Source organism: Exiguobacterium sp. SH5S4 (genome assembly GCF_004337045.1).
In the GTDB taxonomy this organism is placed as follows: Bacteria; Bacillota; Bacilli; order Exiguobacteriales; family Exiguobacteriaceae; genus Exiguobacterium; species Exiguobacterium aurantiacum_A.
Window position 1 is genome coordinate 114001 of the sequence record NZ_SJUQ01000002.1, and the last position, 57671, is coordinate 171671.

Annotated in this window: 61 protein-coding genes, 1 pseudogene and 1 riboswitch (2 of these 63 only partly in view); of the genes and pseudogenes, 3 read left to right on the forward strand and 59 right to left on the reverse strand. The window is 52.8% G+C overall.

Going from position 1 to position 57671, the window contains the following annotated elements:
• The 32 genes from EVJ32_RS01790 to smc all read right to left on the reverse strand — a co-directional run.
• Positions 1-519, reverse strand: the start of a protein-coding gene (locus tag EVJ32_RS01790; protein WP_236633999.1) for a flagellar hook-length control protein FliK. 564 nt of this gene lie to the left of the window's left edge; 519 of the gene's 1083 nt are visible here — the first part of the coding sequence; it begins with the start codon at positions 517-519; its stop codon lies beyond the left edge, outside the window.
• A 22-nt stretch (positions 520-541) separates the two neighbouring features.
• Positions 542-1108 (reverse strand): MotE family protein, encoded by a 567-nt coding sequence (locus tag EVJ32_RS01795; RefSeq protein WP_131456197.1) that lies wholly within the window; start codon positions 1106-1108, stop codon positions 542-544.
• A 4-nt stretch (positions 1109-1112) separates the two neighbouring features.
• On the reverse strand, positions 1113-1547 hold the full coding sequence (locus tag EVJ32_RS01800; protein WP_016508248.1) for a flagellar FliJ family protein: 435 nt from the start codon (positions 1545-1547) through the stop codon (positions 1113-1115).
• Complete coding sequence (gene fliI / locus EVJ32_RS01805; RefSeq protein ID WP_131456199.1) at positions 1544-2863, reverse strand: flagellar protein export ATPase FliI; 1320 nt, start codon at positions 2861-2863, stop codon at positions 1544-1546. The genes EVJ32_RS01800 and fliI overlap by 4 nt, the downstream gene beginning before the upstream one ends.
• Positions 2850-3575 (reverse strand): FliH/SctL family protein, encoded by a 726-nt coding sequence (locus EVJ32_RS01810; protein ID WP_236633998.1) that lies wholly within the window; start codon positions 3573-3575, stop codon positions 2850-2852. The genes fliI and EVJ32_RS01810 overlap by 14 nt, the downstream gene beginning before the upstream one ends.
• On the reverse strand, positions 3559-4566 hold the full coding sequence (gene fliG, locus EVJ32_RS01815) for a flagellar motor switch protein FliG (RefSeq protein WP_083273965.1): 1008 nt from the start codon (positions 4564-4566) through the stop codon (positions 3559-3561). Before fliG ends, EVJ32_RS01810 begins: the two co-directional genes overlap by 17 nt.
• 5 nt (positions 4567-4571) lie before the next feature.
• Entirely contained in the window at positions 4572-6140 is a 1569-nt protein-coding gene (fliF, locus tag EVJ32_RS01820) for a flagellar basal-body MS-ring/collar protein FliF (RefSeq protein ID WP_131456201.1), read from the reverse strand.
• Between the two features lie 21 nt (positions 6141-6161).
• Positions 6162-6446 carry a flagellar hook-basal body complex protein FliE gene (fliE, locus tag EVJ32_RS01825; protein WP_070327497.1) on the reverse strand — a complete coding sequence of 95 codons (285 nt, stop codon included), beginning with the start codon at positions 6444-6446 and terminating at the stop codon, positions 6162-6164.
• A gap of 13 nt (positions 6447-6459) precedes the next feature.
• Positions 6460-6888 (reverse strand): flagellar basal body rod protein FlgC, encoded by a 429-nt coding sequence (gene flgC / locus EVJ32_RS01830; RefSeq protein ID WP_131456202.1) that lies wholly within the window; start codon positions 6886-6888, stop codon positions 6460-6462.
• Between the two features lie 2 nt (positions 6889-6890).
• Positions 6891-7262 carry a flagellar basal body rod protein FlgB gene (flgB, locus tag EVJ32_RS01835; protein ID WP_131456204.1) on the reverse strand — a complete coding sequence of 124 codons (372 nt, stop codon included), beginning with the start codon at positions 7260-7262 and terminating at the stop codon, positions 6891-6893.
• 275 nt (positions 7263-7537) lie between these two features.
• Positions 7538-8317 (reverse strand): GTP-sensing pleiotropic transcriptional regulator CodY, encoded by a 780-nt coding sequence (gene codY / locus EVJ32_RS01840; RefSeq protein WP_016508279.1) that lies wholly within the window; start codon positions 8315-8317, stop codon positions 7538-7540.
• Between the two features lie 38 nt (positions 8318-8355).
• Complete coding sequence (gene hslU, locus EVJ32_RS01845) at positions 8356-9726, reverse strand: ATP-dependent protease ATPase subunit HslU (RefSeq protein ID WP_131456206.1); 1371 nt, start codon at positions 9724-9726, stop codon at positions 8356-8358.
• Complete coding sequence (gene hslV / locus EVJ32_RS01850; protein ID WP_131456208.1) at positions 9723-10271, reverse strand: ATP-dependent protease subunit HslV; 549 nt, start codon at positions 10269-10271, stop codon at positions 9723-9725. The genes hslU and hslV overlap by 4 nt, the downstream gene beginning before the upstream one ends.
• 11 nt (positions 10272-10282) lie before the next feature.
• Positions 10283-11164, reverse strand: a complete 882-nt coding sequence (locus tag EVJ32_RS01855) for a tyrosine-type recombinase/integrase (RefSeq protein ID WP_070327502.1) — start codon at positions 11162-11164, stop codon at positions 10283-10285.
• 187 nt (positions 11165-11351) lie between these two features.
• A complete protein-coding gene (trmFO, locus tag EVJ32_RS01860) occupies positions 11352-12659 on the reverse strand; it encodes an FADH(2)-oxidizing methylenetetrahydrofolate--tRNA-(uracil(54)-C(5))-methyltransferase TrmFO (protein WP_370250772.1) in 1308 nt (435 codons plus the stop codon).
• 2 nt (positions 12660-12661) lie between these two features.
• Positions 12662-14758, reverse strand: coding sequence for a type I DNA topoisomerase (gene topA / locus EVJ32_RS01865; RefSeq protein ID WP_131456211.1), 2097 nt, complete (start codon positions 14756-14758; stop codon positions 12662-12664).
• A gap of 65 nt (positions 14759-14823) precedes the next feature.
• The gene (gene dprA / locus EVJ32_RS01870) at positions 14824-15618 is read right to left on the reverse strand and encodes a DNA-processing protein DprA (RefSeq protein WP_236633997.1); all 795 of its coding nucleotides are present in this window, start codon (positions 15616-15618) and stop codon (positions 14824-14826) included.
• Between the two features lie 54 nt (positions 15619-15672).
• The gene (gene sucD / locus EVJ32_RS01875; RefSeq protein ID WP_070327506.1) at positions 15673-16590 is read right to left on the reverse strand and encodes a succinate--CoA ligase subunit alpha; all 918 of its coding nucleotides are present in this window, start codon (positions 16588-16590) and stop codon (positions 15673-15675) included.
• 12 nt (positions 16591-16602) lie between these two features.
• Entirely contained in the window at positions 16603-17763 is a 1161-nt protein-coding gene (sucC, locus tag EVJ32_RS01880) for an ADP-forming succinate--CoA ligase subunit beta (protein ID WP_070327507.1), read from the reverse strand.
• Positions 17764-17874: 111 nt separating this feature from the next.
• A complete protein-coding gene (locus EVJ32_RS01885; RefSeq protein WP_016508266.1) occupies positions 17875-18141 on the reverse strand; it encodes an EscU/YscU/HrcU family type III secretion system export apparatus switch protein in 267 nt (88 codons plus the stop codon).
• Positions 18141-18986 carry a hypothetical protein gene (locus EVJ32_RS01890; RefSeq protein ID WP_131456215.1) on the reverse strand — a complete coding sequence of 282 codons (846 nt, stop codon included), beginning with the start codon at positions 18984-18986 and terminating at the stop codon, positions 18141-18143. Before EVJ32_RS01890 ends, EVJ32_RS01885 begins: the two co-directional genes overlap by 1 nt.
• 13 nt (positions 18987-18999) lie before the next feature.
• The gene (locus EVJ32_RS01895) at positions 19000-19755 is read right to left on the reverse strand and encodes a ribonuclease HII (protein ID WP_236633996.1); all 756 of its coding nucleotides are present in this window, start codon (positions 19753-19755) and stop codon (positions 19000-19002) included.
• Between the two features lie 41 nt (positions 19756-19796).
• Positions 19797-20657, reverse strand: coding sequence for a ribosome biogenesis GTPase YlqF (gene ylqF / locus EVJ32_RS01900; RefSeq protein WP_131456217.1), 861 nt, complete (start codon positions 20655-20657; stop codon positions 19797-19799).
• A 12-nt stretch (positions 20658-20669) separates the two neighbouring features.
• Positions 20670-21212 (reverse strand): signal peptidase I, encoded by a 543-nt coding sequence (gene lepB, locus EVJ32_RS01905; RefSeq protein WP_016508241.1) that lies wholly within the window; start codon positions 21210-21212, stop codon positions 20670-20672.
• A gap of 80 nt (positions 21213-21292) precedes the next feature.
• Positions 21293-21646, reverse strand: a complete 354-nt coding sequence (gene rplS, locus EVJ32_RS01910) for a 50S ribosomal protein L19 (protein WP_070327950.1) — start codon at positions 21644-21646, stop codon at positions 21293-21295.
• Between the two features lie 110 nt (positions 21647-21756).
• On the reverse strand, positions 21757-22476 hold the full coding sequence (gene trmD, locus EVJ32_RS01915) for a tRNA (guanosine(37)-N1)-methyltransferase TrmD (protein WP_131456219.1): 720 nt from the start codon (positions 22474-22476) through the stop codon (positions 21757-21759).
• Complete coding sequence (gene rimM / locus EVJ32_RS01920) at positions 22466-22984, reverse strand: ribosome maturation factor RimM (RefSeq protein WP_070327511.1); 519 nt, start codon at positions 22982-22984, stop codon at positions 22466-22468. Before rimM ends, trmD begins: the two co-directional genes overlap by 11 nt.
• A gap of 53 nt (positions 22985-23037) precedes the next feature.
• Positions 23038-23313 carry a 30S ribosomal protein S16 gene (rpsP, locus tag EVJ32_RS01925; protein WP_021067098.1) on the reverse strand — a complete coding sequence of 92 codons (276 nt, stop codon included), beginning with the start codon at positions 23311-23313 and terminating at the stop codon, positions 23038-23040.
• Between the two features lie 81 nt (positions 23314-23394).
• Positions 23395-24735, reverse strand: coding sequence for a signal recognition particle protein (gene ffh, locus EVJ32_RS01930; RefSeq protein WP_070327512.1), 1341 nt, complete (start codon positions 24733-24735; stop codon positions 23395-23397).
• Between the two features lie 11 nt (positions 24736-24746).
• Positions 24747-25070, reverse strand: a complete 324-nt coding sequence (locus tag EVJ32_RS01935) for a putative DNA-binding protein (protein WP_070327513.1) — start codon at positions 25068-25070, stop codon at positions 24747-24749.
• A gap of 96 nt (positions 25071-25166) precedes the next feature.
• Positions 25167-26168, reverse strand: coding sequence for a signal recognition particle-docking protein FtsY (ftsY, locus tag EVJ32_RS01940; RefSeq protein ID WP_131456221.1), 1002 nt, complete (start codon positions 26166-26168; stop codon positions 25167-25169).
• On the reverse strand, positions 26165-29722 hold the full coding sequence (gene smc, locus EVJ32_RS01945) for a chromosome segregation protein SMC (protein ID WP_236639463.1): 3558 nt from the start codon (positions 29720-29722) through the stop codon (positions 26165-26167). Before smc ends, ftsY begins: the two co-directional genes overlap by 4 nt.
• 115 nt (positions 29723-29837) lie before the next feature.
• Between smc and EVJ32_RS01950 the strand changes: the two genes are divergently transcribed.
• Positions 29838-30032 carry a DUF1128 family protein gene (locus EVJ32_RS01950; RefSeq protein WP_016509709.1) on the forward strand — a complete coding sequence of 65 codons (195 nt, stop codon included), beginning with the start codon at positions 29838-29840 and terminating at the stop codon, positions 30030-30032.
• A 37-nt stretch (positions 30033-30069) separates the two neighbouring features.
• Here the strand turns inward: EVJ32_RS01950 and rnc are convergent, their stop codons facing one another.
• The 11 genes from rnc to EVJ32_RS02005 form a co-directional block, all read right to left on the reverse strand.
• Positions 30070-30786 carry a ribonuclease III gene (rnc, locus tag EVJ32_RS01955; RefSeq protein WP_370250773.1) on the reverse strand — a complete coding sequence of 239 codons (717 nt, stop codon included), beginning with the start codon at positions 30784-30786 and terminating at the stop codon, positions 30070-30072.
• A gap of 121 nt (positions 30787-30907) precedes the next feature.
• On the reverse strand, positions 30908-31147 hold the full coding sequence (gene acpP / locus EVJ32_RS01960) for an acyl carrier protein (RefSeq protein ID WP_016509693.1): 240 nt from the start codon (positions 31145-31147) through the stop codon (positions 30908-30910).
• 59 nt (positions 31148-31206) lie between these two features.
• Positions 31207-31947 carry a 3-oxoacyl-[acyl-carrier-protein] reductase gene (fabG, locus tag EVJ32_RS01965; protein ID WP_070327516.1) on the reverse strand — a complete coding sequence of 247 codons (741 nt, stop codon included), beginning with the start codon at positions 31945-31947 and terminating at the stop codon, positions 31207-31209.
• The gene (fabD, locus tag EVJ32_RS01970; protein WP_070327517.1) at positions 31940-32857 is read right to left on the reverse strand and encodes an ACP S-malonyltransferase; all 918 of its coding nucleotides are present in this window, start codon (positions 32855-32857) and stop codon (positions 31940-31942) included. Before fabD ends, fabG begins: the two co-directional genes overlap by 8 nt.
• Before the next feature lie 18 nt (positions 32858-32875).
• Entirely contained in the window at positions 32876-33865 is a 990-nt protein-coding gene (gene plsX / locus EVJ32_RS01975; RefSeq protein ID WP_131456228.1) for a phosphate acyltransferase PlsX, read from the reverse strand.
• On the reverse strand, positions 33862-34431 hold the full coding sequence (fapR, locus tag EVJ32_RS01980) for a transcription factor FapR (protein WP_016509712.1): 570 nt from the start codon (positions 34429-34431) through the stop codon (positions 33862-33864). The genes plsX and fapR overlap by 4 nt, the downstream gene beginning before the upstream one ends.
• Positions 34432-34516: 85 nt before the next feature.
• Positions 34517-36547: an ATP-dependent DNA helicase RecG gene (gene recG, locus EVJ32_RS01985; protein WP_131456230.1), complete on the reverse strand. Its 2031-nt coding sequence runs from the start codon at positions 36545-36547 to the stop codon at positions 34517-34519.
• Complete coding sequence (gene sdaAA, locus EVJ32_RS01990) at positions 36534-37421, reverse strand: L-serine ammonia-lyase, iron-sulfur-dependent, subunit alpha (protein ID WP_131456232.1); 888 nt, start codon at positions 37419-37421, stop codon at positions 36534-36536. The genes recG and sdaAA overlap by 14 nt, the downstream gene beginning before the upstream one ends.
• A gap of 12 nt (positions 37422-37433) precedes the next feature.
• A complete protein-coding gene (gene sdaAB, locus EVJ32_RS01995; protein ID WP_035386362.1) occupies positions 37434-38096 on the reverse strand; it encodes an L-serine ammonia-lyase, iron-sulfur-dependent subunit beta in 663 nt (220 codons plus the stop codon).
• A gap of 63 nt (positions 38097-38159) precedes the next feature.
• Positions 38160-39836: a DAK2 domain-containing protein gene (locus tag EVJ32_RS02000; RefSeq protein WP_201738391.1), complete on the reverse strand. Its 1677-nt coding sequence runs from the start codon at positions 39834-39836 to the stop codon at positions 38160-38162.
• 22 nt (positions 39837-39858) lie between these two features.
• Positions 39859-40221, reverse strand: a complete 363-nt coding sequence (locus tag EVJ32_RS02005; RefSeq protein ID WP_016509701.1) for an Asp23/Gls24 family envelope stress response protein — start codon at positions 40219-40221, stop codon at positions 39859-39861.
• A gap of 252 nt (positions 40222-40473) precedes the next feature.
• Here EVJ32_RS02005 and rpmB point away from each other — a divergent pair, with 252 nt between their 5' ends.
• Positions 40474-40662: a 50S ribosomal protein L28 gene (gene rpmB / locus EVJ32_RS02010; protein WP_015881349.1), complete on the forward strand. Its 189-nt coding sequence runs from the start codon at positions 40474-40476 to the stop codon at positions 40660-40662.
• Positions 40663-40719: 57 nt separating this feature from the next.
• Here rpmB and EVJ32_RS02015 read toward each other — a convergent pair whose 3' ends face one another.
• From EVJ32_RS02015 to gmk, 14 genes and pseudogenes are all read right to left on the reverse strand, one after another.
• Positions 40720-41307 carry a thiamine diphosphokinase gene (locus EVJ32_RS02015; protein ID WP_070327523.1) on the reverse strand — a complete coding sequence of 196 codons (588 nt, stop codon included), beginning with the start codon at positions 41305-41307 and terminating at the stop codon, positions 40720-40722.
• Positions 41307-41879 (reverse strand): energy-coupled thiamine transporter ThiT, encoded by a 573-nt coding sequence (thiT, locus tag EVJ32_RS02020; protein WP_236633994.1) that lies wholly within the window; start codon positions 41877-41879, stop codon positions 41307-41309. The genes EVJ32_RS02015 and thiT overlap by 1 nt, the downstream gene beginning before the upstream one ends.
• A gap of 74 nt (positions 41880-41953) precedes the next feature.
• Positions 41954-42053: riboswitch (TPP riboswitch) on the reverse strand.
• Between the two features lie 19 nt (positions 42054-42072).
• Entirely contained in the window at positions 42073-42729 is a 657-nt protein-coding gene (gene rpe / locus EVJ32_RS02025) for a ribulose-phosphate 3-epimerase (protein WP_070327525.1), read from the reverse strand.
• Position 42730: 1 nt separating this feature from the next.
• Positions 42731-43615, reverse strand: coding sequence for a ribosome small subunit-dependent GTPase A (gene rsgA, locus EVJ32_RS02030; RefSeq protein ID WP_070327526.1), 885 nt, complete (start codon positions 43613-43615; stop codon positions 42731-42733).
• A gap of 43 nt (positions 43616-43658) precedes the next feature.
• Positions 43659-45596 (reverse strand): Stk1 family PASTA domain-containing Ser/Thr kinase, encoded by a 1938-nt coding sequence (gene pknB / locus EVJ32_RS02035; protein ID WP_131456236.1) that lies wholly within the window; start codon positions 45594-45596, stop codon positions 43659-43661.
• 5 nt (positions 45597-45601) lie between these two features.
• Complete coding sequence (locus EVJ32_RS02040) at positions 45602-46336, reverse strand: Stp1/IreP family PP2C-type Ser/Thr phosphatase (RefSeq protein WP_070327528.1); 735 nt, start codon at positions 46334-46336, stop codon at positions 45602-45604.
• An 8-nt stretch (positions 46337-46344) separates the two neighbouring features.
• Positions 46345-47430: a dual-specificity RNA methyltransferase RlmN gene (rlmN, locus tag EVJ32_RS02045; RefSeq protein WP_131456238.1), complete on the reverse strand. Its 1086-nt coding sequence runs from the start codon at positions 47428-47430 to the stop codon at positions 46345-46347.
• Between the two features lie 2 nt (positions 47431-47432).
• Positions 47433-48761 carry a 16S rRNA (cytosine(967)-C(5))-methyltransferase RsmB gene (gene rsmB, locus EVJ32_RS02050; RefSeq protein WP_131456240.1) on the reverse strand — a complete coding sequence of 443 codons (1329 nt, stop codon included), beginning with the start codon at positions 48759-48761 and terminating at the stop codon, positions 47433-47435.
• Position 48762: 1 nt separating this feature from the next.
• A complete protein-coding gene (gene fmt, locus EVJ32_RS02055; protein ID WP_255417542.1) occupies positions 48763-49734 on the reverse strand; it encodes a methionyl-tRNA formyltransferase in 972 nt (323 codons plus the stop codon).
• A pseudogene (gene def, locus EVJ32_RS16340) lies at positions 49720-50148 on the reverse strand (peptide deformylase); the annotation flags it as partial. The pseudogene def and the gene fmt, both read right to left, overlap by 15 nt.
• A gap of 11 nt (positions 50149-50159) precedes the next feature.
• On the reverse strand, positions 50160-52484 hold the full coding sequence (gene priA / locus EVJ32_RS02060) for a primosomal protein N' (protein ID WP_070327531.1): 2325 nt from the start codon (positions 52482-52484) through the stop codon (positions 50160-50162).
• Complete coding sequence (gene coaBC, locus EVJ32_RS02065) at positions 52481-53671, reverse strand: bifunctional phosphopantothenoylcysteine decarboxylase/phosphopantothenate--cysteine ligase CoaBC (protein ID WP_131440309.1); 1191 nt, start codon at positions 53669-53671, stop codon at positions 52481-52483. Before coaBC ends, priA begins: the two co-directional genes overlap by 4 nt.
• A gap of 59 nt (positions 53672-53730) precedes the next feature.
• Entirely contained in the window at positions 53731-53940 is a 210-nt protein-coding gene (gene rpoZ / locus EVJ32_RS02070) for a DNA-directed RNA polymerase subunit omega (RefSeq protein ID WP_070327533.1), read from the reverse strand.
• Positions 53940-54587, reverse strand: a complete 648-nt coding sequence (gene gmk, locus EVJ32_RS02075; RefSeq protein ID WP_070327534.1) for a guanylate kinase — start codon at positions 54585-54587, stop codon at positions 53940-53942. The genes rpoZ and gmk overlap by 1 nt, the downstream gene beginning before the upstream one ends.
• A gap of 131 nt (positions 54588-54718) precedes the next feature.
• Here gmk and EVJ32_RS02080 point away from each other — a divergent pair, with 131 nt between their 5' ends.
• Positions 54719-56407 (forward strand): Rqc2 family fibronectin-binding protein, encoded by a 1689-nt coding sequence (locus tag EVJ32_RS02080; RefSeq protein WP_131456244.1) that lies wholly within the window; start codon positions 54719-54721, stop codon positions 56405-56407.
• Between the two features lie 149 nt (positions 56408-56556).
• Here EVJ32_RS02080 and EVJ32_RS02085 read toward each other — a convergent pair whose 3' ends face one another.
• Both EVJ32_RS02085 and EVJ32_RS02090 read right to left on the reverse strand, forming a co-directional pair.
• Positions 56557-57489 carry an FUSC family protein gene (locus EVJ32_RS02085; protein WP_131456246.1) on the reverse strand — a complete coding sequence of 311 codons (933 nt, stop codon included), beginning with the start codon at positions 57487-57489 and terminating at the stop codon, positions 56557-56559.
• Positions 57486-57671: the end of a DUF4097 family beta strand repeat-containing protein gene (locus tag EVJ32_RS02090; protein ID WP_131456248.1), read on the reverse strand. It continues 645 nt past the right edge of the window; the window shows 186 of its 831 coding nt (coding positions 646-831); its start codon lies beyond the right edge, outside the window; its stop codon occupies positions 57486-57488. Before EVJ32_RS02090 ends, EVJ32_RS02085 begins: the two co-directional genes overlap by 4 nt.

Genomic DNA, 57671 nt, shown 5'->3' on the forward strand with positions numbered 1-57671 from the left:
TTTAAATTGCGAAACGATTTGCTGGATAACTTGGACGTTCTCGTTTACGGTTGGCTGGTTTTGTTTTCCGGCCAACGCCTCGCGTTCCGTCTTTCCTAACATCATCGCGCCCGGTAAAATCGTTTGGGCGGCAGCTAACGTGGTTACGACGTCTGACGAGACCGTTTCCTCGATTGTTCCTGTGCCTGCACCTGCTTGGGCGATGATGCCGATATAGGCGTCCATGAACTTACGATAGGCGTCTTGTGGCAAAGACTTTAACCACTCTAAGCTATCGGGTTGTTGTAACCATTGTTCAAGCTGGCTCGACAAGTTCTCGAGCGGAAGGGCGCTATCTGTCAGAATTGCCGCGCTCGGTGCGAGTGTCGTCGGCGCAGCTTCCAACTCAGCCAACGCTTCCGTTGAGGCGCCAAGCATCGATGAAAGCAGGTCTAAAAACTGTCCGGTCGGGGTAGATCCTGTCTCCCCGCCTTTCGCTGTCGTTCCTTGGACCGCTTGAGCAAATAAGGCGATATTCATCATCTCTTCCTCCTTTCACGTTTCATTGGAGCAATTGCGTGACGACGGCAGCCTGTTGTGCATCCATCCGTCCCAATATGTCGGCCTGTTGTTTCGGCGACAGTTCTTTTAAGATCGTCGCCACTTGCGGGCTATCGAGTTCGTTCATGATCGCGGCCGCTTGTTTGGCGGACATTTCTTCATAGACGCGAGACACGTTCGACGTGTCTTCCTCCACTTCTGCTTCCGCAGTGGCTCCGAGTTCAGACACGAGTCGGTCCCGCTCTTTGATCAAGTCCGAGACTTCTTTTTGTCTCGCTTTCACTTCATTCGTCAATTCGACGTTTTCCGTGCGCAGTTTTTCAATCTCAGCGTTCGCGACTTTTAATCGATTCGTCGTGTCCGCGTCAATGCCGGTGACATTGACTTTTGTTTCAACTGTCTCATCTTTGTCTGCCTGTTCGCGCGTTTCTATGAACGGCACCGATAATAGCGGCCGGTCCATCGCATAGTTCATGACGACGATTCCGCCGACGAGTAAAAAGATTGCCGGGACGAGGACAAGAGCGACCAAGAGCTGTCTACCTCGCTTATTGTTCTCTTTTTCCATCAGCTTACTTCCCTTTCCCGTGATGAATCACTGCCAACTCATCGATAAAATGTTGTTCGGTGAGTTTCGAGACGGCCACTTCATTTTGGCTGACCTTCTCATGCAACGTTACATATTTTTTTTCTTCGACAACTTTTCCGAGCAAACGCTCTTGAGCCAAGTTGTAACGGTTCCGTGACTGTTGCACGACGAGTTGTTGCGTCTCAATTTGACGTTTCAACTGTTCCCTCGCCTTTTCACGATATTGGAACATGAGCAGATCAATCACACCAGATTGTTCATCTTGACTCTTCATGAGCGTCTCATACGTCACGACTAATCGATACAGCGTCTCCATCTCGGCTTCGAATCGCGCCTTATGACCTCTCATCTCTGTCGCCGATTCTTCTTTTGCATGCTCGGCAATCGGCATGATGCGTTCTAACAACAGCTTGTTCATGATTCACCTCTCGCAATTCCGACAAGACGATCGAGCGTCTGCTCGAGCGATGCCTCTTCTTCAATCGACTGTTTTAAAAATGTGAGCAGTCCCGGATATTCATCGATTGCTGTATCGATCGCAGGATTCGTGCCCTTTTTATAGGCTCCGATGTTAATCAAGTCTTCCGCGTCTAGATAAGTGGCGAGCCAACTCCGAAACGTCTGCGCGGCATCGCGATGTACAGGTGAAGCAATCTGGTTCATGACACGACTGATTGATTTTAGGACATGGACCGCCGGAAACTGCCCTCGGTTGGCGAGCGAACGGTCCATCACGAAGTGACCATCTAAAATCCCACGGACGGCATCTGCGATCGGTTCGTTCATATCGTCCCCGTCAACGAGGACGGTATAAAACGCCGTGATCGAACCGGTGACGGACGTCCCGCTCCGCTCTAGCAGTTGCGGCAGCATCGCGAACACGGAAGGCGTGTATCCTTTTGATGTCGGTGGTTCTCCGGTCGCTAGCCCGATCTCTCGTTGGGCCATCGCGAATCGGGTCACTGAGTCCATCATAAGGACGACCTCTTTGCCTTGGTCCCGGAAGTACTCGGCGATCGCCGTCGCCGTGTAAGCGCCTTTCAAACGCACGAGCGGGGGTTGATCGCTTGTCGCTACGATGACGACGGATCGAGCCATGCCTTCAGGGCCAAGTTCGTTTTCGATGAACTCTTTCACTTCTCGTCCCCGTTCGCCAATCAACGCGATCACGTTTATGTCTGCCGATGAGCGTTTAGCGATCATGCCAAGCAATGTCGACTTCCCGACGCCTGATCCCGCAAACAAACCGACACGTTGGCCTTTCCCGACCGTCAATAACCCGTCGATGATCCGGACCCCGGTCGACAAAACGTCTAAAATGCGTGGACGTTCTAACGGGTTCGGCGGTTTTCGAAGAACATCGTAGCGTTTGCCCGTCGGCATCGCTGCGCCCGATAAAGGGCGCCCGAGCCCGTCAAGGACTTGACCGATCAGTTCGAAGCCGACCGGTACTTGGAGCATGTGCCCCGTCCCTTTGACGATACAACCTGGGGCGATTTGTGTCGTTTCTCCGTAAGGCATGAGCAAGACGCGCTCTTCATTGAAGCCGACGACCTCGGTTTCAACCGTTTGGCCGGACGGTAACTCGATCAGGCAGCGCTCACCGATAAACGCACTCGGTCCGTTCGATTCGATCATCAGCCCGACGACGCGACAGACACGACCGACTTTACGCACATACTCATCTTCTGGAGAAGCGGTGATTGTGGCGACTACGCGGTCAATAAGCGCCATCGGATAGAACCTCCTCAATCTTGGAACGGATTCGTTCAAAACTGTACGATACGTCGAGCTCGTTGCCATGATGTGGCGTCTCGATCCGTACGCTCGTCTCTGTCAACGAGACATCAGCCCGATATTTCAACGGTGGCATCTGTTCGGATTGCCACGTCGACTCGAAACGTTGGATTGACGCAAGCCGCGTCGGGTGGACGAAGACGGTCAACGCTTCGGCATCGATTTGGCGAAGCAGTTGTTCGCGGATCATGTCGGCGAACAACGCCTCCTCGTTTCGGACGAGATCGGTCGTGACACGTGCACTGATCTCGACGGCCAAATCAACTAACTTCATTTCGGCATCTCGCCATTTCTGTTCGAACAAGTTCTCAAGTTCGGCGCTGACCATGTTCAGCCGGGCCGTCAGCTCATCGAACTCTGACTTCCCTTCTTGACGTCCTAGGTCAAAACCTGACCCGTACCCTTCCTGATAAGCGGCTTCAAGCGTTTGTTCTCGTAACAGTTCAAGCTCATGTTCGACTGTTTCACGGTGTAACTTGATCGCTTCTTCCTCCTGGCGGAGGGAGGCGTACCTCACTTCTAACTCTTGTTCATGATTACGTTCGACCACAACCTCTGAAACCGGTTCAAGGAATGGCCGCGAATCGATTCGTTGTGGTTCGAGCGGCATCGCTCGTTGACGTTTGATTACGTTAGACAACGATGTCATCTCCTCCACCACGGCTAATCACGATCTCTCCGACATCTTCTAGCCGGCGGATGATTCCGACGATGCGGCTTTGTGCTTCTTCGACGTCACGCAGTCTGACCGGTCCCATGAACTCCATATCTTCCTTGAACGTATCGACCATTCGTTGCGACATGTTTTTGAAGATGATCTGTTTGACCTCTTCGGAAGATACTTTGAGCGCGAGCAGAAGATCGTCGTTGGCGACTTCGCGAATAATCCGTTGAATCGCTCGTGAGTCGAGTGTGACGATATCTTCGAAGACGAACATCCGTTTTTTGATTTCTTCCGCGAGTTCCGGGTCTTCGATCTCGAGCGCGTCAAGAATCGTCCGCTCCGTCGTCCGATCGACACCGTTAAGCACTTCGACGACTGCCTCGATCCCGCCGGATTGCGCGTAATCTTGCATATCGGTTTGAGACAAGTTCTTTTCAAGAATCTGTTCGATTTCGTGAATGACGTCCGGATTGAGGCGATCCATCGTCGCGATTCGTTTCGCGACCTCCGACTGAATCTCTGGCGGAAGTTCCGACAAGATTTGCCCGGACTTGACCGGTTCAAGATGAGCCAAGATTAAGGCGATCGTCTGCGGATGCTCGTTTTGTATAAAGTTGAGCAACTGCTTCGGATCGGCTTTTCGGGCAAATTCAAACGGCCGGACTTGTAGCGTCGAAGTGAGACGATGAATCAACGCCATCGCCTTCTCTTCTCCAACTGCTTTCTCTAAAACCGTTTTCGCAAACCCGATGCCACCTTGGGTAATATAACTCTGTGCCATCGCCAGGTCATGAAATTCTCCTAAAATGGCTTCTTTTTGTTCAGACGACACTTTTCGGAGTGCCGATATTTGTAGCGTCAACTGCTCCATCTCTTCTTCAGACAGGTGTTTATATACACTCGCCGCCACTTCAGGTCCAAGCGAGATCATGAGCATGGCCGCTTTTTCTCGATTCGGTTGTTTTGCGTAGTTCACAGTACTCACTCCTCAGACATCCAAGTACGAAGAAGCTTGGCGAACTCTTCTGGATTACTCTCTGCCAATTTCTCCAACTGTTTCTTCTTGACGGCACCTTCGCCTCGCTCTTCCAAATCGAGATCGGGTACTTCGTCTTCATACGGTACTTCCCATTCATTCGTTCCCGAAACCGGTTGCTGATTCCGTCTTCGCATGGCGAAGAACAGAAGTGCGAGTAAGAGAACGGCACCAGCTGCGGCTGCATACATCCACCACGCTGTCGGCTGTTCTGCCACTACCATTTCTTCCGTTTCAGCGAACGGTCGTGACACGACGACGACTTTCTGTTCGAGTTCCGCTTCCGTCAACGCCTCGCCCGTTTTAGCGAGCGACGTCCGGATGATTGAATACATCATCGTCTCAAGGTCGCCCTCAAGTTGCGGGTCGATCGCTTGAGCGCCGTCTGGCGGCTCGACGATCAGTTGAACACCGAGGTCACGGATTGTGTAGGGGGCGTTCTGAATTTGTTTCGTGATGCGATTGACCTCATAGTTGATGATTTCATGGTTCTTTTCGCTTTCTTCTTCACCAGTTCCCATTGCGGCCGGGAAGTTGACGGTATCGTTTTCACCAGCTCCTGCCGCTGCTGCCGCACCGGCACCACCTGTATACGCTTCGGCGATCCGTTCAGCAGACGTCACAATCCCTTCCATCGTATCCTCGTTGACCGGGGTTACCAGGTTTTGTTCTTCTGCCGATTGGGTCGTGTCGATATCAGCCGTGACCGAGACGAGCACGCTGCGTTCTCCGAGTAAGACCGAGAGCATTTGTTGAATCTGTTGACGTACGTCTTTCTCGACTTGACGCTTCAGCGCTAACGGATCGGTCGAAGTCCCACCGGCCATCGTCGATTGATCCAAATCGTAATACGTGAAATATTGGTCCATGATCGAGATGTTCTCCGGTTTTAAGTTCGGGACACTCTTACTGATCAAATGATATAGTCCTTTGACCGTCGCCGGCTCAAGATTCGTACCTGCTCCTAAATTTAGGACGATCGAAGCTGTCGGCTCCCCTTGATCTTCGGCCAAGAACACCGATTTCTCCGGAAGCGAGATAATGACTTTTGCTTGGTTGATTCCTTCGATTTGTGTAATCAAACGTTCGAGTTCGGTTTGCATCGCGCTTCGTTCGATGACTGCCATTTCTCGGTCCGTCGTTCCAAATCCGGCGTTCTCACTGAAAAAGCTGTAATCGATCGCACCTGACTTTGGAATCCCGGCGGCTGCCAAGTTAACTTTCAATTGGTCGACTTGCTCACTCGGCACGTAGACGCTGACACCGTTCGATGTCGCTTTGATTTCTGACTTCACCCCATCAGCCGTCAGCTTTTCCGTCACTTCTCCAGCCTCTTGGGCCGAGAGGTTCGTGTAGAGAGGAGCCATGTTCGGGCGCGAGAGCCAAACCGTCAAGAGCACCGCGACGACAAGTACGCCGACGATGACGATGCCCCAAATGATTTTACGGTTTGTTTGCATCGCCTTCAGTGAGCCGGCCAGTGAGCTGAATTGTTCTTTTAACTTATCATTCATCGCAACTCGTCATCCTCTTCATTAAACTTGCATTCGCATCATTTCTTGATAGGCCTCAACCGCTTTATTTCGCACCTCAATGGCGAGTTGCATCGCAATCGACGACTCTTCGCTTTGGATCATGACTTGGTGAAGATCGGCTTTCCCGACGGCGAGGTCTTGACGCGCCGTACTCGTTGCCTGTTGAACTTTATTAAGCGACTGCATCGCTTCATTCAAATATGATCCAAACTGAGACGGTGTCTCTTTCACTGTCGGCAGAGCCGCGGTCTGGTTACCGATTAATTGAATTGGGTTAATTTGCATAGTCTGTCACTCCTTATCCTTTACCGATTTCGAGCGCTTTGACGAGCATTGCTTTTGACGCATTCATCGCGGCAATGTTCGCTTCATATGATCTTGTCGCACCTGTCAAATCAACCATTTCTTTTAACAGGTCAACGTTTGGCATCTGAACGTATCCCCGTTCATCCGCATCCGGGTGACTCGGGTCATATGTGAGTTTGTAAGGACTTTCGTCTTCGACGATGCCTGAAACTTCGACGCCTCCGCTCACTGCCGACAGTTGTTGACGAAACGGCGCTTCTTGGAGCACCGTCAGTTTCCGTGTATACGGCTGCCATTCTCCATCGACAAGTTTGCCACGAGTCGTCTGGGCGTTCGCGATGTTCGCCGATACTGTATCCATCCGAAGGCGTTGAGACATGAGTGCCGAAGCGGATATATGAAAACTATCGAACATACCCATAATTAACGTCCTCCTCTAATAACGGTTTTAAGTCCACCGAGTCGACGGTTCAATTGTTCCATCATCGCCTCATACTGCAGTTGGTTACGGGCCAGTTCACTCATCTCATAATCGAGATCGACACTGTTCCCGTCACTTCGCATCGCCCCTCCGGCCCGGTCAACGATTTTCGTTGCACTACCGCGGTCACTCGGACGGCCACCAGCTAACTTTAGGCGCATTTCGTTGCTTAACGTCTGTTCGAACACAGCCTGTTTCGCTTTAAAGTTCGGCGTGTCGATGTTCGACAAGTTATGACTGATCACTTTTTGGTTAATGACCGAATGATTGATCGCTTGCTTCATTAATTGATAATCTGTGCCGATCCAATTCATGCGTCTCACTCACTTTCACTTAAAAGAATGCATGTATATACCTTATTTGGAAATTCCACTACTTCATTGAAACAAATCTGTAACAGTTCTGAAAGATATTTTTGTTAAAACAGGTAAATGGTATCGTCTGTTTTTGTCGAATTCACGACATATTCTGAAAATAATTACTTTTGTACTAAAAAAAGACGTTCCTTTTAACAAAGGAACGCCTTTTTGCAACTAAAGTCCTAATTGATAGGACTTTTAGCTATAATCTAACGGATATTCGCTCGATTTTAATTTGATTTCAGTTTCTGCAATTCAAACAAGAAGTTATCATTTAATATCTTGATATACGTTCCTTTCATTCCGAGCGAACGTGATTCGATGACGCCAGCGCTTTCAAGCTTGCGCAACGCGTTGACAATCACAGAGCGAGTAATTCCCACTCTATCGGCAATTTTGGAAGCAACTAACAGACCTTCGTTCCCCCCAAGTTCTTCAAATATATGCTCAATCGCTTCAAGCTCTGAATAAGACAACGAATTGATCGCCATTTGGACAACTGCTTTCTTGCGCGCCGACGCCTCTGCTTCCGCCGCCTTCTCACGGAGGATCTCCATCCCGACGACTGTCGCGCTATATTCTGCGAGAACGAGGTCGTCTTCAGTGAACTCGTTGTTCAGTCTGCCGAGAACGAGTGTGCCGAGTCGCTCCCCGCCACCGATGATCGGGACGATCGTCGTCATCGAATCAAGGAACAGCTCACGGTTCTCGACCGGGAACGCCGTATACTCGCTATCGATGCCGATATTTTCCGTCGTCTCTTTCACGTTGAACAAGTTCGATGCGTACGGTTCAGGGAACTGACGATCAACTAGGAACGCCTTCATCCGCTCGTTCTCAATCTGTTGTTTAATGGCGAAACCGAGCAAGCGACCGCGACGGCTCACGATGAACGTGTTCGCTTCGAGTACTTCACGCATCTTATCTGCCATCTCTTTAAAGTCGACGTGCGCGCTCGCCTCTTGTTGAAGCATCGTGTTCAATTGACGTGTTTTATCTAGTAAGTTCATAATTCTAATTTTCCTCCCTGTATGTGCATACAGAATTCTTATAATATAAATTGACTAAGGTCTCGATCTTCCGCGATCGATCCGACTTTTTCTTTCACATACGCTGGTGTGATCTCGACGTGTGTTTGTGGCATGTCGGCCGCCTCAAACGATAAGTCCTCGAGCACGCGCTCCATGATCGTATAGAGACGGCGCGCTCCGATATCATCAGTTTCTCGGTTGACGTGCGTTGCGATCTTCGCAATCTCTTCGATGGCCGAGTGGGTAAATTCGACGGTGATCTCCTCTGACTCGAGAAGGGCCTTATACTGCTTGATGAGCGCCTGTGACGGCTCCGTCAGAATTTTGACGAAATCTTCCTCGGTCAGGCTACTCAACTCGACACGGATCGGGAAACGACCTTGCAGTTCAGGAATCAGATCCGACGGCTTCGCCATATGGAAAGCACCTGCCGCGATGAATAACACGTGATCCGTTTTGACGGGTCCATATTTTGTGACGACGGTCGAACCCTCAACAATCGGTAAGATGTCTCGCTGCACACCTTCACGAGAGACGCCAGCATGGTCTTGTGACTTCGTCGCGATTTTATCGATTTCATCGACGAAGATGATGCCCATCTGTTCGCTGCGTCGTACCGCCTCGTCATGCACTTCATTCATGTCGAGCAAACTTTCCGCCTCTTCGGCAACGATGAGCGGGCGAGCCTCTCGAACCGGGAGCTTCCGCTTCTTCCGCTTTTTCGGGACGATTTGGCCGAGCATGTCCTGAAGATTCGATAAGCCTTCCATCCCTTGTCCTTGAAACAAATCAACTGTCTGTTTCTCTTCAAGGTTGACCTCGATCAATCGCTCTTCGAGTTCGCCAAGTTCAAGCAACTTCCGTAATTGAGACCGATCAGTCGATTGATCGTCCGTCGGTTCTTGCGTCTTCTGTCCTTGACCGCCAAACAGCGCTTCGAACGGGTTTGCGGCTGTCGGCTCAACTTTAGCCTTACCCTGAAGTGCATCGAGAATACGTTCGGTCGCAGCGGCTTCCGCTGGTTCCTTCACGTCTTCTTTCTTTTCTTCCTTCACGAGGCGAACCGAGTCTTCAACAAGGTCTCGGACCATCGATTCGACGTCCCGTCCGACGTATCCGACTTCGGTGAATTTTGTCGCTTCGACTTTCACGAACGGGGCACCGACGAGCTTGGCAAGACGTCTCGCGATTTCCGTCTTCCCGACACCGGTCGGACCGATCATCAAAATATTCTTCGGTGTGACCTCGTCGCGTAAGTCAGCGCTCAGCTTCTGACGACGGTAACGGTTGCGTAGTGCAATCGCGACCGCACGTTTGGCATCTTTTTGCCCGATGACGAACCGGTCTAACTCAGCTACGATTTGACGTGGTGTCAATTCACGTTTCATTCTGTATCGCCTCCGATCGTTTCTACGATAACTTGGTCGTTCGTATAGACGCATAATTCACCGGCAATCTCTAGGGCGGCGCGAGCAATCTCTTCTGCTGTTTTCTCCGGTGAGTGACGTACGAGAGCGCGTCCCGCTGCTAGCGCGTAATTCCCACCTGAACCGATCGCAAGGATGCCATCGTCCGGTTCGATCACTTCGCCGCTCCCGGACACGAGTAAGAGATGTTCCGCGTCCATGACGATAAGAAGCGCCTCGAGCTGACGAAGCATCTTGTCGCCGCGCCACTCTTTGGCGAGTTCGACTGCCGCTCGCGGTAAGTTCCCGTTATACATCTCGAGTTTTGATTCAAACTTTTCAAATAACGTGAACGCATCGGCCACGCTACCGGCAAAACCGGCCACGACTTTTCCGCCGTATAACCGCCTCACTTTTTTAGCCTTGTTTTTCATGATGACGGCGTTGCCAAACGTGACTTGCCCATCTCCGCTCATCGCACATTTTCCGTCGTGCCGGACTGCGAAAATAGTTGTTGCATGAAACATAGAATGACCCCCTACTTTCTCGGATGTGTGGCTTGATAGACCGCTCGCAAGCGTTCCGTCGATACGTGGGTGTAACGACCGGTCGTCGATAGTGACTCATGCCCGAGCAACTCTTGGACGGCACGTAAATCGGCCCCGCGTTCGAGCAGGTCGGTCGCAAAACTATGACGTAACGAATGCGGTGTTAACGGTTTTTGAAGTCCGCCGAGTTTCCGGAGCCGCTTCATCACGTAACGAATTTGGTCTGTTGTCACTCGATTCCCTTTTTGACTAACGAATAATGCCGTTTCGTGTGCCGCGGCGCAGTTTTGCCTTAACTCAAGGTAATGCTCCAACGCTTCGACGGCAAATTGCCCGAGCGGGATGTAACGTTCTTTCTTGCCTTTCCCGATGACATGAACGAATGAGAGCGCCGCATCATATGACGATATGTCCATGCCACAAAGTTCGGCGACACGCATCCCGGTCCCGTACAACACTTCGACAAGCGCGACATCACGTGCCCGCAGGAACGGGTCGTCTTGGCCGTTTGCCGTCATGAGCAAGTGTTCGACCTCGCTCGGTACGGCAAACGTCGGCAGTGTCTTGCGACGTTTCGGCGACGTCAAGTCATGAAACAGCGGTTCACTCCCGGTTTCTCGAGCCACAAATTTCCCGAACTGTTTGAGGCAGGAGATTTTTTGGGAAACGGTCGTCGTCGCCGCTTCATTCTCGTAAAGGACATATAAATAACGCCGCGCCGACTGCACATCAAATGGCTCTTGATGTGTCGATTGGCAATAAGCGGCGTACTGTTCGAGTGTTTGTTCGTAAGAGCGTTTCGTATGAGGCGACAGTCTTCGTTCGACTTGGCAATAGCGTAAAAATGATTGTTGATCCTCAGCGAATCCCATCCTCTCGCCCCCTTGCTTTCAGCTTAAAAACGCATGTTCCCGTCAAATCGAAATTAGCATAGCATACAGAATCAGAGGTGACAATAGAAACCCCTTCAATAATCTGAAAATTTTCAAAGTATTGTACAAATTACACAATTGAAATTTAAATTCACAAAAAAAGGAACCAAAAATTGGCTCCTTTCCCTTAAATCTCTTTATATTGCTGAATCGTCTCAAGGGCACGATTCGCATAGCGCTCATAGCGTTCTTGCTTTTTCATCTTCTTCGGCGCATCTTCGAGCGACGGCACGAGACCGAAGTTTGCATTCATCGGTTGGAAGTGCTTCCCGTCTGTCGTCGTGATGTAATGCGCCATCGAACCGAGCATCGTCTCGCGCGGGAGGACAAGCAGCTCTTCACCGGCAACCATCTTCGCCGCATTGATTCCGGCGAGTAGTCCTGACGCGGCTGACTCGACGTAGCCTTCGACACCGGTCATCTGACCGGCGAAAAATAGCGTATCGCGAGTACGGGCCTGATACGTCGGTTTCAACAGGCTCGGTGAATTGATGAACGTGTTCCGGTGCATGACACCGTAACGGACGATCTCCGCATTCTCGAGACCTGGGATCAATTGAATGATCCGTTTTTGCTCGCCCCACTTGAGGTGGGTTTGGAACCCGACCAAGTTATAGAGCGTTCCGGCCGAATTATCTTGGCGAAGTTGAACGACCGCAAACGGACGTTTACCCGTTTTCGGGTCTTCGAGTCCGACCGGTTTCATCGGTCCGAACAAGAGCGTCTTCTTCCCGCGTTGAGCGATCACTTCAAACGGCATGCAGCCTTCGAAGTAAATCTCTTTCTCAAACTCTTTGAGCGGTACGACTTCGGCTTTGACGAGTTCTTCGTAAAACAGATTAAATTCTTCTTCCGTCATCGGACAGTTGAGATAAGCCGCCTCGCCTTTGTCATAACGCGACTTCAAGTAGACCTTCTCTCGGTCGATCGTCTCTCCGTCTAATATCGGAGCGGCCGCATCGTAGAAGTATAAATAATCTTCACCGGTGAAAGCTTTCAATGAAGCAGACAAGTCAGGAGACGTGAGCGGTCCCGTCGCCATGATGACGACCCCGTCCGGAATCTGTTTAATCTCTTCGTTGTGTACCGTCACGAGCGGATGATTCTTGAGCGTGTCGGTGACGAAGCCGGCGAAGTCGTGACGGTCGACGGCGAGGGCGCCACCGGCCGGAACGCTTGCCGTATCCGCCGCTTTCAAGATGAGCGAGTCGAGTGTGCGCATCTCTTCTTTTAACACACCGACCGCATTTTGAAGTCCGTTCGCCCGAAGCGAGTTCGAGCAGACCAGTTCAGCAAACTGATCCGTATGGTGCGCCGGCGTCTGTCGGACTGGTCTCATTTCATACAAATCGACTTGAATCCCGCGTTTTGCGAGTTGCCAAGCCGCCTCGGAGCCGGCGAGGCCCGCTCCGATCACAGTTACACGTTGCTGCAAGGTTAATCCTCCTCTAACTGATGTACCTCGGTATGGGTACAGTTCGTGCATTGATATTTGACGCCATCTTTAATCTTTTTCTCAACCATCAACTTACCGCATTCAGGACACGGTTTCGCGACCGGTTTGTCCCATGAGACGAACTCACAGTCTGGATAGTTCGAGCAGCCATAGAACAGGCGACCTTTCTTACTGCGGCGCTCGACGACTTGTCCGTCTTTACAGTTCGGGCACGGGACGCCGATTTCGACTTGAACCGGCTTCGTGTTCGTACAGTTCGGGAATCCAGAACAAGCCATGAACTTGCCGTACCGTCCCATCTTGATGACCATCGGCGAACCGCAGATCTCACAATCGATACCGGCTGGCTCGTCTTTCACTTCAATCTTCTCAATTTCCGATTCGGCCCGTTTCAAACGTTTCTCGAATGACCGGTAAATCGGGGCAACGACTTCCGTCCACTCGACTTCTTCATTGGCAATCGAATCAAGAAGCGTCTCCATGTCGGCTGTGAACTGTACCGTGATGAAGTCGTTAAAGTACTCATCGATCATCTCGATGACAAGTTCTCCGAGCTCGGTCGGAATGAATTTTTTCTCTTCAAGCACGACGTAACCGCGCTTTTGGATCGTATCGAGTGTCGGCGCGTAAGTCGACGGACGACCGATGCCGAGCTCTTCCATCGCTCGGACGAGTCTCGCTTCACTGTAACGCGGTGGTGGCTGTGTGAAGTGTTGCTTCGGCTCGACCGTCTCGAATGCGACGAGGTCGTCGACTTCAAGCGGCGGAAGCAATCCTTCCCGCTCTAAGTTCGTGTCTTCGATATCATCGTCTTTTGACTCGATATACACTTTCATGAAACCTGGGAATTTGACGGTCGATCCGTTGGCACGGAAAATCATGCCGTTCGATTCGACGTCGATTTTCACCGTATCAAGAATCGCTGGCGCCATTTGACTCGCGACCAACCGTTCCCAGATGAGTTTATACAACCGGAGCTGATCCCGTGACAAGTACGCCTTCATCGAAGCCGGGTCACGTAACGCCGACGTCGGCCGGATCGCCTCGTGGGCATCCTGTGCGTTCGCCGCTTTTTTCTCTTTCTGCTTTTGAGAGGCGACGTACTCTGCACCAAACGTCGATTCGATATACGATTTCGCTTCGTCTTTCGCCAAGTCAGAAATTCGTGTCGAGTCGGTACGCATATACGTGATCAACCCGACAGTCCCTTCCTTCTTACCAAGGTCGATTCCTTCGTAAAGCTGTTGGGCGAGCATCATCGTCTTCTTGGCGCGGAAGTTCAGTTTCCGGGCCGCATCTTGTTGGAGTGAACTTGTCGTGAACGGTAGCGATGCGTTACGCTTCCGCTCTTTCTTCGTGACATCGATGACTTTGAACGACTCATCGATCGTCTTGAGGACGGCGTCGGCATCCGCTTCCGTCTTCAACTCCATCTTTTTCCCGTCTTTTCCGTAGAACGATGTCTCAAACGTCTCACCCTCATGGTTGAGCATCAGTTTAATCGTCCAGTACTCTTCCGGGTCAAAGGCGTTGATTTCACGTTCGCGGTCGATGATCATTTTGACAGCGACGGATTGAACACGACCGGCTGACAAACCTTTTTTGACTTTCTTCCATAACAACGGGCTCATCCCGTATCCGACAAGACGGTCGAGAATCCGTCGCGCCTGTTGGGCGTCGACGAGATCGTGATTGATCTTGCGCGGATGTTTAAATGATTCTTTAATCGCATCTTTTGTGATCTCGTTGAAGACGACACGACATTCTGTCGTTTCATCGACGCCGAGGGCACGGGCTAAGTGCCAGGCGATTGCTTCCCCTTCGCGATCCGGGTCAGCCGCGAGAAAAATTTTCGTCGCTTTTTTAGCGGCCGTCTTCAGTTCTTTTAACACTGGGCCTTTTCCACGGATCGTGATGTACTTCGGTTCAAAGTCATGTTCAACGTCGACACCGAGTTGACTTTTCGGTAAATCGATGACGTGACCCATGGACGCTTTGACCGTGTAGTTTGATCCTAAATAACGTTTAATTGTCTTTGCTTTCGCAGGTGATTCGACGATCACCAAATATTTTGCCATACATCTGCTCCCCTTTTGGAGGTCATTTAAATCCCTACCATAATATTCATGTTACCGACCGTTTGTCAACGTGCAATCATCGCACCATTCAAAATTTGGTCGGGATTCGTCAAAGGAATCGCTCCTTCTTCAATCAATTTATTCGGTCCTTCCGCTAACGGATCGAGCGGACTTCCCGGCACCGCAAACACCGTCTTGCCTTGCTCGAGCGCATGACTCACCGTATTCATCGTCCCGCTCTTTCGTCTCGCTTGGACGACGACGAGCCGGTCGCCTAATCCACTGACAATTCGATTCCGTTCTAAAAATTGAAATTTTTTGACAGGTGTTTCCGGAGTGTATTCACTGAGAAGCAATCCTTGTCTCGAGATCTGGTCGAACAGTTGATGATGAGCATGTGGATACATGTGCGAAAAGCCGGAACCGAGGACCGCAATCGTCGGTCGGTTCCGCCTGACTGCCAACTCGTGAACGAGTCCGTCAATACCGAGCGCGCCGCCTGAAATCGATACAGTTTCTTCTATTAAAGGATGTAAATATTCAACGAGCGGTCGACTGATCCGATTCAATTCACGACTCCCGACCAAAGCGGTCGTTTGTTCTTGTAGTACCTCTAAATCGCCCTGATAAAACAAACAGTACGGAGGGTTGGGGATATGTAAGAGCATTCGTGGGAACAATTCGTCCTCCCACGTCAAAAAACGGTCATACGTGACCGTTGAACGGAACGCCCGATTCGCTTTTTTCCATACGTTCGGATGGAACGAATTCCGTTCCGTCAGACCCGGATTTGATAAGTAATGATGGACGAACTCGACTGGCAAACGTTCTGCCGCAAAACGAGCTATTGTTTGATTCATCACAATCTCCTTTAAAAAAATGAGGGATGCGCGCACCCCTCATTCCGATTGGTCTTACGTCGTCGGTTGTCCCGTGACACAAGCATCATACAGACCTTCATTTTTAAGCACACGGATGAGTGTCTCACCGATGACAGCAGGTGTCTCGGCGACTTCGATCCCGTTTGCGTTTAACGTCTTGATTTTTTCAGCGGCCGTTCCTTTTCCACCCGAGATGATCGCTCCAGCGTGGCCCATCCGTTTGCCTTCAGGAGCCGTCTGACCACCGATGAAACCGATGACCGGTTTCGTCATGTTCGCCTTGACCCATTCAGCGGCTTCTTCTTCAGCCGTCCCACCGATCTCGCCGATCATGATGACCGCAAGCGTGTCTTCATCTTCGTTGAACGCTTGGAGCGTGTCGATGAAGTTCGTCCCGTTGACCGGGTCCCCACCGATCCCGACCGCAGTCGATTGGCCGATTCCGGCCGTCGTCAACTGATGGACCGCTTCATAAGTGAGCGTCCCTGAACGTGAGACGATGCCGACATGGCCTTTCGTGTGGATATAGCCTGGCATGATGCCAAGTTTCGCCTCACCCGGCGTGATGATCCCTGGGCAGTTCGGTCCGATCAAACGGGCCGGTTTGTCCTCGAGATAGCGGCTCACTTGGATCATGTCGATGACAGGAATCCCCTCCGTGATACAGATGATGAGTTCGATGCCGCTATCAGCCGCTTCCATGATCGAGTCGGCCGCGAAAGCTGGTGGCACGTAGATGATCGATGCGTTCGCACCTGTCGCCTCGACCGCGTCAGAGACAGTGTTAAACACAGGTACGTTGTCGAGTACGGTCGTACCACCTTTACCAGGTGTGACGCCGCCGACCAGTTTCGTATTATACGCTAACATCTGTTCGCCGTGGAACATACCTTGTTTCCCCGTGATCCCTTGAATGATCACTTTTGTATCTTGATTCACCCAAATACTCATGTCGTTTCCCCCTTATCGAACGAGTGCCGCGATTTTTTCTGCCCCATCATCCATCGAGGTCGCAGAAGTGATCGCAAGTCCAGATTCATCGAGAATGCGTCTTCCCGCATCCACGTTTGTTCCTTCTAAGCGGACGACGAGTGGTAAGTCGAGTCCGATTTCTTTTGTCGCCGCGACAATTCCTTCGGCGATGATGTCACACTTCATGATGCCACCGAAGATGTTGACGAAGATTCCTTTGACTTGGTCATCCGACAAAATCAATTTGAACGCTTCTGTGACTTTTTCTTTTGTCGCACCGCCGCCTACATCAAGGAAGTTAGCGGGTTCGGCGCCATAGTGCTTGATGATATCCATCGTCGCCATGGCGAGGCCGGCACCGTTTACGAGACAGCCGATATTGCCGTCAAGGGCGATATAGCTAAGGTCGTGTTTCGACGCCTCGACTTCACGCGGATCTTCTTCCGTCGTGTCACGAAGATCGACGATGTCGGTATGACGATAAAGCGCGTTGCTGTCAAAGTTCAATTTCGCATCGAGCGCGACGACGTTACCGTCTTTCGTCGTGACGAGCGGGTTGATCTCCGCAATCGTGCAGTCCGTCTCGACGTACACTTTATAAAGCTTCATGACCATGTCGCTGAACTTGTTGACGAGTTTAGTCGGCACTTCCATCTTGAAAGCAAGACGGCGCGCCTGGAACGGACGGAGTCCGACGACCGGGTCGACGATTTCTTTATGAATCTTTTCAGGAGTATGTTCAGCGACTTCTTCGATGTCCATACCGCCTTCAGATGAACCCATGATGACAATTCGGCCGATCGAACGGTCAAGCACAAGTCCTAAGTAAAATTCTTGATCGATGGCAGAACCTTCTTCGATATAGAGGCGCTGCACGACTTTTCCTTCAGGTCCAGTCTGGTGCGTGACGAGCGTCTTACCAAGAATCTCTGTCGCATACTGTTTTACTTCCTCATCCGTTCTGGCAAGTTTGACGCCGCCGGCTTTCCCGCGACCACCTGCGTGGATCTGTGCTTTGACTACTTTCAATTCACCGTCTAGCTTGGCGGCTGCTGCAACTGCTTCTTCTACCGTGAAAGCCGGATAGCCCGTAGGTACGGCCACTCCAAACGTTCTAAGCAATTCTTTCGCCTGATACTCATGGATATTCATTTAGTTTCCCCCTTAGTCCCCTTTGATATCGGCATATCTATTGTAACGAAAAACTGAAAGCGCTGTCTATCGTTCTTGCTTTAAGTTTTCATCTTTTTTTCACATCTACCCCTAGACATTTTCGATTTTACCTTGTTCCATCTGATAGAGAAACACAAAAAGTTCAGCGATCACTTGATACAAGTCGTCCGGAATATGCTCTTCGATCTGTAACGCCGACAGGAGTGACAACAGCGCCGGGTCTTCATGGATCGGGATACCGTTCTCTTGTGCGAGGGCGAGCATCCGTTCGGCGACGAGGCCGCCGCCCTTCGCGACGACGCGCGGAGATTCCATCGATTGTTCGTAAGACAAGGCGATTGCTTTTTTACGGTCCATCATACATGAAAATCCACCTTTCCTAACGGGGCGAACGTCTCGGGGAGCGATTCTTGTCTCACTTCGAACGAGAATCGGGACAGTTCATAGCCGTTCGCTTTGAGCGCACTGCCGAGCAGCGGCTCGTACGCTTTGATGAACGGGGACAAGTCATGTTGTTCGTTGAATACTTTTACGGTGACGTGCCGCTTTTGAACGAGCAGGTCGATGCCCGTCTCGCCGAAGCGAGGCGTTTCTAGAAATAAGACGATACGGGCATGGTCTGCGTCGATCATCTCGCTTTTCGGGGCCTCAAGCCGAAACCTGACTTGTTCGAACGGTCCTAATTGCGGTATGTGAAATGCTTGGACGACGAACGGTGGCGTCTGGACCGCGTTGAACGTCTCTTGGGCCCGCACGAACTGTTCAAACTTCGGGTCGCCTTTCGCCTTGAAAAGTTCCCCGACGAGCTGTTTGACGTCAGTTCCCGCCCCGCTCTCGAGCAGTTGCCGTCCCATCGCTTTGACGGATTCCGGTGTCTGGATGGCCTCTTTTGAGAAGCGGCCGAGTTGTTCAAGGAGTAACGTCACCGGTGTCTTCCCGGTCTGGGCCGGTTCCGCCGTAGGCGGCATCACTTTCAGGACGAGTTTCGGCTCGAGCTCGGTGACGACCATCTTATACGTGACGTTCTCTTTAACGTCTGCGTTCACCCCGACCCGGAACAGTCCTTGCGGCAGTTGCATGACCGCTTCGTTCCCGGGCAAGAGCTGGAGCACCCTGCCGACGACCGTGTTGCCGACGAGCAGCTGACGCGACGTCTGTTCGGTGACTTTGAACGGCAGGACGCCTTGGTGATCGATCCGCATCGGGCTCCCCCTTTCATATCATATGTTTAATCGGTGCGAACGACTTGCGATGAATCGGTGTGATGCCGCGCTCGTTCAACGCGTTCAAATGAAGTTCCGTCCCGTAGCCGGCGTTGCGTTCGAAACCGTATCCCGGATACGTCGCGGCGAACTCTTCCATCATCTTGTCGCGGACGACTTTGGCGACGACGCTCGCCGCCGCGATCGAGACGCTCAACTCGTCCCCTTTGATGAGCGACGTCTGCGGCAAATCGAGCTCGAGTGTCATCGCGTCAATCAAGAGCGCGTCGGCCCCGTCAAGCTGTCGGACCGCCTCGGTCATCGCGAGCTTCGTCGCTTCATAAATATTGATTTGATCGATCACTTCCGCGTCGACGATTCCGACCCCGACGAATGCCTCGTCGAGGATCGTTGCGTACGCTCGTTCCCGCGCCGCTTTCGTCATCTTCTTTGAATCGTTCAGTCCCGGGCTGTAAAAATCGTCCGGCAAGACGACGGCCGCCGCGACGACAGGACCCGCGAGCGGTCCCCGCCCGACCTCGTCGATGCCAGCGACCAACTTGAAGCCTTGCTGTTTCAGCTCGGCCTCATACTGCAGGCGACGTGTATAGTCGTCCCGCTCGTCCCGTTCCGCGTCAAACCGTCTCTGACGTTGCTGCAGGAGCGCCTGGACGCCCGCGCGCGGGTCATCCTTCAGTTCGGCCCGGACATCGTCCCACTCTTCATATCGGACGGTTTTTAGCCGTTGTTTAATCTCTTGAATCGTCACGATCTGCCTCCTATCCAAAAAAGCCCTGTTTTCACAGGACTTCACGCCATATTATGATCTGCCGGCGTCTCAAGCGAGACACGTCCGATCTTCTCATGACGAAGCTCGTTCAATAATAGTTCGCTCGCTTTTTCGAAATCGACGTAGCCGCCGCTGAGAAGGCCACGTTTTTTTCCGATCAACTCGAGCAGTTCGACCGCGTCTTCCGGCAAGTCGTCGAGTTTAAACCGCTCTTTCAACTGTTCCGGGTAACGACTGCGTAGTTCACGCGCTGCATACATCGCGATGTCATCGAGGTTTAAAATGTCGTCTTTGATCGCACCCGTAGCAGCTAAGCGATATCCGACCATCTGATCCTCGAACTTCGGCCACAGAATACCAGGCGTGTCGAGCAGTTCCATCTCGCCGCCTTTCATCTTGATCCATTGCTGCCGTTTCGTCACACCAGGACGGTCCCCGGTGATGGCGATGTTGCGTCCGGCGAGCCGGTTGATCAGTGTCGACTTCCCGACGTTCGGGATGCCGATGATGAGGGCACGGATCGGGCCAGGATTACGGCCTTTCTCACGCATGCGGTCGTGCTTGTCTTTCATGAGCTTCTCTGCGCCCGTCATGAGCTGCTTTAAGCCTTTGCTATGCTTCGCATCGACGGCGACGACTTCGATGTCGTCACGCTTCAGGGCGCGCATCCAGGCGTCGGTGACGGCTTGATCGGCCATGTCAGCCTTGTTCAACACGATCAGCCGCGGTTTACCCGCCGTGATCTCATCGACCATCGGATTTCGGCTCGATTGCGGAACACGTGCATCGACGAGTTCGATGACGACGTCAATCAGTTTTAACTTTTCTGTTACTTGTCTTCGCGCCTTGGCCATGTGGCCAGGGAACCATTGAATTGCCAAAAAAACACCACCCTATTCTTCTACCGTCCCAAAGTCACCCATCGGCCAGAACACAAAGTTCGTTTTGCCGACGACGCTTTCTTTCGAGACAAAGCCAATTTCACGGCTGTCTTTCGAGTTTTGTCGGTTATCTCCCATAACGAAGTATGAGCCTTCCGGTACGACCGCTTCGCCTGTCACTTGTTCGAGCGTAAAGTTCTCGGTTAGAGGAAAGCCGTTCATTTGGGCTTGAAAATCCTCTAAATACGGTTCTTCGACTGCTTCTCCGTTCAAGTAGAGCGTATCGTCCCGATATTCGAGCGTATCGCCAGGAATGGCGATGACGCGTTTAATATAGTCCTTTGATTCAGTCGCATGAAAGACGATAATATCGCCCCGGTCGAGTTCACCGACGTAGTTAGAGATTTTGCTGACGATCATTCGATCGGCGTTTTGGAGCGTCGGCATCATCGACTCACCTTCGACGATGACAGGTACAAAGATGAACGTCCGGATCACGAACGCGATGACGAGCGCCACTACGATTGCTTTAAGCCAACTGAACACTTCTTTCAACTTGCCTCACTCCTCTGTCCGTTTGAACTTATTGTACTAGAAAAAAAGAAGCTTGTCGCAAGCGACAAGCTTTCCCCATCTTAACGACGGATTTCTTTAATACGTGCTGCTTTACCGCGAAGGTTGCGGAGGTAGTAAAGTTTCGCACGGCGAACTTTACCGTAACGAACGACTTCGATTTGCGCGACACGCGGTGAGTGAAGCGGGAATGCACGCTCAACACCTACGCCGTAAGAAATCTTACGGACTGTGAATGTTTCGCTGATGCCGCCACCTTTACGCTTGATGACTACGCCTTCGAAGATCTGGATACGCTCACGCGTTCCCTCTACGACTTTAACGTGGACACGTACTGTGTCACCAGGACGGAAAGCAGGGACGTCCGATTTGAATTGTTCTTCTGTGATTTCACGGAACAGTTTTTGTGCGTTCATGAATTGATCTCCTTTTTCTTCAATGTTCATATCTTCGTTTGCCTCGGCATCCAATAGCGGAACATCGGTAATCGGTGGGGCTAACCCACATGCTCAAACATAGCATATTTTTATGAATCGCGCAACGATTCGATGAAGTTTTTATCGGCCGGCGACAGAGCGATTTGGTCTAACAGTTCCGGTCGACGCCTGAACGTTCGTTCGAGCGAACGCTCGCGGCGCCACGACTCGATTTTGGCGTGATTGCCCGACAACAGGACGTCCGGGACTTTGAGGCCGCGGAAGTCAGCCGGTCTCGTATAATGCGGATACTCGAGGAGCCCGGTCGAAAACGAGTCATCCTCGTGGCTCGCTTGATCGCCGAGCACTTCCGGGATGAGGCGGACCGTCGCGTCGATCATGACCATCGCCGCGAGTTCCCCACCCGTCATCACGAAGTCTCCGATCGACACTTCGTCTGTCGCGAGTTCGTCGTGGATCCGTTGGTCGAATCCTTCGTAATGGCCGCATAAGAAAATCAAGTGCTCTTCGTTCGCCCACTCTTCGGCGACACGTTGAGTGAACGGTCGCCCCGTCGGCGTCGTCACGATGACGCGCGGCTTCGACTTCGCGAGCGAATCGAACGCATCAAACATCGGCTGCGGCGTGAGTAGCATCCCGGCGCCGCCTCCATACGGAGCATCATCGACTTTATGATGTTTGTTCGTCGAGAAGTCACGGAAGTTCGTGAACGTTACTTCGACTTGGCCGAGTGTCCGGGCACGCCCGACGATCGAATGATCGAGCGGGGCGAACATTTCCGGGAACAAGGTCAAGACATCAATTTTCATCGTCGATCATTCCAGGGATCGGCGTGATGATGACACGTTTCGCTTCGACGTCGATGTCTTTGACGACCGACTCGATGTACGGGATGAGCGCATCCGTCTTGCCGGGGCGCTTGATGACCCAGACGTCGTTCGCGCCATTGGTCTCAAAGATGTCCTCGACGACACCGATCACTTCTCCGTCGACGACGGCCTCGCATCCGATGATCTCGTGGTAGTAAAATTCATGCTCCGGAAGCTCGTGGACGTTTCCGGCATGGACGTAGAGCGACATCCCTTTGTACTTCTCGACGAGATTGATGTTGTCTAGCCCTTTGAACGTGACGAGATGGAACTGTTTGTGCGGACGATACGTCGTCACTTCGAGCGGCATCTTCTTCCCGTCGACGTCAAGGTAGAGCGTCTCACCAATTTTAAAGCGTTCTTCTGGAAAATCAGTCGCGGCGAGCAACTTCAACTCCCCTTTTAAACCGTGCGTGTTGGCGATTTTGCCTACGTTTAACCAATCCATCATAAAACCTCCTCAAAAAAATAGGCCGACCTCATAAAAGGTCGGCCACAGGGTTACTTCGCGTTTTTCGCGTTGTGGAATTTCTCCATGATCCCTGCTTTAGAGAACAAGTTGCGGACTGTGTCAGATGGCTTCGCGCCGTCTGCCAACCATTTGAGCGCGAGTTCTTCGTTGATGCGAACTTCTGCTTCTGGTTTTGCAACCGGGTTGTAGTGACCGAGTTGTTCGATGAAACGGCCATCACGTGGTGAACGTGAATCTGCTACAACGATCCGGTAAAAAGGTGATTTATTTGCGCCCATGCGCTTGAGACGAATTTTAACTGCCATGGTAATATACCTCCATTATGTGTTTAAGAATTGACAACTTTAATAGTATACTGCTTTTTTGCCTGACTGACAAAAGTTTTCTTAGAAGAATGGAAGGCCGAGACCTTTTTTCTTCCCTTTCATTTGTCCTGACATCTGCTTCATGAGCTTCTTCATGTCATCGAACTGTTTGATGAGACGGTTCACTTCCTGGATGGAACGACCGCTCCCTTTTGCGATCCGCTTGCGACGACTGGCGTTGAGCACTTCAGGATTCGTGCGCTCATGCTTCGTCATCGACCGGATGATTGCCTCGACATGATCGAGTTGCTTCTCGTCGATTTGGACGTTCTTCAACCCTTTCATCTTACCTGCACCAGGTAACATCGAGAGTAATTCATCAATCGGGCCCATGTTTTTCACTTGACCCAATTGCTCGATAAAATCATCGAACGTGAACGATGCATCACGAATTTTGCTTTCAAGCTCTTTCGCGGCATCTTGGTCCATTTGTGACTCCGCTTTTTCGATGAGCGTGAGCACGTCACCCATTCCAAGGATCCGTGACGCCATGCGCTCCGGATAGAAAGGTTCGAGGGCATCCAACTTTTCACCGAGACCGACGAACTTAATCGGCGCTCCCGTGACTGCCTTGATTGAAAGGGCTGCCCCACCACGTGTATCACCGTCGAGTTTTGTCAACACGACGCCGGTAATTCCGAGCAAATCATTAAAGCGATCGGCCACGTTGACCGCATCTTGACCCGTCATCGCATCGACGACGAGGAAGATTTCATTCGGTTTGGCGATCGTTTTCACATTTTCGAGTTCGCCCATGAGCGTCTCGTCGATATGAAGACGACCGGCCGTATCTATCAACACGAAATCGTGATGATTAACTTTGGCGTGCTCGAGCGCTTTTGTGACGATTTCTTCCGGCGTCACTTGATCGCCAAGTGAGAACACCGGTAAATCGAGTTGCTTGCCGAGAGTCTCGAGCTGTTTGATGGCCGCCGGCCGATAAATATCAGCAGCGACGAGAAGCGGACTCCGGTTATGCTTTTTGCGAATCAAGTTCGCGAGCTTTCCGGTCGTCGTCGTCTTACCCGCACCTTGTAATCCCACCATCATGACGACTGTCGGTGGTTTTGAACTAAAGGTGATCGGGACGACATCACTCCCCATCAAGGTTGTTAATTCTTCATGAACGATCTTGACGACTTGTTGTCCAGGTGTCAACGATTTCATGACGTCTTGGCCGATTGACCGTTCTTTCACGTCGTTGACGAACTGTTTGACCACTTTGAAGTTAACGTCGGCCTCAAGGAGCGCGAGACGAACTTCTCTCATCATCTCTTTGACGTCTGCTTCGGAAATCTTACCTTTCCCCCGCATTTTCGCCAATGTCGATTGCAACCGTTCTGATAATCCTTCAAATGCCATGCTTCAGCCCCCTACTCTAAATTCTCAAGCGCCGAAACCGTCTCCGTCACGTCGGGCATTTGCTCGACTTGACGTCTGAGCGTTTGGAGAAGCAGTTGCCGTTGCTCGAATTTCTCGAACAGCTCCAGCTTTTCTTCATACTGCTCAAGCATTGCTTCGGTACGCTTTATGTTATCGTAGACCGCTTGACGGCTGACTTCAAACTCTTCCGCAATCTCTCCGAGCGAGTAGTCATCTAGGTAATAAAGAGACATGTAATTGCGCTGTTTCGGCGTGAGAAGCGCTTGATAAAAATCGAATAAGTAGTTCATTCGATTCGTCTTTTCGAGCGACATACCTCTCACCTCCACATGTTAAGTGAAATCCCTTTACAACTAACAATAGTACAGCCGTCCTAACGTCTTGTCAAGTTTTTTTCTTAACAGTGAAAGTTAGGCGAGGTCATCGTTTGTCTGGTCTTTTTCTTCAAATACGTCACCGAATAGTCCGAGGACGAACTGCTCTGGGTCGAACGCCTGTAAATCATCAATTTTTTCACCGAGACCGACGTATTTGACCGGGATATCGAGCTCGTTTCTGATCGCGAGGACGATGCCGCCTTTGGCCGTCCCGTCTAACTTCGTGAGCACGATCCCGCTCACGTTCGTCGCTTCCTGAAACGCTTTCGCTTGAAGCATCGCGTTCTGTCCCGTCGTCGCGTCTAACGCGAGCAAGACTTCGTGCGGACCGTTTGGCACTTCGCGTTCGATGACCCGTTTCACTTTCTCGAGCTCTTTCATCAAGTTGACCTTGTTTTGGAGTCGCCCTGCCGTATCGCAAATCAAGACGTCGACACCGCGTGACTTCGCGGCTTGGACAGCATCAAACACGACCGCGGCCGGGTCTGACCCTTCCGCTTGACGAATGACCGGGACACCGGCACGTTCACCCCATACTTGCAGCTGGTCGATGGCGCCGGCCCGGAACGTATCTCCCGCCGCAAGCATGACCGAACGACCTTCTGCTTTCAACTGATGGGCGAGTTTTCCGATTGTCGTCGTCTTGCCGACACCGTTCACACCGACGAACAAGATGACCGTCAACCCGTCCTGCATGTTCAACTCGCGGTCTGACTCGTCTTCTTGTAGACGTTTCGCCACGACTTCGACGAGGGCGTCGCGGACGGCGACCGGGTCTTTCAAATTGCGACGCTTCACTTCTTCTTTTAAATCCTCGACGAGGTCCATCGTCGTCGTCACGCCGACGTCCGCCTGGATGAGCAAATCTTCAAGTTCATCGAAGAAGTCCTCATCGACTTCACGGAACCGATAGACGAGGTCGTTGACGGCGCTCGCGAACCCGTCACGTGTTTTCGTCAATCCGTCTGTAAATTTTTGCGACACCTCTTGGGTCGAGGTCGTCAATTTATCTTTTAATTTTTTGAAAAAACTCAAGTCAATTCCTCCATCTCTTCTTCTGTCTCGACGACACGTTTCGCTTCTGATAATTCGACCGAAAGTACCTCCGAGACACCGTTTTGTTGCATCGTCACGCCATAGAGCGTGTCGGCCGCCTCCATCGTCCCTTTACGGTGGGTGATGATGACGAACTGTGTATCGATTGACAACGTGCGGACGTATTCACCGAACCGGTGGACGTTCGCCTCGTCGAGCGCTGCTTCGACCTCGTCGAGCACGCAGAACGGGACAGGGCGCGTCTTTAAAATCGCAAATAAGAGCGCGATGGCGGTCAGTGCCCGTTCGCCACCAGACAACAGACTTAACGTCTGTAACTTTTTGCCGGGCGGTTTGGCGACGATATCGATTCCTGTGTTTAATAAATCGGTCGCATCGACGAGTTTAAGGTCGGCCTCGCCGCCTCCGAACAGTTCTTTGAACGTCTGTTTGAAATGCGCGCGGACGGTCGCATACGTCTCGTTGAACAACCGTGTCACTTCTCGGTCCATTTCGGAGATGACGTCGTACAGGTCCTGTTTCGCATTGACGAGATCGTCTCGCTGTTCAGACAAGAACGTGAACCGTTCATTGACGAGTTCAAACTCTTCGATCGCACTCAAGTTGACCGGTCCGATCTCCTCGATTTGACGGACGAGCAACTTGAACTCTTCTTTCGCCTCGTCGAGCGGGATCGATAATACCGGGAGCAGGTCGTAGACGAGTCCACGTTCTTCGAGGGCGTCTAGTTTCCACTGCTGTTTCAACTCGAGTTCATTCGCCTCAGTTTCAAGCTTACGGACGTCGGCCTCGAATTGGCGGCGAACGTCCGTCGCCTGCTGCTCACGCTGCCTGAGGATACGGTGTGACTCTTCCTCTGTTTTCAGCGTTTGCAACTGCGCTTCAATTCGCCCTGTCAACACTTTCATCAGCTCCGTCGCCTCGTCATGCTCGATTCGAAGTTCCGCGGATGAGACGATCCGTCCGCTTTCGAGCCGCTCGAGTTCGTGTTTGATTTGATCGAGTCGGGTCGTCTGTTTGTCGACTTCGGCAACGAGCCGTTCGACTTCCGTATTCACCCGATCCAGGTCAAGCGTATGACGTTGCAGGTCGAGCTCGTTTAGACGGATTGCCTCTTGCAATTGCCCCGTCGTCTCCGCGCCTTTCGCCTGCTCCGCACGCAACTGCTCGAGCTCTGTCCGCAGCGACGTCTGCAACACTTCCGTCGCCTCGAGTTCACTTGCGAGGCGCGTCAATTCTGCCGAAGATGTTTCAATCGTATGCGTATAGCGATTCATCTCGTGATCGAACAGTTCGAGTTGTGCTTTCGCGTCCTGGGTCGTCCGCTCTAATTCCCGGAACGAGGTCTCTAACGCCCGAAGCGTCTCTTCCTCTTGCCGTTTCCGTGTTCTGAGCGCGTGGAGCGACTGTTTGAGACGACTCGTCTCCGCTTCATACTCGGTCACACGAAGCTGCTGTTCGTGCAGCATGGCCAACCCTTGCGTCAATCCTTGTTTCAAATCATCGAGCTCTCTTGACTGGGTGAACAGGGCGACGCCTTGTTTCCGGCTCCCCCCTGTCATCGAACCACCGACATTGACGATATCGCCGTCGAGCGTGACGATCCGGTAGCGATAGCCCGTCGTCTGAGCGATCCGGTTCGCGACCTCGAGCGTCTTGGCCACGATAACGGCCCCGAGCAAGGACCGTTTCAATTTGTCAAACAAAGGTTCCGTCGTCACGAGGTCCGATGCGATGCCGACGAAGCCATCCATCGCCTCGAGACGATGGGCGACCTCGCTCGGGATAAAGCGCTCTTTCACCGTCGTTATCGGGACGAACGTAGCCCGCCCGGCATTAGCCCGGCGCAACTTGTCGATCTCGCGGCGTCCGACCGCTTCATCTTCAACGACGACGTGTTGTTGCGTTTGACCGAGTGCCGTCTCGATGGCGGCCTCATATGATGGGAGCACTTGAATCAGCTCTGCAACCGCTCCGAGCACGCCGCTCGCACGGTCTTTCAATACGAATTTGACGGCATGGAAATACCCTTCATATGACTGCTTCATCCGCTCTAACATGTCGATTCGGTCTTCGGTCTTTTGACGGCGCCGGTCGAGGTCGTGATACGATTGTTCGGCTCGCGACAACTTTTCTCGAAGCGCGACTTCCTTAGCGACCAATGCCTCTTCTTCGGCCAACAGTTCCTGCCAAGCCGCACGTGCCGCTTCAAGACGATCTCGGTTTGCATCGAGCGAGGCGGTCTGTTCGGTTCGAACGTCAAGCCGGTCCTTGTTCTCACGCAGGAGACGTCCTTTCGCTTCCTCTGCCTGCTCGATGTCACGTCGTTCCCGTTTCTGTTGGTTGCTGAGCGTGGCTCGTGTCGTTGCCAGTTCGAACGCTTCACTTTGAAGCTGTTCGATCTCCGCGTTGAAATCGCGAGTCGCCGCCGTAAGCTTCCGCGCGAGCTCGTCACGTGTCGCCTCAACGGTCTGCAACGCTTCTGACTTCAAAGCTTTGTCCGTTTGAGCGACCGACAATCGCGACTGCAACTGCTCTGTCTCTTCGACCAACTCCGCACGTTGGCGCTCGAGTCGTTCTTTCGTCTCTGCCCCGTGTTCTTCTCGCGCTTTGGCGAGTTTAATATCTCCTGAGAGCCGTTCGAGCTCAGTCGCTTGAAGACGCTCATCCTGATGGAGCGTCTCGAGGACGGCACGATGCTCAGTCAATGTTCCCTCGAGCGCAGCCCGTTCGGTGACGAGCGCGTTCAGCGCCGCTTCTTGGTTGCGTAACTGTTCTTCTGCTGCCGTCTGTTGTGTTGTGGCGAAAGTGATCTTCGCCTTGAGCTCAGTGATCTCGGCACCGAGAATCCCGGTCTCGAGGTCGTCATGCCGTGCCTTGGCGACTTGGAACTCTCGAGCGAGTGCCGCTTGTTCACGAAGCGGTTCGACCCGGTCGGCAAGTTCGTATAAGATATCGTCGACGCGCGACAAGTTCAGCTCGGTGTCTTGCAACTTTCGTTCCGCTTGTTTTTTGCGTTGGCGGTACTTCAGCACGCCGGCCGCTTCTTCAATGACGGCGCGACGATCTTCCGGTTTACCCGAGATGACTTGTTCGACCCGTCCTTGCCCGATGATCGCAAACGCGTCACGGGACAAACCCGTATCCATGAACAAGTCGATGACGTCTTTCAGGCGGCACGGCTTTTTATTCATGAAATAGTCGCTGTCGCCACTGCGCGTCACGCGTCTCGTCACGCTCACTTCTTCATATGGCAGGCGCAAGTGCGCATCGCTATTATCTAAAACGAGCGTCACTTCGGCGACGTTGCGGTGGTTCTCGCCTTCGCTACCGGCAAAGATGACATCTTCCATTTTCGCCCCACGGAGCGATTTGGCCGACTGTTCGCCGAGTACCCAGCGAACAGCGTCCGATATATTTGATTTCCCGCTCCCGTTCGGTCCAACCACGGCTGTCACGCCGGGACGGAAATCTAGTTCAATCCGCTTGGCAAACGATTTAAAGCCAGCGAGTTCGATTCGTTTTAAGTGCATCGTGACCATCCTATCCTAAGTAAGCATTCATTTGTTTATTTTACCACAGTTGCTAGTTCGTCAAAATGCTAGAATCATGCTATTCTAAAAAGAACTGTAGAAAGGGGTACTACACATGACGAATGAACAAATGATCGAGGAAATCCTCGATAAAATGAACATCATCAACCGCGGTGCGATCAAGGCGGAAGAATATAACAAAGCCGATGCATCGGCCGTGAAAGAGATTTACGACTACGTGATGAACCGGTCATCACTCTCGATCTCTGAAGTCGACGGTCTCGTCGAAGAACTTGGCCAATTGACGTAACCAAAAGGAGTGGACCCGCGCGGGTCCACTCCTTTTTTTATAGGCCGGCGTATCGCCGATTGAATTCGATCAACGCTTCTTTAGCCGCGATCTGCTCGGCTTCTTTCTTCGAACGACCGATCCCTTCGCCGACGATATCGTCACTGAGACGAGCGTGGGAGACGAATTCACGGCTATGGGCCGGACCGCGTTCTTCGATGATCGTATACGTGACCGGGCCGAGCCCTTCGCGCTGTACACTCTCTTGAAGTTGACTCTTATAATCGGTCTGCTCTTCAAACACACCGGCTAAGACTTTCGGAAAAACCGCTTCGGCGAGGAACTGTTCTACTGGTTCGATCCCTTGGTCAAGATAGAGGGCGGCGATGTATGATTCGAACACATCGGCGAGTAACGCGGGACGTTTCCGTCCGCCTGTCAGCTCTTCCCCTTTTCCAAGCAAGATAAAATCAGAGAAAGCGTAGGCTTCGGCAAAGTTCACGAGCGACGGCTCACAAACGATGGCCGCCCGTAACTTCGTTAATTCCCCCTCGGAGCGCTCCGGATACGTCTCATATAAAAACCGGGACACTGTCAACTCGAGCACCGCGTCTCCTAAAAACTCTAACCGTTCATTGTCTTTTTTCAAGCCGCGTTGTTCATTGACATATGATGAATGGGTGAACGCCTGCATTAACAGTTCTTGGTTCGTAAACTTCACACCGAGCCGTTCCTCGAGTGCCGTGAACTTCTCCACGATGCGTGCTCGCTCCACTTCATTTCGTCGGCGTCTTTGCGCCGACCCTTGACGGTCGAACCGTCGCTTATCCTTTGTCATAAGTCCCTCCGTGTATAAGCACAAGCCCACCGCTCATTATGAGCGGTGGGAGGCTTGATTACAATTTTGTTTCGATGTAAGACACGACGTCGCCCACAGTTGCAAGCTTCTCGGCATCTTCGTCTTCGATAGTGATATCGAACTTGTCTTCAAGGTCCATGACCATTTCCATCACTTCGAGCGAGTCCGCACCGAGGTCGTCTTTAAATGATTTTTCGGCTGTGATTTCAGAAACGTCTTTCCCGAGTTTCTCTGCTACTGCTGCTTGTACGTCTACTAAGATTTGTTCTTTTGTCATGATAAAATCCCTCCAAAGTAAATTATATTAAATGTACTACAATTGGTAAAGTTCTGTTTTTACGCCATCGTCATGCCGCCGTCGACGGCGATCGTCTGCCCGGTCACATAAGCGGCCTCGCTTGACGCGAGAAACGAGACGATGCTCGCCACGTCTTCGACTTGGCCGAAGCGATTGAACGGAATTTGTCCGAGCGTCGCTTCGCGCTGCGCGTCTGTCAACGCACCCGTCATGTCGGTCTCGATAAAGCCCGGACAGACCGCGTTCACCGTCACGTGACGGGCCGCGAGCTCGCGCGCCACCGATTTCGTGAGTCCGATGAGTCCAGCTTTCGCTGCCGCATAGTTCGCTTGTCCGGCGTTCCCCGTGATTCCGACGACCGAGGCGATGTTGATGATGCGCCCTGATTTCGACTTGAGGAGCGGACGCGTCGCCGCTTGCGACGTCAAGAACGCGCCTTTCAAATTCGTTGCGAGCACATCGTCAAAGTCGGTCTCTTTCATGCGCATGAGCAGACCGTCTCGTGTGATCCCGGCGTTGTTGACGAGGCAATCCAAACGGCCGAACGTATCGACTGCCGTCTTGACGAGTGCTTTCACATCGTCAGCGTTCGAGACGTCCGCTTTGACGGCGATCGCCTCGCTGCCCGCTGCTTCAATGGCTGCAACGACTGCTTTTGCTTGCTCGACACTACCCGAGTAATTGACGACGACTCGAAAGCCGTCTTCCCCTAAACGCTTCGCGATGGCGGCCCCGATACCCCGGGACGCACCCGTCACGATTGCTACTTGGTCATGCACGCACTTCTCCCCCTAACGCTGCAACCTCTTCTAACGTCGTCACTTGTTTAAGTGTCACGTTTTTATCGATTCGTTTGATGAGCCCGGACAACGGTGACGTCGAACCGAACTCGATGAACGTATCGACCCCCTCAGCAATCGCTTTCCGGACACAGTCCTCAAACCGGACCGAGGCGTACAGTTGCTCGGTGAGAAGCGCCTTTAGTTTCTCGGCGTCAGTATGGACCGCCGCGTCGACGTTCGAAATGATCCCAATCGTCGCATCTTTGAACGGTGACGATGCGAGCACATCTTTAAACCGTGTCGCAGCAGGCATCATATACGAGCTATGAAACGCGCCTGACACGTCTAGCGGCAACACGCGTTTCGCCCCAGCCTGTTTTAAGTCTGTCTCTGCTTGTTTGACCGCGTCGACGTGACCCGAAATGACGAACTGGCCCGGACAGTTGTAATTGGCGATTTGTACAAGGTTTCCGCTGGCACTGATCTTCTCGGTCAAGTGGAACGCTTCTGCGACATCGGTCATGCCGATGACCGCTGCCATCGTTCCGTCCTTCACCTCGGACATGAGCTTACCGCGCTCACGTACGAGCACACACGCTTCTTCGAGATCGATGACGCCTGCGACGACGAGTGCCGCATACTCACCGACACTATGGCCAATCACGACGTCCGGTTTGGCACCGGTCTTCCCGTGTGCGAGCGCGAGCAGCGCCGCGTGCGCCACGATGGCAGGTTGTGCGACTTCCGTTTGTTGAAGCTCTTCTTTTGATCCGGCCGCCATGACGTCGAGCAAATCAAATCCGAGTCGACGATCGATCGCTTGCATCTGTTCAGGATCGTCTAAGAACGTTTGACCCATACCGACTGTTTGTGACCCTTGGCCGGGAAATATCCACGCTTCTCTCATGTACTCACCTTCTTTACGTTAGTCTGTTGCTTTCGCTTGTTTGATCTTCGCGACGACATCATGGTCAACCATGATTTTCGCCTGTTTGAGCGCACTCATGATGGCTAGTGCGTCACTCGACCCGTGCGCTTTGATGACGGGGGCGTTGATTCCGAACAAGCCCGCACCACCTTGCTCACGATAATCTAATGTTTGTTTCAAGTTTTTCAGTTTCGGTTTTAAGACGAGAGCGGCAAGCTTCGAGACAATATCGCTCGTGAACTGTTCTTTCAACATTTTCATGAGCATTGACGAAGCACCCTCCACACCTTTCAACAAAATGTTTCCGGCAAATCCTTCTGTCACGATGACATCAACGTCACCTGACATCGCCTCGCGGGCCTCGACGTTTCCGACGAAGTGGACCGGAGCCTGTTCGAGGAGGGGGAACGCTTCTTTCGTCAGCGCGTTTCCTTTCCCAGCCTCCGTCCCAATGTTTAGGAGCGCGACACGTGGGCGCTTGATGCCGCGGACGTGCTCGGCGTAAAGCGAACCCATGATCGCGTAATCAACCAAATGTTCTGCCTTAGCGTCCGGATTGGCCCCGACGTCTAAGACGACGACACCGCTACCCGTATATGTAGGGAACGTTGGCGACAGTGCCGGACGTTCGATTCCAGGAATCCGACCGATGACAAAAAGCGAAACCGCCATGAGCGCCCCGGTGTTCCCGGCCGATACGAGTCCATCTGCTTTCCCGTCTTTGACGAGCTGAGCCGCTACGACGAGCGAGCTGTCTTTCTTCCGGCGAACCGCCCGGACCGGTTCATCTTCGCCTGTGATGACTTCGCTCGCAGGAACGATTGTAATCCGTGGGTCGGTCAACCCGTAGGACGCAAGCTTCACTCCATCACCGACTAGAAACAGTTCCATCTGCTCGTCCGGAAAACGTTCAGCAAATTGTTTTACGCCGTCCACGATTGCTTTTGGGGCATGATCCCCACCCATTGCATCAATTGCTAACTTCATACTTGTTCCTCCTCACCGCGACGATAAATCGTGAAGTCTCCGCTAAAGACACACTCTTCGCCGACATAACTATCCACTGAGACGTCCGTCCGTCCGTCTCGACGCAGTTTGACAACACGAGCCTTGGCAACGACTCGCTCTCCGAGATGAACTTGGCGACTAAACCGGATTTCCGCTTTAGTGGTCAACGCCAGTTCGTCGTCGATGAGCGCCACCGCTAACGAGTTGGCCTGAGCGAACAAAACGTGTCCACGGGCGATCTCGTTGCGGCTAAAGACGTGTTCTCTTTCCATGTCGAGAACCGAGATGGCCGATTCGTCGAGTTTCAAGTCAATCATATCACCGATGACCTCGCTCATTGCGAGCGACTTCACTTCATCGAGGTGCTCTGAAGCAACATGCTTGATCCGTTCCCGGACTTCAGGAATTTTAAGCTCCATCCGATCAAGACGGATCGTTTGAATGCTGACGGCGAACTGCTTCGACAGTTCGTCGTCTTTAATGAACGGGTTATGTTCAATCGTTTCTTGCAGTAAGCGTTGCCGCTCCTTCTTAGGTACCCGCATTCAGTTCCCTCCTAAACTCTTCCCTAAAGAACTTAATACCTGGTACTAATAGCAGTATATATTCTTTAGTTTTAATTTTCAAGTGTTATTCTAACCTTTCGCCGACAAGTAAGTCGAGTCGCTTCAAGTATTGACGCAGCGGTCTGTACGAGGACTCCTGCCAAAACGTCTCGCTGCCGAGCAAGCGGACGGCGTCTTGCATCGCCACTTCCATCACTTTGAGGTCGAGCACCGGGTCGGCGACACGGAAACTCGGCAACCCGCTTTGGGCTGTCCCAAAGAAGTCGCCGGCGCCGCGGAGTTCTAAATCTTTTTCCGCTAACACGAATCCGTCGTTCGTCTCCGTCATCGTCTTCAAGCGGAGCTTCCCGACATCAGACTTCGGGTCTCCTACTAATATACAATAAGATTGATGTGCGCCTCGACCGACGCGTCCCCGTAACTGATGGAGCTGGGCCAAACCGAACCGTTCCGCATCGTGGATCACGATGAGCGAGGCGTTCGGCACGTTCACCCCGACCTCGACGACCGTCGTCGACACGAGAATTTGCAGGGAGTTGTCAGCGAACGCCTTCATCACTTCATCTTTCTCGGCACTCGACAGTTTTCCGTGCATGAGTCCGACCGCATAGTTCGGGAATCGCTCATTGAGTAAATGATACAACTCGGTTGCGCTCTCGACTTCGAGCGTATCGGATTCCTCGATCAATGGCGCGATGACGTACGCTTGACGTCCGAGTGACAGTTCGCGCTCGACCATCACATGCACTCGGTCGATTTGATCCGTTTTCGCCCAATACGTCTCGATCGGCTTCCGGCCTGCCGGCATCTCATCGATTGTCGACACATCCATCTCCCCGAACGCGCTGATCGCGAGCGTCCGCGGAATCGGCGTCGCCGTCATATACAAGACGTCCGCAAGATCAGCCTTGTCTCGTAACATTTTCCGCTGCTCGACGCCGAACCGGTGTTGCTCATCCGTGATCGCCAAGTGCAGACGCGAAAACTCAACCGGCCCTTGAATCAAGGCGTGCGTGCCGACGATGATGTCGACGTCACCGGCTTTGATCGCTTCGAGCAACGTAGCGCGCGCCTTCCCTTTGACCGAACTCGTCAATAAGGCGACACGGATCCCGTACGGCTCGAACAGTTGTTCAAGCGAAGCGACATGCTGCTCGGCCAAAATTTCGGTCGGCACCATGAGCGCGCCTTGATAACCCGCGTTCACTGTCGCATACAAGGCGATCGCGGCAACGACTGTCTTCCCGCTCCCGACATCCCCTTGCAACAGGCGATTCATGCGTTCGGGCTTCTCGATATCACTCACGATCTCACGAATGACGCGCGTCTGTGCACCCGTCAACGGGAAAGCGAGCCGCTTGACGAACTCGTTGAGTTGCGTTTTTTCGAGCGTGAGCGCCCTCCCTTTCCCGGAACGTTCCATCTTTCGAAACGCCTGAAGCTTCAATTGATAAAGCAGGCATTCTTCGTACACATAACTGCGGCGCGCTTGTTTGTACATCTCGATCGAATCAGGGAAATGCATCCCTCTGAGCATCGACGCCCGGTTCTCCAAGCGGTAACGCAAGCGGATTGATTCCGGCAGCCGGTCCTCAAACGTCGTCGTCTGATCGAAGGCGAGTTTGACGATTCGACTGAAATTCTTTTGCGTCAATCCGGCACGAAGCGAATAGATCGGCTGTAACCCGTCCGCGAGCTCACCGAACTCGAGATCGGTCGCACTGATCGTCATCCGGTTCATATCCCATTTCCCTTTGACCGTCACCGTCGCACCAAGCGCCAGTTTGTCTTTATAGAAAGCGCGGTTGAACATCGTCACATGGACGACGTAGCGCTCTTCTAACAACAGCCGGAACTGAAGTCGATTTTTGCCTTTACTATAATAGCGGACGAGCGGTTCCGCTTGAACGGTCCCACTCCATTTGACCAGGTCCCCGTGGACTGCCGTCGTCACGGTGCCGCTGTTATAATTTTCATAACGAAACGGGACGTGCTCTAGCACGTCCTCGATTCGTTCGAGACCCATCGTCTCTAGTTTTTTGGCCATCTCTGGCCCGACCCCTCGGAGCGTCGTCAACGCGTCACTGTTTGGCATTTTCTTTCTCTCCAAAAATATTGCGTTCGATCCGACGTGCTGTCGGTGTATTGGCGAGTCCGCCCCGTGCCGTCTCTTTCAAGGCGGTCGGCATCATTTGACCGATCTCGTACATCGCTGAGATGACTTCATCGCACGGGATGCGGGACGTGATGCCCGCGAGCGCCATATCAGCCGCGACGACCGCGTTCGCCCCACCCATGGCGTTCCGTTTGACGCAAGGTACTTCGACAAGACCCGCTACCGGATCGCAGACGAGCCCGAGCATGTTTTTCAAGGCGATCGCAAACGCCGTCGCCGACTGTTCCGGCGTCCCGCCGGCCGCTTCGACGATGGCTGCTGCAGCCATACCGGTCGCGGAACCGACTTCGGCCTGACAGCCTCCGGCCGCACCCGAAATCGAGGCGTTGTTCGCGACGACGAATCCGAACGCGCCCGAGGTGAATAAATACCGAATCATCGCATCGCGGTCCATCTCGAGACGGTCCTTGACCGCAAATAGCGTCCCCGGTACGACCCCGGCGCTCCCCGCCGTCGGTGTCGCGCAAATCCGTCCCATCGCCGCATTCACTTCGTTCGTGCCAATCGCTTTGGCGACGGCATCTAAAATCAAGTCACCGGCAAGTGATTTGCCCGATCGGACATAGTCTTGCATGAGCACGGCGTCATTCCCAGTCAGCCCCGTCACAGACGTCACGCCTTGCATCGCCCGCTCGACCGCTTCTTCCATCACTTCAAGGTTACGTTCCATCATCGCCATGACCTCTTCTCGTGTCGAGCGTCTGACGTGGACTTCTTGCTCGATCATCACTTCAGAGATCGGGATGTCTCGTTCCGTTGCCGTCCGTACTAATTCTTCTACTGATTTAAACATAGTCGTTTCTCCTTATTCCCCAAAGATGGCTACCCGTTCGATTTGAGGTAACCGTTCCAGTTCCGCTAATACATCTTTTGGCATCGGTTCATCCATTTCAATCGCCATCAAGGCTTGCTTGCCTTTTTCATGACGGCTCACTTCCATATGCCCGATGTTCAGTTCGTGCTTGGCGAGTATGCCCGTCACGGCCGCGATCGCCCCGAAGCGATCGTGATGCAAGACGACAAGTGCCGGTCCACCGCCGGAAAGCTTGAGCGGGAATCCGTTCAATTCGGTGATTTCAATCGTGCCACCGCCAATCGAGATCCCAACGATCTCAAACGTCCCCTCCGCGTCCTCGAGATGAACCCGGGCCGTGTTCGGATGATCCGTGAGCGCGTCGCTCGTCTCAAAGACGACTTCGATCCCCCGCTCTTTCGCGATGTCGAGCGCTTGCGGGATGCGCAGATCGAACGTATCGAACCCCATGATGCCTCCGACGATGGCGACGTCCGTCCCATGACCTCGATACGTGTCGGCGAACGACCCGTAAAACGTGATCCGCGCGAGGTCCGGCGTTCGGCCGAACAGTTTGCCGGCCATAAGACCGATGCGTGCGGCTCCGGCCGTATGCGAACTCGATGGTCCGACCATGACCGGCCCGATAATATCAAACACACTGCGATATTTCATCGCATTTCCCCCTTTCAAAAAAACCCTACCTTCATTATACAGAAGGCAGGGCTGAGATACAGCTTATTCCACACTAAAAATGTAGGAGTAGAGCGGTTGTTTACCGTCGTGAACTTCGATTTCAATCTCATCGTTCTTCGATTCGATGTAAGCCGAGAGTGTTGCGACATCTTCCGCCGACGAACCTTCGCCCGTCAAGATCGTGACAATCTCATCATCCGCGTCCACAAGTGCATCTACGAGCGCTTTTGCCGCTTCTAGACTCGATTTTGATGATGCGACGATTTTCTTCTCAGCAATCGCCATATGATCATCTTTACGAATCTCGACACCGTCGATACTCGTGTCACGGACAGCGTATGTCACTTGTCCTGACTTGACCGTAGTTGCGGCCGTCTTCATGACCGACTCGTTCGTCTCGACATCCGCTTCAGGATTGAACGCGATGGCAGCCGCTAGTCCTTGTGGTACCGTCTTCGTCGGAATGACCGAGACGCCGCAAGGTGCGACCGATGCCGCTTGCTCAGCGGCCATGATGATGTTCGAGTTGTTCGGGAAGATGAAGACGTGCTCGGCGTTCGCCGCTTCAATCGCTTTGACGATGTCTTCCGTCGACGGGTTCATCGTCTGCCCGCCTTCGATGACATGTGCGGCACCGAGCGAACGGAACAGTTCACTGACACCTTCACCCATGGCGACGGTGACGATCGCGTAAGGCACTTTCGCTTTGACGGCAGTCGCTTGAACGCCGTGCTGGTTGGCACCGTGCTCTTCTTCAAGAATCGTCGAATGCTGTTGACGCATGTTCTCGATCTTGACTGCGACAAGCTCACCAAAACGTTGTCCTTTCGTGATGACGTCGCCCGGCGTCTCGACGTGAACGTGGACTTTGAGCAACTCTTCGTCGGCGACGACAAGGAGAGAGTCTCCGAGTTCAGACAGCTCGTTACGGAACACGTCCTCATCGAACGGAGTCTGTTTCAACTTTTCGTCTTGGAAACGGACCATGATCTCCGTGCAATATCCAAATTCGATATCTTCCGTCGACATGAAGCCTTGCGCAGCATGGTGTTCTGCCTCAACGAGGGCATCCATGACCGGTGCGTGCGGCTTCTCGAGCTCTTTCCCTTCAAGGCTCGCGAGGAACCCTTCATAGATGACGAGGAGACCTTGACCGCCTGAGTCGACGACACCGACTTCTTTTAAGACCGGCAACAAATCAGGTGTCCGTTCGAGCGAAGCTTTCGCTTCCGTGATCACTTGCTCCATGAACTCATTGAAGTCGCTCGTCGACTCAGAGGCACGGAGCGCTTCGTCGGCCGCTTCACGAGCAACCGTCAAAATCGTTCCTTCAACCGGTTTCATAACCGCCTTGTATGCCGTGTCGACGCCACGTTTGAGTGCCTCGGCAAAGTCGAGTGTCGATAATTCTGTCTTTCCTTCGATTGATTTACCGAAACCACGGAATAATTGGCTTAAAATAACACCCGAATTCCCACGGGCCCCCATAAGTAGACCGCGGGCAAACTTTGATGACACGTCAGCGATATTCGCCGTGTCGAGTGCGGCCACTTCCTTCGCACCTGAAGTCATCGTCAAATTCATGTTCGTTCCCGTGTCGCCGTCTGGGACCGGGAAGACGTTAAGCGAATCCACGTAATCTGCATTTTGGCTCAAGTTGGCTGCACCGTTTGCGACCATCTGCGCAAACACCAATCCATCTAAACGTTTTAACCCCACACCAAATCCTCCTTCGTTCTCGTCAGTCATTCGTCAGACGAACGCCTTGTACGAATATATTTACCGACGAAACGTTTAATCCTAAAGTTTCACCGAGCGTGTATTTTACACGACTTTGCACGTTGTACGCGACTTCCGACACTTTCGTCCCGTAGCTCACGATGATGTGCATATCGATATGTACGTCTTCTCCATCTTGACGTACGACAACGCCACGCGCATAGTTCTCACGTTTGAGCAGTTCTGCGATCCCGTCTTTCAGTTGAGCTTGTGACGCCATTCCTACGACGCCGAAACATTCCATCGCCGCACCGCCCGCGAGTGTCGCGACCACGTCGTTCGTGATATCAATATTGCCATATGTTGTCTTCATTTCAATTGCCATATGGAGTAGCCTCCTTTATTCGGAATGATTCCTACAGTATATTCTACAATAAGTACCTAGTTATTAAAAGGACATGCCCCTAAACTCGGTCAATTGTAACCGCAACCCTCATTCATTATTAAAATCCTCATCCGTAATGTCAAGTTTTTTTCTTGTCATCCGGTTATTTTCTAGTTGCATCGTGAAAAAACCCATGCTAATATAAACGAGTGTCTATTAGGACGAACCCACATAAAAAAGGAGGGGAAACGCATGGCACGTAAATGCTACGTAACAGGTAAGTCACCTAAGTCAGGTAACAACCGTTCGCACGCACTCAACAAGACAAAACGTACTTGGGGTGTAAACGTACAAAAAGTTCGCATTCTCGTTGACGGTAAACCTAAACGAGTTTGGGTTTCAGCTCGCGCTCTTAAATCAGGTCTCGTTGAACGCGTATAATTACCATACACGAACGAAATAAATCCCAGCGGCATGCGCCGATGGGATTTTTTTTGTTTATTTCTTTATATACATAATCAAGACGTTGCCGCTATGAACGAGCAAGTCCGCCTCTTCCGCCGACCACTCGTTTGAGATCGTCAGCGCCTCATGGCTGACGACGTCATGGTTCTCGAGCGGGTACTTGACGCCACGAATCGAGACCGAGGCCCGTTTCCAAGGTACGAGCGACAAGTAATGGTCAGGACGACGCGGGAGACGATAGTCCCCTTTTCCGACGAGGCGGACTTCTTGCCCGTCTGCGAACAACCGCATCTCGGGGTACGCCTCGAGCAGACCGACGTTGCTGAGCGTCATATCGAGTCTGCCTCCGAGTGCACCGTACACGTCGATCACGTCCGCCCCTTTCCCTCGTGCCGCCTCGAGAGCGATCTCAAGGTCGGTCACGTCTTTTTCAGACGGATAACGGACAGCTTCCTCCGGCACGGTGCCTGTGAACGAATCAAAGTCACCGACGAGCAGGTCCGGCTTCATCCCACGGTCGAGCAGCGTATGATAGCCGCCGTCGACGCCGATGACGTAATCGGCGTTCCGAGGAAGCTCAGGGACCGCTTCCGGGCTCGCAGCCACAATCAAGACGCGCATTATCTGATGTCCCGTGTCGCGAGCGTCGCGAAGCGCGGCGCCGACGTGAACAAGATCACGATCACGACCGCCGAGACGAGGAACGACGGCAACATATACGTCAAGTTATAGCCGAGCGAGTACAAGACGACCGGTCCTTCCGCATACTCGGCGAAGAAGACGATGCCGGAGACGACGTGCGCAACATATCGGAGCGCCGAGCCGATCAACGCCCCGAGAATCAAATAGAACGTGAGCGTTTTCTTGGCGCCGTCTTTTGCCGACTGTTTGACTTGACCGGCGAAGATACCGGCGACTCCGACGAGGCCGTAGGCGACCGTGTAGTCGAGTAAAAACTGGACCGGTGTGAAGATATAGGCCCCAAATAACAGTTGTAGCGTCCCGACGAGCGCGCCTGTCGCGAGTCCGCCTCTCAATCCATGCCGATACGCCATCACGAGAATCGGCAGCATCGCCAGGCTGACTGCTCCGCCTTGCGGCAACCGATATGGGATGAGCATGTCAAAGATCAGTCCGAGCGAGGCGAACAGCGAGATTTCAATGAGCGCCTGTAGTTTTAAACGTTGTTTCATCTTATTCCCTCCTTGATATGAGTGAACGACAAAAAGCAGCATGACGTAAACGCCATGCTGCTATCGTGTAGCAACGTGCATTTTCGCCACATCCCTACGTCCGTGTGAACGGAACAGGTTCAAAGGGTTAGCTCATGCCTCTCAGCCACAGATGTGACACCCCTTGCGACAATATTTGTTGTTCTACAGACGATTATACACGAGACGCGTTGCGAATGCTATCGATTGCGTCTTTATAGCTCGGTTCGTTATAGATGGCCGAACCGGCAACGAGGACGTCAGCACCTGCGTCGATACAAAGTTTTGCCGTCGCAGGATTTACGCCGCCATCGATCTCGATTTCGAAGTCGAGACGACGCGCTTGGCGCATCTCGCTGAGCGCCGCGATCTTCGGGACGACCGCTTCGATGAACGCTTGGCCGCCAAAGCCAGGGTTCACGGTCATGAGCAACACCATATCGACATCACCGAGCACGTGCTCGATTGACGACAACGGTGTATGTGGGTTCAAGACGACACCACACTTAGCGCCGGCTCCTTTGATTTGTTGCAATACGCGATGCAAATGGTTTGTCGCCTCGACATGGACCGTGACGATATCGGCGCCTGCTTGAACGAAGTCCTCGACGAACCGTTCCGGCTGGTCGATCATCAAATGGACGTCTAATACCATGTCCGACTTGTCACGCAAACTTTTGAGTACCGGCAGTCCAATCGAGATGTTCGGCACGAACTGACCGTCCATGACGTCAAAATGGATGTAATCGGCCCCTGCTTCTTGGACCGCTTTGACCTCTGCCTCAAGGTTGGCAAAATCGGCCGACAGGATCGATGGTGCGATTTTAATCATGTTAGTACCTCCGTTGTCTATCTTTTAATTCCTCCATAAACGTAACATAGTTCGCATAGCGGGTGGAAGCGATTTCTCCGGCCTCGACCGCCGCTTTGACGGCACAACCTGGCTCGTTCAAATGGGCGCAACCACGGAATTTACAGTCATCGTGCCGCAAGACGAATTCAGGGAAACACCAACGCATCTCCTCGACTTCAAGTTCTTCCGGGAACTCAAGACTCGAGAATCCAGGTGTATCGGCGACGAACCCGTCCGCGAGTGTGATGAGCGTGACGTGACGCGTCGTATGCTTCCCGCGGCCAAGCGCTTTCGAAATCTTACCAGTCGCGAGTTCAAGCTCCGGTGCGACCGCGTTCAGCAACGAACTCTTCCCGACGCCGGTCTGTCCGGCGAATACGCTCGTCTTGTCTTTGAACGCACTGCGGATGAGCTCGATCCCAGCTCCGTCTTCGGTCGACGTCTCAATGACTTGATAGCCGATCGAACGGTATAGCGCTGCCGCCGCACTAATTTTTTCCTTTTCAGCTTCTAGCAACAAGTCCATCTTCGTCAACACGATGATCGGGTGAACTTGCTTCGATTCGATCAAAATGAGAAAGCGGTCAAGCAAATGAAACGAGAACGCCGGCTCTTTCACGGAAAAGAGCAGAAACGCCTGATCGATGTTGGCGATCGGCGGACGGACGAGATGGTTCGACCGCTCATCGACAGCCATGATGTAGCCGGTCCCGTCCCCTTGGTCTTGAATATCCACGTCGTCCCCGACGACGGGCGAAATGTTTCGGTTCCGGAAGTTTCCCCGGGCGCGACATCTGATTTCAACTTTCGTTTCGGTCATGACATCATAAAATCCACCTTGCAAGCGAATAATCGTTCCTTTCATCCTGTTTCCTCCTTAGAAAAGAGGTGACGCGCACGCCACCTCTTCATTGTGAATCTTTTGCTTGGGCGTATGTCACCGTATCGGTCCGAACGACTTCTCCCTCGACTTCAATCGTCGCGGTACCGACTTCGTCCGGAGCAATGACGAGCGTATAGGAATACGTCGTCGTTTCTGTGATCATATCACGCAACACTTCGATCTCACCACGGGCATCGACGGTACGGATGACGACTTCGACCGGCTCCGCCTCTTCACCTTCTGCCGACGGTTCGATTTCGACGTCCACTTCTCGCTCGATCGAGATGTCGGTCGGCTCGACCCCTTGTGAGACGATGACCGTCAGTTCCGTTCCCGGATCGACCGCCGTCCCTGACGTCGGAAGTTGACGAATGATTTGATTCGCCGGGATGCTCGTCGAATACTCATCGCGTTTCACGATTTTCAAGTTGTTTTGCTCGGCGTAAGTTGACGCCTCTTCGAACGTATAGCCTGTCAAATTGGCGAGCTCGATTTTGTTGCTTCCGGTCGAGACGACGAGCGTGACCGTCTCTTCCGACGCGATAACTTCCTCACCTGGCGTGATCGACTGCGAAATCACATCTCCGCTGTCGACCGTTTCGGACGATTCGGATTGGATTTCAATATCTGTGAAATCAAGATCTTTCAACGTTCGTTCCGCTGCTGTTTGCGACAATCCCTCGACGTCAGGCATCTCGACCGTCTCTTTTCCAGCGGACACGACGATGGTGACGACCGTTCCGCGCTTCGGCTTCCGTCCAGGTTGCGGGTTTTGCGAAATCACGTCGCCTTCAGACACGTTGTCACTCACCCGGTCTGTCGTCTCAACGATGAATCCGGATGCTTCCAGTTCAGTCGTCGCATCACCGACGCTCATACCGACGACATCAGGCACGACGGCACGTGACATTTCATCTGCAACCACATACGCGGCAACCCCGCCACCAATTAATAAAAGAACGAGCACTAGCCAGAGCCACCACTTCTTTTTCTTTTGTTTCTTCGGTGTCGCCGATTCCGGTTCGACTGCAGCTGCCGGCTGCTTGACGACTTCTTTCGGTTCTTCCGGAACGACAGGTGCCATGACGAGCGTCTGATCAAATTCGTCTTGTTCTGTCGGCATCCGTTTCGGTTCGTCCGCGCGGTCTGAGCTGAGCGACGTCAAGCAGTCTTTTTTAAAAGCAGCAACCGAGGCATGTCGTGCCCCCGGCGATTTGGCGAGCGCCTGCATAATACAGTTCTCAAGCGCTTGTGGAATTTTAGGGTTCAAGTCGAGCGGTCGGATCGGATCATCTTGCAAATGTTGTAACGCGACCGCGACCGGCGTCTCACCGATGAACGGGACTCGTCCTGTCACAAGTTCGTATAGCACCGCACCGAGCGAATAAATGTCTGACTTCTCATCGGCAAACTTGCCACGCGCTTGTTCCGGAGAGAAGTAGTGGACCGACCCGAGGACTGACATCGTATGGGTCAGCGTCGCGTTCGACATGGCCACGGCAATCCCGAAATCGGTCACTTTGACGTTCCCGTTTTGGTCGATCATCATGTTTTGCGGTTTGATATCCCGATGAATGATGCGATGGGCATGGGCATGATCGATCGCATCACAGATCTGTCCCATGATCCGTAACGCTTCCTCGATTGATATGTACTCTTCCTGTAAATATTGTTTGAGCGTCATACCATCGACATGTTCCATGACGATGTAATAAATGTCTTGTTCATCTCCGACGTCATAAATGGCGACGATGTTTGGATGGTTCAGACTGGTTGCCGCATGGGCTTCTCGTTCGAACCGGCGTATAAATTGTTCGTTATGCGAGAATTCAGATCGTAACACCTTAATGGCGACGGTTCGGTTTAAAATCTCATCGTGAGCCCGGTAGACATTTGCCATGCCGCCGCTACCGATTTGTTGTTCGATCCGATAACGATCGTTGATTCGTTCTCCACTTCGCATCGGATTCATCCTCTCTTTCTATCTGTGAATTGGACGAGCGCCACAGTGATGTTGTCGCTCCCACCCAATCGGTTGGCTTGATCGATCAACATGTCCGCCTTAGCGTCCGCAGAGATGGGACGAGTTAAGGCGTGTTTGATGGCTTCATCTGTCAGGTGAGTCGTCAAGCCATCCGTACAGATTAAAATCGTGTCGAACTCGGGGTCGGCAAACACTTGCAGATCAGGTTCGACGTGCTCTTTTGAGCCGATCGCACGGGTGATAATATTTCGTTTCGGGTGGATCCGCATTTCTTCTTCCGTCAATTCCCCAAGTTGTTTTAGCACGTTGACGTAAGAATGGTCTTCCGTCAATTGTTGGAGTGTTCCGCCACGAAGGGCGTAGACGCGGCTATCGCCGATGTGCACGATGACAATCGTTTCGTCATGCCAACAGACGCCAGCGATGGTCGTCCCCATCATGACGAGATTAGACTGCTTCGCGAATTCAAGCACTTGCTCATTTGCCAGCTCCACGTTATCACGGAACCACGTCTCCATCGCTAACGGTGTGGCCGGAAGCGTCGGAAAGGCGCGACGAAACTGCTCGATGACGAGCCCGCTCGCGACCTCTCCTGCTTCATGCCCCCCCATGCCGTCGGCGACGAGGGCGATCCCGGCATGCTCGTCCCCTAAAATCAAGACGGCATCTTCGTTTTGAGCCCTCACCTGCCCACGGTCGGTTCGGTATGCTAATTCCATCTTCCTGATTACCTCGTTTCTTGTTCGCGCTCCTTCGCTCGAAGCTGCCCGCAAGCCGCATCGATGTCCGAACCTTGTTCGCGACGAATTGTCACGTTCACTTTTCGATCTTTGAGCACTTTTTCAAAGGCAAAAATTTGATTACGTGGCGTGCGCACATAGTCGCGCTCAAGCACATGGTTGACTGGAATCAAGTTGACGTGGCATTTGACGCCTTTCAACAAGTCGGCAAGCTTGTGGGCATCCTCTTCTGTATCGTTGACGCCACCGAACAAACCGTATTCAAACGTGATACGACGTCCACTCTTCTCCGTGTAATAGTTGACGGCTTCCATCAACTTGTCCAAGTTATAGGCACGGTTGATCGGCATGAGACGTGTCCGAACTTCCGTCGACGCCGCATGAAGCGAAATCGCAAAGTTAATGCGCATCCCTTCGTCGGCGAACTTGTAGATTTTCGGCACGATTCCGCTCGTTGAGACGGTGATGTGGCGTGAACCGATGTTCAAACCGTCATCGTGGTTGACCGTGCGCAAGAAACGCATCAATTCGTCATAGTTGTCAAACGGTTCGCCGATTCCCATGACGACGATCGAGTCGACACGTTCACCGCTCACGTCGAGCGCCCGTTGAACATCTAATACTTGAGCCGTGATTTCTCCGGCTTCAAGGTTACGTTTCAACCCGCCGAGCGTCGATGCACAGAACGTACAGCCGATGCGGCATCCGACTTGTGTCGTGACACAGACCGAGTTGCCGTATTCGTGGCGCATGAGTACCGTCTCGATCGAGTAACCGTCTTGGAGCTCGAACAAGAACTTGATCGTTCCGTCTTGTGATTCCTGGCGGACGAGTTCTTTTAACGTCGTCAACTGGAACGAAGCATCGAGTTTTTCACGAAGCGGTTTCGACAAGTTCGTCATATCATCGAATGACGTCACCCGTTTGACATACATCCAGTCATATAACTGTTTCGCGCGGAACGACTTTTCTCCTGCATCGATGAGCCATTGTTCGAGTTCAGGGTATGTGAGCGAATATAAAGACGGCTTGGCACCGACTAATGGGGTTTTTTCAACTGCTTTTGGATTCATGTTTATACCTCTTTCTTAAATGCGGCGATGTAGAAGCCGTCCGTTCCGAACGTCGTCGGAAGTAGTTTGAGTTCGGCGCGGTCCGATGACACCATCGGACGTAACACTTCAGGAAGACGATCTCGGAGTGTTTCATCCCACGTCAATCCGTTCGACAATATATAGTCGGCCTGCCGTTCATTTTCAGACGGGTCGATTGTACATGTCGAGTACACTAGCGTACCACCTTGCTTCAGTAGTGGCAAGACAGCGTCAATAATTTCACGTTGGATGATCGGCAGTCCAGAAAGGGATTCTTTGTCCTTCGTCCATTTAATATCTGGCTTGCGGCGAATGACACCTAGACCCGAGCACGGGACATCGAGCAAGATGCGGTCAAAGCTCTCGCGTTCGAACTCATCTCCGGCGTCTCGGGCATCGAGGGCTAGTGCGGTCACTCCATCGATTTGCAATCGCTTCACTTGTCGTTCGATCAGTTTTGCCTTATGAGGGTGAAGGTCGAGCGCCACGAGCGTCCCGCCGTCCATCCGTTCGGCGGTGTGCATCGCTTTTCCGCCTGGCGCGGCACACGCGTCGAGCACGCGTTCGGTCTTCTCGGCACTGAGCGCGTCGGCGACGATCATCGAGCTCTCATCTTGAATCGACAAAAGTCCTGCGTCGATAAACGGCGTCGTATGAACGTTTCCGGACTCGATAACGAGACCGTCTGACGATAGATCAGAACGTGACGCTTGTACGCCTGACTCGGCGAGGCGTTCGATCATCTCGTCGACCGTGATTTGTTTGCGGTTGACGCGAACTGTCACCGGGGCCGGCTCGTTGTTCAACTTGCACATCGCCTCTGTCGCCTCAATCCCGTACGTGTTGATCCAATCCGCGACGAGCCAGTCGGGATGACTGTGCTCGATCGCGATCCGTTCGGCGTCAGGAAGCCCGCTCAAATCTGGGAACCCGTCACGGGTGACGTTGCGCAACACGCCGTTGACGAACTTGCCGATGCCGGAGTGCCCACGTTTTTTGGCGATCTCGACCGCCTCGTGTAAGACGGCCCGGTCCGGCACTTTGTCCAAATAGAACAGTTGATACACGCTCATCCGAAGGAGCGGTAAGACGAAACTGTCCAGTTTTTTCGGGTTTTGGACACGCTTCTCCAATATATAATCAAGCGTCCGCTTCCGCCCGAGCGTTCCGTAGACGAGCTCTGTGTAAAGTCCCACGTCTTTTGAAGCTAGCTTTTTTTGGTTTAATAAATCGTTGACCGCGATCGTCGAATAGGCTCCGCCTTGTTCGATTTTGATCAGCGTATCAAGCGCTGCTTGTCTTACGTTCATGTCACCCTCCTAATTGGTCGCCCACTTGCAGCTTTTGTCCGGCACCGCGCATGAACGTGGCACCGTCCATCCGTTTTTTTCCGGCCGGCTGTAACTCTGTCACTTTGATGGCGACGTCATTTCCAGTCGCGACCACAAACCCATCCTCTTCAAGCCGGACGATTGTGCCCGCCTCACCGCTCCCGCTCGTCTTCTCGCTCGCGAACACTTTCACCCGCTCGCCCGCGATCAATGTATACGCCGTCGGGAACGGGTTCATGCCACGAATGTGGTTGAAGATCGATGCACCCGGCTGCGACCAGTCCAGCTGTTCGCGGTCCCGGCTAATGTTCGGTGCGAACGTGACGTCACGTTCGTCTTGCGGTACCGCTTCGATCCAGCCTTCTAAAAAGGCTGGCAACGTCTTGATCAACAGATCAGACCCTGCGACGGCAAGTTTGTCGAACAGCGTACCGACCGTGTCTGTCTCTTCGATCGGGACGATCGTGTTCGCGATCATGTCACCTGCATCCAATTTATCGACCATGTACATGATCGTGACGCCCGTTTCTGTCTCTCCGTCCAAAATCGCTTGATGGATCGGTGCGCCCCCCCGGTATTTTGGAAGGAGCGAGGCGTGCACGTTGATCGCGCCATATGTCGGAGCCTCTAACAGTTCACTCGGCACGATTTGCCCGTAAGCCGCCGTCACAATCAAATCGGGTTCAAGCGCCAAAATATCCTCGTAATCGGTGCGGACTTTGATCGGCTGCAATACCGGGATGTTATGACGGAGCGCACACTCTTTGACCGGTGTCGGTTTGAGCTCGCGCTTGCGACCGACCGGTTTGTCCGGCTGCGAGACAACACCTACGACATTGTATCCTTCTTCGAGCAAGCGCTCAAGTACGGATACGGCGAACGCCGGTGTGCCCATGAAGACGATCCGCTTGTCGGTTCCGGGCTTAGGAACGGCGAGTTTATCGGTGAACAGGACGCCGTCTAAATGGTCGATCTCGTGTTGGATGGCGCGCGCGAAGAAGCCGCTTGCTTTCACTTCTTGAAAGCGCCCTTTCATGTCTTGCGTCTTGACGACGATCGACTCATGTCGTTCGACGAATCCGAACTCACCCGGGATGCTCAAGCAACCTTCTAATCCGACGGCTTTGCCTGCGGTCGAAATGATCTCTGGATTGATCAATACGAGCGGACCTGTTTCGTCGTCAGTATGGACGACGGCAAGGCGCTGGTTCAAATTGACTTGCGGCGCGGCCACACCGACGCCATCATACTCATACATCGTGTCAAACAGCCGGTCGACCGTCTGGCGCAACTTCTTGTCAAACTTTGTCACCGGGTCACAGTTGACCCGCAAAATCTCATTTGGAATTTCGACTACTTTATACATTTCGTTCCACCTCACATGAAGACGTATGGATTTACATCTATACTCAATTGATATTCTTTTTTGCTGATTGCTTTCGCCCGCGCTTGTTGCAGCATGGCGAGAACGGGATATAACGCTTCCGGTTGTTTCGTCTTGATGAACAGCTGGTAGCGATACAAGTTTTTTAGTTTCGATAACGGTGCCGGCATCGGTCCGTTCAGCCGGGACTGCTCGACGTGCGCTGCCGCAAAATCGGCGGCGAACAGGTCGGCCTCGGCTTGCGCGACGAGCGGATTCTCAGCCGCGAACGTGACGAGCGTCACGTACCAGTAAGGCGGATGGTTGCCGACTTGTCTGAGTTTCATCTCGCGCTCGAAAAACGACTCATAATCATGCCCACTCGCCGTCTCGATGACATAATGGTCCGGATTGTACGTCTGGACGTACGCCTCACCCGGTAAACTTCCACGTCCGGCTCGTCCGGCGACTTGGGTGACGAGTTGGAACGTGCGTTCGGTCGCCCGAAAGTCGGGCATACCGAGCGTCGCATCGGCCGCGAGCACGCCGACGAGCGTGACGTTCGGAAAATCGAGCCCTTTGGCAATCATCTGGGTACCGAGCAGGATGTCGGCCTCGCCGTCCTCAAACCGTTTCAACAGCTGTTCGTGCGACCCTTTACGCGACGTCGTATCCTGGTCCATGCGGATGATCCGTGCTTCCGGGATTCGGTTCAACAGCTCGGTCTCGATCTTTTGCGTGCCGGTGCCGAACTGTTTGATCTTTTTACTGTCGCACGTCGGGCATTTCGGCGGCATCCCGATCTCATAGCCACAATAGTGGCATTTGAGCCGGTCGCCGTGCTGATGATACGTCAAGTTGACGGCGCAATGTGGGCAGGTCAGCCCTTCCCCACAATCACGGCACATGACGAACGTCGTGAACCCGCGGCGATTGAGCAAGATGACACATTGTTCTTTCTTCGCAATCCGGTCATTGATGGCCAGAAATAAGTCTTCCGAGAACATCGTCGTGTTCCCTTTCGCGAGTTCGCGGCGCATATCGACAATATGGACGGGCGGCATCTTGCCGCCGTAGCGTTCACTCAAATGCAAATAGCGATAGACGCCTTTTTGGGCGCGGGCGTAAGACTCGAGCGACGGTGTCGCGCTTCCGAGCACGACCGGACAACCGTGATGACGGGCTCGCCAAATTGCGACGTCGCGCGCATGATAGCGTGGATTTTCTTCTTGTTTATACGTCGTCTCATGCTCTTCGTCTAGGATGAGCAGGCCGATGTGTTCGAGCGGAGCAAAAATGGCCGATCGGGCGCCGACGACGACGTCGACTTCCCGTCGCTTGATTTTCCGCCACTCATCATACTTCTCGCCTTGCGACAAGGCGCTATGGAGGACGGCGACGCGATCGCCAAAACGGCGTTTGAACCGTTTGACCATCATCGGTGTCAAGCTGATCTCCGGAACGAGCAGGACGGCTTGCTTCCCGTCATCGACGACTTGGCCGATCGACTCGAGATACACTTCGGTCTTTCCGCTTCCGGTCACGCCGTGGAGCAACAACGTCTCACCGGCTTCGGCCTCGCGAATCGCGCGCACCGCTTCCGTTTGACTGTCATTCAGTTGGACATCATCGATCACTTGTTCGATCGAAGCGTACGGGTCTCGATTCAATTCGACTTCGGTCACTTTGACGGCACCGAGCGTCTCGAGCTTTTGCAGCTGGGGGCGCGTCAATCCGATTTGACGGAGCGACGACCAGTACATACGAGGCACGTCTTCAAGCAGACGGACCGCCTCGAGCTGTTTTTTGGCACGCGCCGGGACGACGCTCGCATCCTTCAACTCGATCAACAAGTCGGTTTTGACCGTTCGTTTCTCTTTTAGCACCGGTGAAAGCGACAAGTCCCCTTTTTTGGCCATGGCCAAAATCAACGACTGGACTTCTTTTGGGTACTCCGACAAGTGTGTGCCGGCCCGAACACCCTCAGGAAGTGACTCCCCTTTGATCGCTTTATCGTAGCTGACTTTCAGCGCCGCCGGCAACATGGCGAGCAGTGCCGACGAGCGGAAGCAAAGCGTCGTCTGTTTCACGTGCGTCGACAGTTCGAGCAACTCTTCGGTCAAAGACGACTCTTCGTCAAGAAGCGCTTCGAGCGGTTTTAACCCTTCCCGTGTTCCGTCCGACACCCCTGTCACGATGCCGAGTAACCGTCTCGATCCGAACGGTACCGATACGCGCATACCTGGCTCGATCAACGACTCGAACTGGACCGGGACCTCATAGTCAAACGGTCGGTCGATCGTGATGACCGGAGCATCAACGTGGACGTGAGCAATCATCGTAAACCTTCCTTAAAGTAGGCGAGCAACTCGTGGGCGAGACGTTGTTTGCTCTGCCGCGGCAGACGGACAGATGAGCCATCCGCTCGGAATAAGACGACTTCGTTGTCGTCAGACCGGAAACCGATGTCTCGCTTCGACACGTCGTTCGCGACCAAGAAGTCGACGTTTTTACGCTCGAGTTTAGCCCGGGCATGGTCTTCAAGCTGCTCTGTCTCGGCAGCGAATCCGACGAGGAGCTGATGCGTCTTCTTCGTTCCGAGCTCCTTTAAAATATCGGTCGTCTCCTCGAGCTCGATCGTCAACGGGCCGTGGACTTTTTTATGTTTCTCGGTGTGGACCGTCTTCGGACGATAGTCAGCGACCGCCGCCGACTTGATGACGATGTCTTGCGTCGCAAATCGCTCGAGCACCGTCTCGAGCATCTGTTGTCCCGACTCGACCGCGATCGCGGTCACCCCGTCTGGGACCGGGACTTGGAGCGGGCCGTGGACGAGCGTCACGTTCGCGCCCATATCTCGCGCCGCCTCAGCAAGGGCGACTCCCATCTTCCCGGATGAATCGTTGGATAAAAACCGGACCGGGTCGATACGCTCGACCGTGGGCCCAGCCGTAATCAAGACGTGCTTTTCAAGCAAGTGTTTCGGGACGAACTGGCTCGCGATGATGCGGACGAGATCTTCCGGTTCAGGCAGACGTCCGCCGCCAATCCAGCCGCAGGCCAGATTGCCGACACCCGGCTCGATGATTTGATAGCCGTATGATTTGAGCGTCTCGATATTTCGGCGGGTCGCCGGATGTTCGAGCATGTTGACGTTCATCGCCGGAGACACGATGACGGGACATTTCGCTGCTAAGATCGAGGTCGTGATGAAGTCGTCGGCGATTCCGTTAGCAAGTTTAGCGATGATATTCGCCGTCGCCGGGGCGACGACGATCAAATCACTCGTATCAACGACATCGATGTGGGCGATCTTCGTCGGGTCGTGCTCTTCGAACACGTCCGAATAGATCGGATTGCGACTGAGTGCTTGAAACGTCGCCTTTCCGACGAACTGCTCAGCCGATGCTGTCATCGCCACGCGGACGTTCGCGCCTGCTTGAACGAGTTTTGACGTGAGTGCGCACGCCTTATATGCAGCGATACCGCCGCTCACACAAAGCAAGATGTTCCGGTCGTTCAACATTCACATTTCTCCCCTTTATAGACAATGAGACCCAAGTCGTATCCGACTTGGGTCACACTTCATCCGTTGTTCTTTTCGTTCACGATGATTGTCGTGTCACCCGAGAATATTTCTTCTAGCGCTTGACCGACCGGTTTATACGATTTTGGCGCAGCGATTTTTGGTGCTTTTCCGTCTTGGATCTGACGGGCACGCTTGGCGGCCACCGTCACGATTGTGTATTTCGACGGGATGATACGTTGTAAGGCATCAATCGAAGGGTATAACATTAAATGACCTCCATCATAGCTTTTTTATAGAGAGACGCGACACGTTCACGTTTACAATGCTCGGCCGTCACGATCGCTTTGATCCGGTCGATCGCTTTATCGACTTCGTCGTTTGTGACGACGTAATCGTAAGCATCCATCAACTCGATTTCTTCACGGGCGACGAGCAAGCGTTGCTTGATGACTTCTTCCGATTCAGTGCCTCGACCGACTAAACGGTTTCGAAGTTCTTGCAGGCTCGGCGGTGCGAGGAATAAAAAGACGGCTTCTGGGAAACGTTCCTTTACTTGGAAAGCTCCTTGGACTTCAATCTCTAAAATGACGTCCTTGCCACTTTCAAGCGTCTCGCGCACCCATTCGACCGGTGTCCCGTAATAGTTGCCGACGAATTCTGCATGTTCAAGCAGTTGATCGTGTTCAATCATGTCTTCAAATTGCTCTCTCGTCTTAAAGAAGTAATGCACTCCCTCAACTTCGCCTTCACGTGGTTTTCGAGTCGTTGCCGACACCGAATACTGAAGGTTGTTGTCCGCCTCTTCACGGAGCACTCGGCAAACAGTACCTTTGCCGACACCGCTTGGACCAGACAAGACGATTAATAATCCTCGTTCTTTAAAATTCAATGCAAGCCCTCCATCTTCTAACATCACATTACATTATAATAGCAGTCCTTTAATTGTTACGGCAAGAAGAAGTTCGGATTTCCTACTTCATCGTACCATATTTTCTGTGAATCTGATAACGTAGAGACAGAAAAAGGACAAAGGTGATGAGACTAATGGCATATGATGGATTAATGACATATCGTGTCGTAAAAGAACTACAACCGCTCGTTGGCGGTCGAATCAATAAAGTGCATCAACCGTATGCGCTCGACTTGATGATTCAAGTCAGATCGAACCGACAAAGCGTCTCGTTGCTCGTTTCAGCGAATGCGATGTATGCGCGACTTCAATTGACGGACACCCCGATCAAGAACCCGCAAGAGCCTCCGATGTTTTGTATGATGCTGCGGAAGCATATCGAGGGCGGCTTTATCACAGCGATCGAACAAGTCGGCCGCGACCGTGTCATCGTTTTCTCGGTCAGATCGCGTAACGAGCTCGGCGACGAAGAAAACAAACGCGTCTATATCGAACTGATGGGACGTCACTCGAACGTCGTCTTGACGAACGAGGACGGCAAGATTTTAGACGCAATCAAACACCTTCCCCCGTCTCAAAACACGTATCGGACGATCATGCCAGGCAGCGAGTACATCTTGCCGCCGGCGCAACAAAAATCCGATCCGTTGACGGAACGGGAAGCGGGATTGAAACGAATCGATTGGAACGCAGGTATGCTCGACAAGCAGCTCGTTGCCAGTTTCGCCGGGATGAGCCCGCAAATCGCTCAAGAGATCATGCATCGAGCCAAAACGCCGAACCGCTCGAACTTAGAGGCGGCGTTTGACAGCGTGATGGCAGACCTTGAAGGCGCTTATGTATTCCAACAGCTCGCCTCCGGGAAGGAACGGTTCAGTCCAATCGCGCTCACGTCGGGCGATATCGTCTCTGAAGAACGCTACGACTCGAGCCGGGAAGTGCTCGACCGCTTTTACTATGAGAAGGCGAACCGTGACCGGGTCAAGCAGCAAGCCCATGACGTCGAGCGTCTGCTCAAGTCAGAGCTCGAACGCAACCAATTAAAACGGAAACGCCTGCTCGAGGATATGAAAGCGACGGAACGATCGAACGAGCTCCAAAAATACGGTGAGCTGTTGACGACGTATTTGTTCCAACTCGAGAAAGGGATGAAAATCGCTCACGTCGTCGACTATTATGATGAGGACGGCGCTATGATCGATATCCCGCTCGATCCGCTTAAAACACCGAACGAGAACGCGCAACGTTACTATAAGAAATACAACAAACTAAAAGTTGCCAAAGTCGAGGTTCAAAAGCAAATTGAACTGAACGAGACCGAAATCAGCTATTTAGAGACGCTCGTCGCCCAACTCGACGTCGCCGCGCCGCGCGATATCGTCGAGATTCGCGAAGAGCTGGCCGAAGGCGGGTACATCCGACAAAAACGTCAGAAGAAGAAACAAACGGCCAAAGTCGCGCTCGAAGGCTACACATCTTCGACCGGTGTCGAGTTTTACGTCGGCAAAAACAATACGCAAAACGACCACTTGACGTTCAAGTTCGCGCGTCGCGACGAAGTTTGGCTTCACGTGAAAGATATCCCCGGTTCACACGTCATCATCCGGTCGACCGAACCGGACGAGACGACGCTCCTCGAAGCAGCGACCGTCGCCGCCTACTTCTCGAAGGCACGTGCCTCGAGCGGGGTGCCGGTCGACTATACGAAAGCCCGTTACGTGAAAAAACCGAGCGGCGCCAAGCCGGGATTCGTCATCTACACCGATCAGCAGACGGTATACGTGACTCCGGACGAGCAGCTCGTCAAATCATTACAACAATGAGACGTAACATGGGGTCAATAATGATGCCACTTTCTGATTTTCCCCTATGATGTAAAGGTGAGAGGTTGCTCGTCCGTGGCGCCGAAAGGACGGGCTACACCATTCCAACGAAATAAACGAAGGCCCCGTCGATCGACGGGGCCTCTTCGTTATGGATTATGTTTGAACGCCTCGAGCTGTTCATGATAGTCGAGCAGATGTCCGTGTAAAATTTCAGAAACAGATAAGTCTTCATGCGGCAATTGGAAGAGCGAGTACGGTTTGTCACACGTGTAGAGAATGTCGTGATGGTGGGCGAGCAGGAATAAAAACTCGGACTCGAACGCGTGGCGTTCGTCCTCGGTCATCATGAGTAACGCTTCCCGGTGCTCAGCGAGACTCTCGAGCAGCAAGACCAATTTATCCTCCAAATGAATCAATAACCGATATTGCTTGATCGTCAAATGCTTCAACTTAACCTTCGTCACTTGCATGTCTTCTTGCAGCATCATATGGAGCTCTTGGTGGCCGAGGATACGGGCGCGCGTTTCGAGCAATTCTGCCGGGGAGCCGATCAGCTCGCGCCAATGATGGAACATATACGCCGACGTCTTCCGAATCTCGCCGAGCAGACGCTCTTCATAACGCGGTGGCATGAACGCATAGTTGACGCCGAGCGAGACGAACACACCGACCGCCGTCAATAGCGAACGCGTCCACGCGTAGTGGAAAAAGTCGGTCGTCGGGTTTTCAAGCATGAGCACAATCGCGAACGCCGCATACGTCGACATGTGCGTCTTATCGAACGTCGTGTTGAGCGTGAGTGCGACGATGACGGCAAGACCGATCGAAATCGGGTTCACCCCGAACGCATAGACGATCAACAAGCCACACATGAGGCCGACGATCGTGCCGAATATACGGCTAAAGACGATTTTCGATGACCGTTTGACGGTCGGTTGCATCGCGACGACGGCGGCGATGGCACCCATCCCCGAATAAATGCCGAAGACATACCATGACAAGGCGATTGTGATGGCAACGGCGATCCCGGTCTTAAACGTTCGCAGTCCGACTTTAGGAATGTAGCGTTTGTTGATCATTTCAATTCGACCTTCCCTGTCTCAGAAATCAGTTCCACGTTCGGACGATTCGAGTTCGAAAGATGGTACACACCGTTGCTGATTTCTTTAAAGCGCTCAGCCGCCGCGATGTTTCCTGTTGTCGTGACGGTCACTTGTCCGGTCGCGTTTCGCGGCTCATACGTGAGCGTCCCGGCCTCTGT

Coding starts and splice junctions, on each gene's coding strand:
- EVJ32_RS01795 (WP_131456197.1), bottom strand. CDS start 1,108: ATGGAAAAAGAGAACAATAAGCGAGGTAGACAGCTCTTGGTCGCTCTT.
- EVJ32_RS01800 (WP_016508248.1), bottom strand. CDS start 1,547: ATGAACAAGCTGTTGTTAGAACGCATCATGCCGATTGCCGAGCATGCA.
- fliI (WP_131456199.1), bottom strand. CDS start 2,863: ATGGCGCTTATTGACCGCGTAGTCGCCACAATCACCGCTTCTCCAGAA.
- EVJ32_RS01810 (WP_236633998.1), bottom strand. CDS start 3,575: ATGACATCGTTGTCTAACGTAATCAAACGTCAACGAGCGATGCCGCTC.
- fliF (WP_131456201.1), bottom strand. CDS start 6,140: ATGAATGATAAGTTAAAAGAACAATTCAGCTCACTGGCCGGCTCACTG.
- fliE (WP_070327497.1), bottom strand. CDS start 6,446: ATGCAAATTAACCCAATTCAATTAATCGGTAACCAGACCGCGGCTCTG.
- flgC (WP_131456202.1), bottom strand. CDS start 6,888: ATGGGTATGTTCGATAGTTTTCATATATCCGCTTCGGCACTCATGTCT.
- flgB (WP_131456204.1), bottom strand. CDS start 7,262: ATGAATTGGATCGGCACAGATTATCAATTAATGAAGCAAGCGATCAAT.
- codY (WP_016508279.1), bottom strand. CDS start 8,317: ATGAACTTACTAGATAAAACACGTCAATTGAACACGATGCTTCAACAA.
- hslU (WP_131456206.1), bottom strand. CDS start 9,726: ATGAAACGTGAATTGACACCACGTCAAATCGTAGCTGAGTTAGACCGG.
- hslV (WP_131456208.1), bottom strand. CDS start 10,271: ATGTTTCATGCAACAACTATTTTCGCAGTCCGGCACGACGGAAAATGT.
- EVJ32_RS01855 (WP_070327502.1), bottom strand. CDS start 11,164: ATGGGATTCGCTGAGGATCAACAATCATTTTTACGCTATTGCCAAGTC.
- topA (WP_131456211.1), bottom strand. CDS start 14,758: ATGGCAAAATATTTGGTGATCGTCGAATCACCTGCGAAAGCAAAGACA.
- dprA (WP_236633997.1), bottom strand. CDS start 15,618: ATGAATCAAACAATAGCTCGTTTTGCGGCAGAACGTTTGCCAGTCGAG.
- sucD (WP_070327506.1), bottom strand. CDS start 16,590: ATGAGTATTTGGGTGAATCAAGATACAAAAGTGATCATTCAAGGGATC.
- sucC (WP_070327507.1), bottom strand. CDS start 17,763: ATGAATATCCATGAGTATCAGGCGAAAGAATTGCTTAGAACGTTTGGA.
- EVJ32_RS01885 (WP_016508266.1), bottom strand. CDS start 18,141: ATGGACCGTAAAAAAGCAATCGCCTTGTCTTACGAACAATCGATGGAA.
- EVJ32_RS01890 (WP_131456215.1), bottom strand. CDS start 18,986: ATGCGGATCGATCACCAAGGCGTCCTGCCGTTCAAAGTCACCGAACAG.
- rplS (WP_070327950.1), bottom strand. CDS start 21,646: ATGAACGCACAAAAACTGTTCCGTGAAATCACAGAAGAACAATTCAAA.
- trmD (WP_131456219.1), bottom strand. CDS start 22,476: ATGAAAATTGATGTCTTGACCTTGTTCCCGGAAATGTTCGCCCCGCTC.
- rimM (WP_070327511.1), bottom strand. CDS start 22,984: ATGGATTGGTTAAACGTAGGCAAAATCGCCAACACGCACGGTTTAAAA.
- rpsP (WP_021067098.1), bottom strand. CDS start 23,313: ATGGCAGTTAAAATTCGTCTCAAGCGCATGGGCGCAAATAAATCACCT.
- ffh (WP_070327512.1), bottom strand. CDS start 24,735: ATGGCATTTGAAGGATTATCAGAACGGTTGCAATCGACATTGGCGAAA.
- EVJ32_RS01935 (WP_070327513.1), bottom strand. CDS start 25,070: ATGTCGCTCGAAAAGACGAATCGAATGAACTACTTATTCGATTTTTAT.
- smc (WP_236639463.1), bottom strand. CDS start 29,722: ATGCACTTAAAACGAATCGAACTCGCTGGCTTTAAATCGTTTGCCAAG.
- EVJ32_RS01950 (WP_016509709.1), top strand. CDS start 29,838: ATGACGAATGAACAAATGATCGAGGAAATCCTCGATAAAATGAACATC.
- acpP (WP_016509693.1), bottom strand. CDS start 31,147: ATGACAAAAGAACAAATCTTAGTAGACGTACAAGCAGCAGTAGCAGAG.
- fabD (WP_070327517.1), bottom strand. CDS start 32,857: ATGAGAGAAGCGTGGATATTTCCCGGCCAAGGGTCACAAACAGTCGGT.
- plsX (WP_131456228.1), bottom strand. CDS start 33,865: ATGAAGTTAGCAATTGATGCAATGGGTGGGGATCATGCCCCAAAAGCA.
- fapR (WP_016509712.1), bottom strand. CDS start 34,431: ATGCGGGTACCTAAGAAGGAGCGGCAACGCTTACTGCAAGAAACGATT.
- recG (WP_131456230.1), bottom strand. CDS start 36,547: ATGCCAAACAGTGACGCGTTGACGACGCTCCGAGGGGTCGGGCCAGAG.
- sdaAA (WP_131456232.1), bottom strand. CDS start 37,421: ATGTTTAAATCAGTAGAAGAATTAGTACGGACGGCAACGGAACGAGAC.
- sdaAB (WP_035386362.1), bottom strand. CDS start 38,096: ATGAAATATCGCAGTGTGTTTGATATTATCGGGCCGGTCATGGTCGGA.
- EVJ32_RS02005 (WP_016509701.1), bottom strand. CDS start 40,221: ATGGCAATTGAAATGAAGACAACATATGGCAATATTGATATCACGAAC.
- rpmB (WP_015881349.1), top strand. CDS start 40,474: ATGGCACGTAAATGCTACGTAACAGGTAAGTCACCTAAGTCAGGTAAC.
- EVJ32_RS02015 (WP_070327523.1), bottom strand. CDS start 41,307: ATGCGCGTCTTGATTGTGGCTGCGAGCCCGGAAGCGGTCCCTGAGCTT.
- thiT (WP_236633994.1), bottom strand. CDS start 41,879: ATGAAACAACGTTTAAAACTACAGGCGCTCATTGAAATCTCGCTGTTC.
- rpe (WP_070327525.1), bottom strand. CDS start 42,729: ATGATTAAAATCGCACCATCGATCCTGTCGGCCGATTTTGCCAACCTT.
- rsgA (WP_070327526.1), bottom strand. CDS start 43,615: ATGAAAGGAACGATTATTCGCTTGCAAGGTGGATTTTATGATGTCATG.
- pknB (WP_131456236.1), bottom strand. CDS start 45,596: ATGCGAAGTGGAGAACGAATCAACGATCGTTATCGGATCGAACAACAA.
- EVJ32_RS02040 (WP_070327528.1), bottom strand. CDS start 46,336: ATGGAATTAGCATACCGAACCGACCGTGGGCAGGTGAGGGCTCAAAAC.
- rlmN (WP_131456238.1), bottom strand. CDS start 47,430: ATGAATCCAAAAGCAGTTGAAAAAACCCCATTAGTCGGTGCCAAGCCG.
- rsmB (WP_131456240.1), bottom strand. CDS start 48,761: ATGAACGTAAGACAAGCAGCGCTTGATACGCTGATCAAAATCGAACAA.
- priA (WP_070327531.1), bottom strand. CDS start 52,484: ATGATTGCTCACGTCCACGTTGATGCTCCGGTCATCACGATCGACCGA.
- coaBC (WP_131440309.1), bottom strand. CDS start 53,671: ATGTTGAACGACCGGAACATCTTGCTTTGTGTGAGCGGCGGTATCGCT.
- rpoZ (WP_070327533.1), bottom strand. CDS start 53,940: ATGTTATACCCTTCGATTGATGCCTTACAACGTATCATCCCGTCGAAA.
- gmk (WP_070327534.1), bottom strand. CDS start 54,587: ATGTTAGAAGATGGAGGGCTTGCATTGAATTTTAAAGAACGAGGATTA.
- EVJ32_RS02080 (WP_131456244.1), top strand. CDS start 54,719: ATGGCATATGATGGATTAATGACATATCGTGTCGTAAAAGAACTACAA.
- EVJ32_RS02085 (WP_131456246.1), bottom strand. CDS start 57,489: ATGATCAACAAACGCTACATTCCTAAAGTCGGACTGCGAACGTTTAAG.